The organism is Mesorhizobium sp. B2-3-13, from assembly GCF_006442195.1.
Classification (GTDB): domain Bacteria; phylum Pseudomonadota; class Alphaproteobacteria; order Rhizobiales; family Rhizobiaceae; genus Mesorhizobium; species Mesorhizobium salmacidum.
In genome coordinates, this window is sequence record NZ_VFVQ01000020.1 from 54562 (window position 1) to 109948 (window position 55387).

General features: G+C 64.0%; 57 protein-coding genes and 1 riboswitch (1 of these 58 cut by a window edge). Of the genes, 22 read left to right on the forward strand and 35 right to left on the reverse strand.

Annotated features, from left to right (window positions below):
• On the reverse strand, positions 1 to 800 hold the 5' portion of the coding sequence (locus tag FJ941_RS22390) for a DMT family transporter (RefSeq protein WP_140508983.1). Its footprint begins 118 nt before the window's first position; the window shows 800 of its 918 coding nt (coding positions 1–800); its start codon is at positions 798 to 800; the stop codon falls past the left edge of the window.
• Positions 801 to 1011: 211 nt separating this feature from the next.
• Here FJ941_RS22390 and FJ941_RS22395 point away from each other — a divergent pair, with 211 nt between their 5' ends.
• The gene (locus FJ941_RS22395) at positions 1012 to 2310 is read left to right on the forward strand and encodes an adenylosuccinate synthase (RefSeq protein WP_140508985.1); all 1299 of its coding nucleotides are present in this window, start codon (positions 1012 to 1014) and stop codon (positions 2308 to 2310) included.
• A gap of 75 nt (positions 2311 to 2385) precedes the next feature.
• On the forward strand, positions 2386 to 4125 hold the full coding sequence (locus tag FJ941_RS22400; RefSeq protein ID WP_140508987.1) for a hypothetical protein: 1740 nt from the start codon (positions 2386 to 2388) through the stop codon (positions 4123 to 4125).
• 26 nt (positions 4126 to 4151) lie between these two features.
• On the opposite strand, the gene FJ941_RS22405 is transcribed toward FJ941_RS22400, so the two are convergent.
• From FJ941_RS22405 to FJ941_RS22420, 4 genes are read right to left on the reverse strand one after another with little or no spacing between them, the layout of a single operon-like run.
• The gene (locus FJ941_RS22405) at positions 4152 to 4451 is read right to left on the reverse strand and encodes a CcdB family protein (protein ID WP_140508989.1); all 300 of its coding nucleotides are present in this window, start codon (positions 4449 to 4451) and stop codon (positions 4152 to 4154) included.
• On the reverse strand, positions 4451 to 4693 hold the full coding sequence (locus tag FJ941_RS22410) for a type II toxin-antitoxin system CcdA family antitoxin (protein ID WP_181169918.1): 243 nt from the start codon (positions 4691 to 4693) through the stop codon (positions 4451 to 4453). Before FJ941_RS22410 ends, FJ941_RS22405 begins: the two co-directional genes overlap by 1 nt.
• A gap of 57 nt (positions 4694 to 4750) precedes the next feature.
• The gene (locus FJ941_RS22415; RefSeq protein WP_140508991.1) at positions 4751 to 6571 is read right to left on the reverse strand and encodes an ABC-F family ATP-binding cassette domain-containing protein; all 1821 of its coding nucleotides are present in this window, start codon (positions 6569 to 6571) and stop codon (positions 4751 to 4753) included.
• A gap of 1 nt (position 6572) precedes the next feature.
• Positions 6573 to 7217, reverse strand: a complete 645-nt coding sequence (locus FJ941_RS22420) for a thiamine diphosphokinase (RefSeq protein WP_140508993.1) — start codon at positions 7215 to 7217, stop codon at positions 6573 to 6575.
• Between the two features lie 87 nt (positions 7218 to 7304).
• Positions 7305 to 7419, forward strand: a riboswitch (TPP riboswitch).
• 43 nt (positions 7420 to 7462) lie between these two features.
• Here FJ941_RS22420 and thiB point away from each other — a divergent pair.
• From thiB to FJ941_RS22440, 4 genes are all read left to right on the forward strand, one after another.
• The gene (gene thiB / locus FJ941_RS22425; RefSeq protein ID WP_140508995.1) at positions 7463 to 8461 is read left to right on the forward strand and encodes a thiamine ABC transporter substrate binding subunit; all 999 of its coding nucleotides are present in this window, start codon (positions 7463 to 7465) and stop codon (positions 8459 to 8461) included.
• Positions 8462 to 8484: 23 nt separating this feature from the next.
• A complete protein-coding gene (gene thiP, locus FJ941_RS22430) occupies positions 8485 to 10152 on the forward strand; it encodes a thiamine/thiamine pyrophosphate ABC transporter permease (RefSeq protein ID WP_140508997.1) in 1668 nt (555 codons plus the stop codon).
• Positions 10145 to 10921, forward strand: coding sequence for a thiamine ABC transporter ATP-binding protein (thiQ, locus tag FJ941_RS22435; RefSeq protein WP_140508999.1), 777 nt, complete (start codon positions 10145 to 10147; stop codon positions 10919 to 10921). The genes thiP and thiQ overlap by 8 nt, the downstream gene beginning before the upstream one ends.
• Positions 10922 to 11153: 232 nt before the next feature.
• On the forward strand, positions 11154 to 12623 hold the full coding sequence (locus FJ941_RS22440) for a M48 family metalloprotease (RefSeq protein ID WP_140509001.1): 1470 nt from the start codon (positions 11154 to 11156) through the stop codon (positions 12621 to 12623).
• A gap of 16 nt (positions 12624 to 12639) precedes the next feature.
• Here FJ941_RS22440 and FJ941_RS22445 read toward each other — a convergent pair whose 3' ends face one another.
• Both FJ941_RS22445 and FJ941_RS22450 read right to left on the reverse strand, forming a co-directional pair.
• Positions 12640 to 13503 carry an RNA polymerase factor sigma-32 gene (locus FJ941_RS22445; RefSeq protein WP_027141824.1) on the reverse strand — a complete coding sequence of 288 codons (864 nt, stop codon included), beginning with the start codon at positions 13501 to 13503 and terminating at the stop codon, positions 12640 to 12642.
• 71 nt (positions 13504 to 13574) lie between these two features.
• Positions 13575 to 13760 carry a hypothetical protein gene (locus FJ941_RS22450; protein ID WP_140509002.1) on the reverse strand — a complete coding sequence of 62 codons (186 nt, stop codon included), beginning with the start codon at positions 13758 to 13760 and terminating at the stop codon, positions 13575 to 13577.
• A gap of 61 nt (positions 13761 to 13821) precedes the next feature.
• Here FJ941_RS22450 and FJ941_RS22455 point away from each other — a divergent pair, with 61 nt between their 5' ends.
• The 3 genes from FJ941_RS22455 to FJ941_RS22465 all read left to right on the forward strand — a co-directional run bounded on the left by FJ941_RS22455 (position 13822) and on the right by FJ941_RS22465 (position 16179).
• Complete coding sequence (locus FJ941_RS22455; RefSeq protein ID WP_140509004.1) at positions 13822 to 14595, forward strand: amino acid ABC transporter substrate-binding protein; 774 nt, start codon at positions 13822 to 13824, stop codon at positions 14593 to 14595.
• Between the two features lie 136 nt (positions 14596 to 14731).
• Positions 14732 to 15412, forward strand: coding sequence for an amino acid ABC transporter permease (locus tag FJ941_RS22460; RefSeq protein WP_027141826.1), 681 nt, complete (start codon positions 14732 to 14734; stop codon positions 15410 to 15412).
• Complete coding sequence (locus tag FJ941_RS22465; RefSeq protein WP_140509006.1) at positions 15409 to 16179, forward strand: amino acid ABC transporter ATP-binding protein; 771 nt, start codon at positions 15409 to 15411, stop codon at positions 16177 to 16179. Before FJ941_RS22460 ends, FJ941_RS22465 begins: the two co-directional genes overlap by 4 nt.
• A gap of 78 nt (positions 16180 to 16257) precedes the next feature.
• On the opposite strand, the gene FJ941_RS22470 is transcribed toward FJ941_RS22465, so the two are convergent.
• The 6 genes from FJ941_RS22470 to FJ941_RS22495 form a co-directional block, all read right to left on the reverse strand.
• Positions 16258 to 16839, reverse strand: coding sequence for a CarD family transcriptional regulator (locus tag FJ941_RS22470; protein WP_006327799.1), 582 nt, complete (start codon positions 16837 to 16839; stop codon positions 16258 to 16260).
• A gap of 382 nt (positions 16840 to 17221) precedes the next feature.
• Positions 17222 to 17560 (reverse strand): ferredoxin FdxA, encoded by a 339-nt coding sequence (gene fdxA, locus FJ941_RS22475; protein WP_013892564.1) that lies wholly within the window; start codon positions 17558 to 17560, stop codon positions 17222 to 17224.
• Between the two features lie 236 nt (positions 17561 to 17796).
• Entirely contained in the window at positions 17797 to 18183 is a 387-nt protein-coding gene (locus FJ941_RS22480; protein WP_140509007.1) for an RNA-binding S4 domain-containing protein, read from the reverse strand.
• A 10-nt stretch (positions 18184 to 18193) separates the two neighbouring features.
• Entirely contained in the window at positions 18194 to 21625 is a 3432-nt protein-coding gene (locus FJ941_RS22485) for a helicase-related protein (protein WP_140509009.1), read from the reverse strand.
• A gap of 298 nt (positions 21626 to 21923) precedes the next feature.
• Complete coding sequence (locus tag FJ941_RS22490; RefSeq protein WP_140509011.1) at positions 21924 to 22160, reverse strand: hypothetical protein; 237 nt, start codon at positions 22158 to 22160, stop codon at positions 21924 to 21926.
• Positions 22161 to 22299: 139 nt separating this feature from the next.
• Complete coding sequence (locus FJ941_RS22495; protein WP_181169920.1) at positions 22300 to 22788, reverse strand: TetR/AcrR family transcriptional regulator; 489 nt, start codon at positions 22786 to 22788, stop codon at positions 22300 to 22302.
• Here FJ941_RS22495 and FJ941_RS22500 point away from each other — a divergent pair.
• A complete protein-coding gene (locus tag FJ941_RS22500) occupies positions 22737 to 23216 on the forward strand; it encodes an NAD(P)/FAD-dependent oxidoreductase (protein ID WP_181169922.1) in 480 nt (159 codons plus the stop codon). The two genes, FJ941_RS22495 and FJ941_RS22500, sit on opposite strands and share 52 nt — an antisense overlap.
• Before the next feature lie 97 nt (positions 23217 to 23313).
• Here the strand turns inward: FJ941_RS22500 and phbB are convergent, their stop codons facing one another.
• Both phbB and FJ941_RS22510 read right to left on the reverse strand, forming a co-directional pair.
• Positions 23314 to 24039 carry an acetoacetyl-CoA reductase gene (gene phbB / locus FJ941_RS22505; RefSeq protein WP_140509015.1) on the reverse strand — a complete coding sequence of 242 codons (726 nt, stop codon included), beginning with the start codon at positions 24037 to 24039 and terminating at the stop codon, positions 23314 to 23316.
• Positions 24040 to 24147: 108 nt separating this feature from the next.
• Positions 24148 to 25326, reverse strand: a complete 1179-nt coding sequence (locus tag FJ941_RS22510) for an acetyl-CoA C-acetyltransferase (protein ID WP_140509016.1) — start codon at positions 25324 to 25326, stop codon at positions 24148 to 24150.
• 296 nt (positions 25327 to 25622) lie between these two features.
• Between FJ941_RS22510 and phaR the strand changes: the two genes are divergently transcribed.
• The gene (phaR, locus tag FJ941_RS22515; protein ID WP_027141834.1) at positions 25623 to 26231 is read left to right on the forward strand and encodes a polyhydroxyalkanoate synthesis repressor PhaR; all 609 of its coding nucleotides are present in this window, start codon (positions 25623 to 25625) and stop codon (positions 26229 to 26231) included.
• Between the two features lie 20 nt (positions 26232 to 26251).
• Here phaR and FJ941_RS22520 read toward each other — a convergent pair whose 3' ends face one another.
• Entirely contained in the window at positions 26252 to 27394 is a 1143-nt protein-coding gene (locus FJ941_RS22520; RefSeq protein WP_140509018.1) for a citrate synthase, read from the reverse strand.
• Positions 27395 to 27502: 108 nt separating this feature from the next.
• On the opposite strand from FJ941_RS22520, the gene FJ941_RS22525 reads away from it, so the two are divergent.
• The 5 genes from FJ941_RS22525 to FJ941_RS22545 all read left to right on the forward strand — a co-directional run bounded on the left by FJ941_RS22525 (position 27503) and on the right by FJ941_RS22545 (position 35438).
• Positions 27503 to 28591 carry a citrate synthase/methylcitrate synthase gene (locus tag FJ941_RS22525; protein ID WP_140509086.1) on the forward strand — a complete coding sequence of 363 codons (1089 nt, stop codon included), beginning with the start codon at positions 27503 to 27505 and terminating at the stop codon, positions 28589 to 28591.
• A 207-nt stretch (positions 28592 to 28798) separates the two neighbouring features.
• Positions 28799 to 29929: a patatin-like phospholipase family protein gene (locus tag FJ941_RS22530; RefSeq protein ID WP_140509019.1), complete on the forward strand. Its 1131-nt coding sequence runs from the start codon at positions 28799 to 28801 to the stop codon at positions 29927 to 29929.
• An 822-nt stretch (positions 29930 to 30751) separates the two neighbouring features.
• A complete protein-coding gene (locus tag FJ941_RS22535; RefSeq protein ID WP_140509021.1) occupies positions 30752 to 31927 on the forward strand; it encodes an efflux RND transporter periplasmic adaptor subunit in 1176 nt (391 codons plus the stop codon).
• Between the two features lie 79 nt (positions 31928 to 32006).
• Positions 32007 to 35183, forward strand: a complete 3177-nt coding sequence (locus tag FJ941_RS22540; RefSeq protein ID WP_140509023.1) for an efflux RND transporter permease subunit — start codon at positions 32007 to 32009, stop codon at positions 35181 to 35183.
• A 96-nt stretch (positions 35184 to 35279) separates the two neighbouring features.
• Positions 35280 to 35438 carry a DUF3309 family protein gene (locus tag FJ941_RS22545; protein WP_015315312.1) on the forward strand — a complete coding sequence of 53 codons (159 nt, stop codon included), beginning with the start codon at positions 35280 to 35282 and terminating at the stop codon, positions 35436 to 35438.
• A 42-nt stretch (positions 35439 to 35480) separates the two neighbouring features.
• On the opposite strand, the gene FJ941_RS22550 is transcribed toward FJ941_RS22545, so the two are convergent.
• Positions 35481 to 36440 carry an SDR family oxidoreductase gene (locus tag FJ941_RS22550; RefSeq protein ID WP_140509025.1) on the reverse strand — a complete coding sequence of 320 codons (960 nt, stop codon included), beginning with the start codon at positions 36438 to 36440 and terminating at the stop codon, positions 35481 to 35483.
• 88 nt (positions 36441 to 36528) lie between these two features.
• Positions 36529 to 36738, reverse strand: a complete 210-nt coding sequence (locus FJ941_RS22555; RefSeq protein ID WP_140509026.1) for a DUF680 domain-containing protein — start codon at positions 36736 to 36738, stop codon at positions 36529 to 36531.
• Between the two features lie 114 nt (positions 36739 to 36852).
• Between FJ941_RS22555 and FJ941_RS22560 the strand changes: the two genes are divergently transcribed.
• A complete protein-coding gene (locus tag FJ941_RS22560; RefSeq protein WP_140509028.1) occupies positions 36853 to 37767 on the forward strand; it encodes a LysR family transcriptional regulator in 915 nt (304 codons plus the stop codon).
• Here FJ941_RS22560 and FJ941_RS22565 read toward each other — a convergent pair.
• The 3 genes from FJ941_RS22565 to FJ941_RS22575 all read right to left on the reverse strand — a co-directional run bounded on the left by FJ941_RS22565 (position 37725) and on the right by FJ941_RS22575 (position 40122).
• Entirely contained in the window at positions 37725 to 38906 is a 1182-nt protein-coding gene (locus FJ941_RS22565) for an MFS transporter (RefSeq protein WP_140509030.1), read from the reverse strand. The genes FJ941_RS22560 and FJ941_RS22565 overlap by 43 nt on opposite strands.
• A gap of 98 nt (positions 38907 to 39004) precedes the next feature.
• Positions 39005 to 39313 (reverse strand): DUF1244 domain-containing protein, encoded by a 309-nt coding sequence (locus FJ941_RS22570; RefSeq protein ID WP_140509032.1) that lies wholly within the window; start codon positions 39311 to 39313, stop codon positions 39005 to 39007.
• Positions 39314 to 39324: 11 nt separating this feature from the next.
• Positions 39325 to 40122 carry an N-formylglutamate amidohydrolase gene (locus tag FJ941_RS22575; protein WP_140509034.1) on the reverse strand — a complete coding sequence of 266 codons (798 nt, stop codon included), beginning with the start codon at positions 40120 to 40122 and terminating at the stop codon, positions 39325 to 39327.
• Positions 40123 to 40409: 287 nt separating this feature from the next.
• Between FJ941_RS22575 and FJ941_RS22580 the strand changes: the two genes are divergently transcribed.
• Both FJ941_RS22580 and pyk read left to right on the forward strand, forming a co-directional pair.
• A complete protein-coding gene (locus FJ941_RS22580; RefSeq protein WP_245262044.1) occupies positions 40410 to 40856 on the forward strand; it encodes a DUF1036 domain-containing protein in 447 nt (148 codons plus the stop codon).
• On the forward strand, positions 40853 to 42283 hold the full coding sequence (gene pyk / locus FJ941_RS22585; RefSeq protein ID WP_140509035.1) for a pyruvate kinase: 1431 nt from the start codon (positions 40853 to 40855) through the stop codon (positions 42281 to 42283). The genes FJ941_RS22580 and pyk overlap by 4 nt, the downstream gene beginning before the upstream one ends.
• A gap of 163 nt (positions 42284 to 42446) precedes the next feature.
• Here the strand turns inward: pyk and FJ941_RS22590 are convergent, their stop codons facing one another.
• The 3 genes from FJ941_RS22590 to ykgO form a co-directional block, all read right to left on the reverse strand.
• Positions 42447 to 43514, reverse strand: a complete 1068-nt coding sequence (locus FJ941_RS22590; RefSeq protein ID WP_140509037.1) for an alpha/beta hydrolase — start codon at positions 43512 to 43514, stop codon at positions 42447 to 42449.
• Between the two features lie 83 nt (positions 43515 to 43597).
• Entirely contained in the window at positions 43598 to 44245 is a 648-nt protein-coding gene (locus FJ941_RS22595) for a tetratricopeptide repeat protein (RefSeq protein ID WP_140509039.1), read from the reverse strand.
• Between the two features lie 109 nt (positions 44246 to 44354).
• On the reverse strand, positions 44355 to 44480 hold the full coding sequence (gene ykgO, locus FJ941_RS22600; RefSeq protein ID WP_006327841.1) for a type B 50S ribosomal protein L36: 126 nt from the start codon (positions 44478 to 44480) through the stop codon (positions 44355 to 44357).
• A gap of 242 nt (positions 44481 to 44722) precedes the next feature.
• On the opposite strand from ykgO, the gene FJ941_RS22605 reads away from it, so the two are divergent.
• Positions 44723 to 45145: a lysozyme inhibitor LprI family protein gene (locus FJ941_RS22605; RefSeq protein WP_140509041.1), complete on the forward strand. Its 423-nt coding sequence runs from the start codon at positions 44723 to 44725 to the stop codon at positions 45143 to 45145.
• 73 nt (positions 45146 to 45218) lie between these two features.
• Here the strand turns inward: FJ941_RS22605 and FJ941_RS22610 are convergent, their stop codons facing one another.
• The 10 genes from FJ941_RS22610 to FJ941_RS22655 form a co-directional block, all read right to left on the reverse strand.
• Positions 45219 to 46295, reverse strand: a complete 1077-nt coding sequence (locus tag FJ941_RS22610) for a 5-(carboxyamino)imidazole ribonucleotide synthase (RefSeq protein ID WP_140509043.1) — start codon at positions 46293 to 46295, stop codon at positions 45219 to 45221.
• A complete protein-coding gene (gene purE / locus FJ941_RS22615; protein WP_027141852.1) occupies positions 46292 to 46789 on the reverse strand; it encodes a 5-(carboxyamino)imidazole ribonucleotide mutase in 498 nt (165 codons plus the stop codon). Before purE ends, FJ941_RS22610 begins: the two co-directional genes overlap by 4 nt.
• 97 nt (positions 46790 to 46886) lie before the next feature.
• Entirely contained in the window at positions 46887 to 47792 is a 906-nt protein-coding gene (locus tag FJ941_RS22620; protein WP_140509045.1) for an anti-sigma factor, read from the reverse strand.
• Entirely contained in the window at positions 47789 to 48328 is a 540-nt protein-coding gene (locus tag FJ941_RS22625) for a sigma-70 family RNA polymerase sigma factor (protein WP_140509047.1), read from the reverse strand. Before FJ941_RS22625 ends, FJ941_RS22620 begins: the two co-directional genes overlap by 4 nt.
• A 397-nt stretch (positions 48329 to 48725) precedes the next feature.
• Complete coding sequence (locus FJ941_RS22630) at positions 48726 to 49931, reverse strand: aminotransferase class V-fold PLP-dependent enzyme (RefSeq protein ID WP_140509048.1); 1206 nt, start codon at positions 49929 to 49931, stop codon at positions 48726 to 48728.
• Positions 49932 to 49956: 25 nt separating this feature from the next.
• Positions 49957 to 50418, reverse strand: coding sequence for a RidA family protein (locus FJ941_RS22635; RefSeq protein ID WP_027141856.1), 462 nt, complete (start codon positions 50416 to 50418; stop codon positions 49957 to 49959).
• Positions 50419 to 50454: 36 nt separating this feature from the next.
• Positions 50455 to 51249 (reverse strand): amino acid ABC transporter ATP-binding protein, encoded by a 795-nt coding sequence (locus tag FJ941_RS22640; RefSeq protein WP_140509050.1) that lies wholly within the window; start codon positions 51247 to 51249, stop codon positions 50455 to 50457.
• Positions 51250 to 51253: 4 nt separating this feature from the next.
• Positions 51254 to 51904 carry an amino acid ABC transporter permease gene (locus tag FJ941_RS22645; protein ID WP_140509052.1) on the reverse strand — a complete coding sequence of 217 codons (651 nt, stop codon included), beginning with the start codon at positions 51902 to 51904 and terminating at the stop codon, positions 51254 to 51256.
• A 1-nt stretch (position 51905) separates the two neighbouring features.
• A complete protein-coding gene (locus FJ941_RS22650) occupies positions 51906 to 52571 on the reverse strand; it encodes an amino acid ABC transporter permease (RefSeq protein WP_140509054.1) in 666 nt (221 codons plus the stop codon).
• Between the two features lie 73 nt (positions 52572 to 52644).
• On the reverse strand, positions 52645 to 53475 hold the full coding sequence (locus FJ941_RS22655; protein WP_010911956.1) for a transporter substrate-binding domain-containing protein: 831 nt from the start codon (positions 53473 to 53475) through the stop codon (positions 52645 to 52647).
• Between the two features lie 170 nt (positions 53476 to 53645).
• Between FJ941_RS22655 and FJ941_RS22660 the strand changes: the two genes are divergently transcribed.
• The gene (locus FJ941_RS22660; RefSeq protein WP_027141860.1) at positions 53646 to 54434 is read left to right on the forward strand and encodes an IclR family transcriptional regulator; all 789 of its coding nucleotides are present in this window, start codon (positions 53646 to 53648) and stop codon (positions 54432 to 54434) included.
• Positions 54435 to 54469: 35 nt separating this feature from the next.
• On the opposite strand, the gene FJ941_RS22665 is transcribed toward FJ941_RS22660, so the two are convergent.
• Entirely contained in the window at positions 54470 to 54673 is a 204-nt protein-coding gene (locus FJ941_RS22665) for a YdcH family protein (protein ID WP_027141861.1), read from the reverse strand.
• Between the two features lie 239 nt (positions 54674 to 54912).
• On the opposite strand from FJ941_RS22665, the gene FJ941_RS22670 reads away from it, so the two are divergent.
• Entirely contained in the window at positions 54913 to 55092 is a 180-nt protein-coding gene (locus tag FJ941_RS22670; protein WP_027141862.1) for a YdcH family protein, read from the forward strand.
• Positions 55093 to 55387 lie beyond the last annotated feature (295 nt).

Consider the following 55387-nt stretch of genomic DNA (forward strand, 5'->3'; position numbering starts at 1 on the left):
TCGCCAACGATCAGCACCGAAAGCAGCGTGCCGAAGATTGGCACCAGATTGATGAACAGGCCAGCGCGGTTGGCGCCGATGAGCTCGTTGCCCCTGATATATGTTATCTGCGAGATCACCGAAGCGCCGATCGCCGTGTAGACGATGACAGCCCAGCCGCGCGTATCGGGCACGATCACCTTGCCGGCGGCGGCTTCCCACAGGAAGAAGGGCAGCGAGGTGATGAGTGCGGCGAACGACATGGCCAGCATCAGGCTCTGCCAGCGCATCGCCGGCTTCAGCCGCAACCCGACCGAATAGCCGCTGTAGAGAACGACCGCGACCAGCATGATGGCGTCGCCGAAATTGAGTTCCAGCGTCAGCAGCCGGCGGGGATCGCCATGACAGGCCGTCAGGATGACGCCGAAGATGGTCAGCGCCACGCCGGCGATCTGCGCCCAGTTCACGCGCAGGCGGAAGAAAACGAAATTGGCTGTCATGATCAGGATCGGCATCGCCGCCTGTTCGATCGAGACATTGATCGCGGTGGTGTAATTCAGCGCGGTGTAGAAGATGGTGTTGAACAGGGTGAAGCCGCTGGCGCCCAGCGCCGCCAGCACGAACCAGTGCCTGCGCACGACATGCCAATCCTCCTGGATCGTGCGCCAGCCGATCGGCAGCAGAATCGCCACGGCCAGCACCCAGCGCAGGAAGACCAGCGTCATCGGCGAGACGTGGTCGACCGCCAGCTTGCCGGCCACCGAATTGCCGCCCCACAGCAAGGTGGTGAGCAGCAGGAATATGTAGGCGCTTCGATGCATCGCGGGCTTCCGGCCGCGGGATGGGCTGCGGTGTTTGCCGGCCTATTGCCCCCACCAGCCCAAGTAAATGATGTCAAAGCCGGAAATTGTTGTGCCTCAGGGCATTTTTGGCGGCAAAGAAAGGTCGCACTCGCGAGGTCTTGACGCTATAGAGGCCTGTCGTTTCGAACCATATCCAAGCCGCGCGGCGGCGTCTCAAGGGAAAAGAAACATGGCCAATGTGGTGGTCGTCGGCTCGCAGTGGGGCGACGAAGGCAAGGGCAAGATCGTTGACTGGCTGTCGGAGCGTGCCGATGTGGTGGTGCGTTTCCAGGGCGGCCACAATGCCGGTCATACGCTGGTCGTCGACGGTAAGGTCTACAAGCTGTCGCTGCTGCCTTCGGGCGTCGTGCGGGAAGGCAAGCTGTCCATCATCGGCAATGGCGTGGTCTTTGATCCGCATGCTTTCGTCGCCGAAGTGGAGAAGCTCAAGGCGCAGGGTGTGGAAGTGACGCCGGATCGCCTGAAAATAGCCGAAAACACGGCGCTTATCCTGTCCGTACACCGGGAACTGGACGGATTCCGCGAGGATGCCGCTTCGAATTCCGGAACGAAGATTGGCACGACCCGACGCGGTATCGGCCCCGCCTACGAGGACAAGGTGGGCCGGCGCGCGGTTCGGGTGATGGATCTGGCGGATTTGGAAACTTTGCCCCTGAAGGTCGACAGGCTGCTGACGCACCACAATGCGCTGCGTCGCGGGCTCGGCCACGCCGAAGTCACGCATGACGCGATCATGCAGGAATTGACCTCGGTCGCGAACAACATCCTGCCCTATATGGATCGCGTCTGGAAGGTGCTCGACGACAAGCGCCGCGCCGGCGAGCGCATCCTGTTCGAGGGCGCGCAAGGCACGCTGCTCGATATCGACCACGGCACCTATCCGTTCGTCACCTCGTCCAACACGGTCGCCGGCCAGGCCGCAGCCGGCTCCGGCGTCGGCCCGGGCGCCATCGGCTACGTGCTCGGCATCACCAAGGCCTACACGACGCGCGTCGGCGAAGGTCCGTTCCCGACCGAGCAGAAGAACGAGATCGGCGAGTTCCTCGGCACGCGCGGCCATGAATTCGGTGTCGTCACCGGGCGCAAGCGCCGCTGCGGCTGGTTCGACGCGGTGCTGGTGCGCCAGGCGGTCGCCGTCAACGGCATCAAAGGCATCGCGCTGACCAAGCTCGACGTGCTCGACGGGCTGGACGAGATCAAGGTCTGTACCGGCTACAGGCTCGACGGCGAGACGATCGACTATCTGCCGGCAAGCCAGGGCGCGCAGGCCCGCGTCGAACCCATCTACGAGACGCTGGAAGGCTGGAAAGGCACCACCGCCGGCGCACGCAGCTGGAACGATCTTCCGGCCCAGGCCGTCAAATATGTCCGATACATAGAGGAGTTGATCGGCGCGCCGGTCGCGCTCCTCTCCACCAGCCCGGAACGGGACGACACGATACTTGTGACCGATCCGTTTCAAGACTAGTTTCTGAAGCCTTTCCGGGCATCGCGGCTGATTTGCGGGGGCCGGCGCGGAGGCAAAATACAGGTCGACTGACGCATGGCAGATTTCGTTGCTGTTCTGAAAAACGCGTTCGAGAAGCACGGCGACGAGACGCCCGAGAAGCGTACGCGCATCTATAACAGCGTTCGCGCCATGCTGGCGAAGAAGCTTGCGGAATATTCGCCGCCACTGGCTCCCGAGGCCATAGACAAACAGAAACGCTCGCTGGACGACGCCATTGCCGGCGTCGAGCGTGAGTACGTCAAAAGCGTTCCGGAGACGGATCCGCTCGCGGAACTGGAACACATCTTTTCCTCCATCGACCGTAACAAGAACCAGTCGAGCCACGTCAAGCAGCCAGTCAAGGCCGAACCGGTTCCCGCTTCCTCTCCGTATCGGCCCGCCCCTGCCGCGGCCAGCCCGGAGCCGTACAAACCGGCGCAGCCCGTGGCGAATCCCGAGCCCTACCGGCCTGCTCCAGCCGCCAAATCCGAGCCCGGCTGGCAAAGGCCGACGCCGGTGCAGCCCGCTCCGGACTTTTCGGAAAAGACCTTGCCGGGGATGGACGCGAATCGGGATGACGACCAGGACGATGTCTTTGCCGATGACGAAGCGTCGGCGGGCGCCGACACTTTCGAGCGTTCGCGCCCGGCTGAACGCAAGCGCAGCTATGGCGGGTTGATCGCCGCCGTCGTCGCATTGCTGGTCGTTGCCGGCGGCGGTTACGGCATCTGGCTGAACAAGGATGCCTTCGGCAAGATGCTGGGCATGGACGGCAGCAAGGTTGTTGCCAAGACCGAACCGGTGAAAACGACGCCGGCCAAGCCGGCAACCGATGCCGCGGCCGCGCCTCCGGCGCCCGCGACAGGCGCCGAAGGCACGAAATTCACGCAGCGGCTGACGCCTGAAGGCGGCGAAACCGATCCCGGCCCGGCGGGTGGGCAGAGCGGCATAGGCGAGGGCGAATCCGTCGCCGCGTTGACGACGCCGCCAACGGCAACGAATGCGCCGGCCACGGCAGCGCCGGCGGTTCCCGCGCCGGCTGCCAATACGCCGGCTGCCGGTACGCCCGCGGCGGGCGCGCCAGCCGCGACCACGCCCGCGGCGGGCACCCCGCCCGCGACACCACCCGCCAATGTAACCGCGCCCGCGGCCCCGGCCGGTGCCGCCGCCACGCCGCCGCCCGCGCCGGCAGGCGCCACGCCGGCGGCACCGGCCGCGGCTGCTGCGCAGACCGCGGTTCCGGTCGGCCAGAAGGCGATCTTCTATGAGGAGCGCACCAGCACCGCGCAGGGTTCGGCCGAGCCCGGCAGCATCGTCTGGTCGCTGGTGCAGGAATCGCCCGGCGGCGACCTGCCGCCCGAGCCGGCGATCCGTGCCGAGGCGACCATTCCCGGCAAGGACATCCAGCTGCGCATGACAATCCGTCGCAACACCGACCAGACCCTGCCGGCCAGCCATATCATCGAGATGATCTTCCTGACGCCCGACGGCTTCGAGGGCGGCGGCGTCGACAACATATTGCGCGTCGCCATGAAGAGCTCCGAACAGGATGCCGGCAGCCCGCTGATCGGCATCCCGGCCAAGATCGCCGACGGCTTCTTCCTCGTCGCGCTCAACGATACCAAGGCCGACGAAGACGCCAACATGACCCTCTTGCGCGGCCAGGACTGGATCGACGTGCCGGTGGTCTACAAGACCGGACGGCGGGCATTGCTGACCATGGAAAAGGGCCTTCCCGGCGAGAAGGTGTTCGACGAGGCGATCAAGGCCTGGCAGGCCAAGACGGCGGGTTGAGAAGACGGCGCAACGGTCGCCTTCGTTCAGAAACCCTGGAACAGCATGTCGAGTGCGGCGGCGATTTCGTCGTGATGCCGGGAAAGATTTCCTTCGACGTCCGGCAATTCGGAGGCCGACAAGGCTGAGATGAATTGTGTGACCATCACATGGTCTTTGCCGTCGATGGCGAAGGTCGGGTTTAGTCGGCGGCCCGGCACCGGAGCCATATTGGGCGGCATCAACGGAATGACGACTCTCGTGGTCAACCTATCAAGAAGGTCGGACTGAACATCGAGGAGATAACCGTTGCCGTCGATATTCCGATAAAGATCGTAACGTGCCATCAAAACAGCCGGTATTTGGCCAATGGCAGTCCGTTGCGCTCCACGTAGGCGTTGGAACTTTCAATCGCTTCCTTGTTCTCTTCTTGCCAACGGCGCGTTTTTTCCGCTGCAATTGCCTTGGCAATACCTGCTTCGGCAGCGCGGGAGATGTTGATGCCCAGCGCTTTGGCATCTTCGATCAGCTGGGAGTCAATGGATGTGTTGACCGACTTTCGCTGAGATTTCTGTGTCGATTGCAGCATGGAAATTGCCTTCCTTTATGCGCATAATATATGCGCGCCCAAGGCCGCATGCAATCTTCACCCTTCCATCTCTTCCCGCAGCATTTCAAGCTCCAGCCATTCTTCCTCCAGCGCCGCCAAGGTGGCGCGCTCCTTGTCGAGGGCGGCGATCGTCTTCTGGAACGAGGCCGGGTCGCGTTCGTAATAGGCCGGATCGGCGATGTTGTTTTCCAGCCGCGAGATCGATGCGGTCACCGCCTCGATCTTCTTGGGTAGGGACTCCAACGCGAACTTCTGCTTGAACGACAGTTTCTTCGCCGGCCCTTTCGGCGCCGCCGGCTCGCTACTGCCCGACGTGGGCACATCGCCAGCTTCCGCCTTGGGACGCGCTTTTCGGTCGTCCAGCCTGGTGCCGCCGCGTTGCGCCAGCATGTCGGAATAGCCGCCGGCATATTCGACCCAGCGGCCGCCGATGTCCGGCGCGATGATGCTGGTGACGGTACGGTCGAGGAAATCGCGGTCGTGGCTGACCAGGATGACGGTGCCGGCAAAACCGGCAACCAGTTCCTGCAGCAGTTCCAGCGTCTCCATGTCGAGATCGTTGGTCGGCTCATCGAGCACCAGAAGGTTCGCCGGCCGTGCCAGCACGCGCGCCAGGATCAGCCGCGCCCGCTCGCCACCGGAAAGCTCACGCACAGGGGTGCGGGCCTGTTCCGGCTTGAACAGGAAATCCTTCATGTAGGAGACGACATGGCGCTGCTCGCCATTGATGACGAGATTTTCGCCGCGCCCGTCGGTCAGATATTGCGCCAGCGTCTCCTGCGGATCGACCGCCTCGCGCTTCTGGTCAAGCGTGGCGATTTCCAGATTGGTGCCGAGCCGTACCGAGCCGGCATCCGGCGCCAATTCGCCGGTCAGCATCTTCAGAAGTGTCGTCTTGCCGGCGCCGTTCGGCCCGACAAGACCGACGCGGTCGCCGCGCTGGATGCGGGTCGAGAACCCCTTGACCACGGTGAGATCACCAAAGCTCTTCTCGATGTTCTTGGCTTCGATCACCAGCTTGCCGGATTCGGCGGCGTCGCTTGCCACCATGGTCGCGGACCCTTCGGCGCCGCGATGGCCGCGAAAGCGCTGGCGCATGGTCTGCAGTTCGCCCAATCGGCGCATGTTGCGCTTGCGCCGCGCCGTCACGCCATAGCGCAGCCAGTGCTCCTCGCGCACGATCTGGCGGCCGAGCTTGTGCTGCTCGCGCTCTTCCTCTTCCAGCACCAGGTCGCGCCATTCCTCGAAATGGCCAAAGCCCTTGTCCAGCCTGCGGGTCTGGCCACGGTCGAGCCAGACGGTGGCGCGCGACACGCGTTCGAGGAAGCGGCGGTCATGCGAAATGACGATGAGCGCCGAGGAAGTCCGGACGAGCTCTTCTTCCAGCCATTCGATGACCGACAGATCAAGATGGTTAGTCGGCTCATCAAGAAGCAGAATGTCGGGCTCCGGCGCCATGACGCGGGCAAGGGCGGCGCGCCTGGCCTCGCCGCCGGACAGGTCTCCTGGCCGTTCCTCGCCCGACAGGCCGAGATGCTCCATCAGATAGCTGGCGCGGTAAGGATCGTCGGCTGGCCCAAGCCCGGCTTCGACATAGGCCCGCACATTGGCGAAGCCGTCCATGTCTGGCATTTGCGGCAGATAGCGCACTGTCGCGGAAGGCTGGCGGAACACCTCGCCGTCCTGCGGCTCGACCAGGCCGGCGGCGACTTTGAGCAGCGTCGACTTGCCGGACCCGTTGCGGCCGACCAGCGCGATCTTGTCGCCGGCCGAAGCGGTCAAGGCGGCGCCGTCGAGCAGCGGTGTGCCGCCAAAAGTCAGTTTTATCCCGTCGAGATTGAGAAGAGGCGGGGCCATGTCAGCTTTCAGGCAAAGGATAGGGATGGGCGAGCAGCAGGGCTCGGCCATGGCGAAGCGCGATGTCGAGGCGGCCCTTGACCTCGTTGGAAACGGTCAACGATGAACCGAAAGCCACCTCGACCTTGTCGAGCGGCCATTTGGCGCCGGTGACGGTCAGGCCGGAGAGTTCGGAGAAGCCAAGGATCGAAAACAGCGTGCCGTCGGCATAATCGAAGCCGGCCCTGCCGAGCAGCAAGGGGACAGCCTCCTGGGCACCGCTGGTCAGAAGCACATCCGTTCCGGCTTCGGCCAACCGCAGACCAAGCGCCAGGTGCAGGAAGGCGTGGTCGGCGCGCTTGCCGCCGAAGGCGCCCGCCAGCACAAGGCGCGTCGCGCCGCGTTCAAGGGCTGCCGCGATCGCCAGTTCGCCGTCGGTCTTGTCCTTTTCCGCCGGGAAGGTTTGCCGCGGCACCGCGGCCAGGTGGGCGGGCAGATCGGGCGGCACGGAATCGAAATCGCCGACCCACAGTTCCGGAACAAGGGCCAGCATCCGCGCGTGGCCGATGCCGGCGTCGGCGGCGATGACGCGTGAGCCTTCGACCTGGCGGTCAAGCCGGGGCGTGCGGATGAGATCGCCGCCAAGCAGGATGGTGAATGTGCTCATATCCCGTCGCCCTTACCAGCCCGGCACGGGAAACGGAAGGCGGCAAACTCCCACTTGCGTGTCCCGTCGGCCGGGCTTATGTGTCGAAACGCTCTAACGGGGTGCCGGACGCGACTTTCGCGGGCCGGCTGAGAGGCAGTCTCGCCAACCCGCTGAACCTGATCCGGTTTGTACCGGCGGAGGGATTAGACGTTTCGGACAATCCGACGCCTCAATTCCTTTCAACGCAAACGAAGGAGGCGCCGATGCGCACGCTTTTATATTCCCTCATCGCGGCCACTGTAGTGACCCTGTCCGGACCAGCTTTGGCCAAGGACAAGCTCACCGTCTACACCTATGAGAGTTTCACCGCCGACTGGGGTCCAGGCCCGGTGGTGAAGAAGGAATTCGAGGCCGAATGTGGCTGCGATGTCGAGTTCGTCTCGGTCGCCGATGGCGTGGCGCTGCTCAACCGCGTCAAGCTGGAAGGCGCTTCGACCAAGGCCGATATCGTGCTCGGCCTCGACACCAATCTCACCGCCGATGCCAAGGCGTCGGGCCTGTTCGCGCCGCACGGCGCGGTGAGCGATGTCAATGTGCCGGGCGGCTGGAGCGACGATACTTTCGTCCCCTTCGACTACGGATATTTCGCTGTCGTCTACGATACCGAAAAGCTGAAGACGCCGCCGAAAAGCCTGAGGGACCTGGTCGAGGGCAGTGCCAATGACAAGATCGTCATACAGGACCCGCGCACGTCGACGCCCGGTCTCGGCCTGCTGTTGTGGGTGAAGTCGGTCTATGGCGACAAGGCGCCGGAAGCCTGGGCCAAGCTCAAGGCCAAGGTGCTGACGGTGACGCCGGGCTGGAGCGAGGCCTATGGCCTGTTCACCAAGGGCGAGGCGCCGATGGTGCTGTCCTACACCACCTCGCCGGCCTACCACATGGTCGCCGAGAACACCGAGCGCTACCAGGCGGCATCCTTCGAAGAGGGCGAGTACCTGCAGATCGAAGTCGCCGGCATCACCACGACAGGCGCCAAGAACCCGCTGGCGGCCAAGTTCATGGCTTTCATGACCGGGCCGAAATTCCAGGACGCCATCCCGGAGACCAACTGGATGTTCCCGGCCGGCAAGACCGGCAAGCCGCTCAACCCTGCCTTCGACAAACTGGTTAAGCCGACCAAGACCTTGCTGTTCAGCCCGGAGGAAGTCGCGGCCAACCGCAAGGCCTGGGTGGACGAATGGCTGGCGGTGATGAGCAAGTAGATTTTGTGGGCGAGTCTCGTGAGATGACCGCCAAGGAACACAGTGTTTCCCAAGTCGATCGTTGGTTCTCAGTGCAAACCCGCTCTGACCCCCGCATCACAGCCGGCATTGTTGCGCTTGCCGCAACCTCGCTGCTGATCGGCGGCGCTTTTGCCGGGCTGCTCGCCGAAGGCGCCCACGATTTTTCCGGCGCCTGGGCCGCCTTCGATCCTTACCTCTTCCGTGTCGTGCGCTTCACGCTCTGGCAGGCGGCCCTGTCGACGCTGCTCTCGGTCGGGCCTGCCCTGTTGGTGGCGCGGGCGCTGTCGCGGCATCCACGTTTCCCCGGCCGCGCCTTCATCCTGCAGCTCTTCGCCGTGCCGCTGGCTCTGCCGGCGATCGTCGCGGCGCTAGGCATACTGGCGCTCTACGGCCGAGCCGGCTATTTCGCCGGTCTGTCCAACTGGGTCGGCGGCCAGGGTTGGCCGGGCATCTACGGCCTCTCCGGCATTCTCGTTGCCCATGTCTTCTTCAACCTGCCATTGGCTACCCGCCTGTTCCTGGAGGCGCTGCAAACCATCCCCTCAGACCAGTGGCGGCTGGCGAGCCAGCTCGGCATGGGAGCGCGGCCGGCGTTGCGGCTGATCGAATGGCCGACGCTGCGGGCCGCCTTGCCTGGTGCCGCCGGACTTGTCTTCATGCTCTGCATCACATCCTTCACCATCGTGCTGACGCTCGGCGGCGGACCGGCCGGGACGACGCTGGAGGTCGGCATCTATCAGGCATTGCGCTTCGATTTCGATCCCGCGAGGGCTGTCGCGCTGACATTGTTGCAGATCGCGCTGACCTTTGTCGTGGTGCTGGCGTTGACCCGGCTTGGCGCCAACGTGGCCGGCGACGCCAACCTGTCGGTCGCGCCGCGCCGCTATCTCTTGGTCAACAGGACTGAGGCCGTGCTGAATGCCCTGCTCATCGGGCTGGCGCTGCTGTTCGTCGTGGGACCCATGGCGGCAACCGTGGCGGCCGGATTGGGCGCCGATCTCGGCCGGCTGGCCGGTGAGGCCACTGTCCGGCAAGCGACACTGACCAGTGCCGTGCTCGCGTTCCTGTCGGCGTTGCTTTCGGTGATGCTGTCGCTGGCTCTCACAATGGCGCGGAGGGCGCTGGCATTGAACCGCCGCTCCGGCTCAAGGACACTGCTCGAACATGCCACCGATACCGGCGCCGGGTTTGTGCTGGTCGTGCCGCCGATCGTCATCGGCGCCGGCTGGTTCCTTCTGTTGCGCCATCTCGGCGATGTCTTTGCTGTCGCCCCGCTCATGGTCGTCACCGTCAACGCCGTCATGGCGATGCCTTTCGCGCTGCGCGCCGTCCGTCCCGCCTATGATGCGGCAAGCGAGCGTCACGAGCGGCTCTGCGCGCAGCTCGGAATTTCCGGCTGGTCAAGGCTGTGGCTGGTCGACTGGCCGTCGCTTCGGCGGCCGCTCGCCACCGCCTTTGCCTTCGCCATGGCGCTGTCGCTTGGCGATCTCGGCGTGATCGCCCTGTTCGGCAGTGATTCCGTGCAGACCTTGCCCTACCTTCTCCTGGCGCGCATGGGCAGCTACCGCACGCAGGACGCCGCCGGCCTGGCGTTGTTGCTGGGCCTTGTCTGCCTGGCGCTGGTGCTGGCAGCGGACCGGCTGGGAAAGGGGATGGCCCGCGATGTCTGACGGGGCGGCTGACGGCAAAGGGGTTCCGGTGCGGCTGGACAAGGTCTCGTTCAGTTATGGCGAGGCGTTGTTCGCCTTCGATGTCGGATTCACCGCGACGCAGATCACCGCCATCATGGGGCCGAGCGGTTCGGGAAAGTCGACGCTGCTCAATCTGGTGGCCGGGTTCGAGACGCCGCGATCCGGCCGCTTATTGATCGGCGGGGCCGACGTAGGTGGCGAGCCGCCGGCCATGCGGCCGGTGTCGATGGTATTCCAGGAAAACAATCTTTTCGCCCATCTTTCTGTCCAGCAAAATGTCGGGCTCGGCCGTTCGCCATCGTTACGGTTGACGGATACAGACCACGCCGATATCGCGGGCGCCCTTGCACGCACCGGCCTTGCCGGCAAGGAGAAGCGGCTGCCGCGCGAGCTTTCGGGCGGCGAGCGTCAGCGCGTCGCCCTGGCCCGCGTGCTGGTGCGTGACCGCCCGGTGCTGCTGCTCGACGAACCCTTCGCCTCGCTTGGGCCCGCCTTGCGCGACGACATGCTCGACCTGGTTGCCAGCCTCCATGCCGAGCGTGGCATGACGGTGCTGTTCGTCACGCACCAGCCGCAGGATGCCCGCCGCATCGCGCAGAAAGTGGTGTTTCTGGACAATGGCACCATCGCTGCCTCAGGCACCTCGGACGATTTCTTTGCAGGGGCTGGGCCGGAGGCGTTCCGGCGCTATATCGGTGCCGGTGCCGGGGATGCGTTATCACGAGATATTGCCCGGAAGCGGACATAATTTACGCTCAAACCGGCTTGAGGCGATGTGGCGCTTGCTTGCCATGACTGGAGTAGTGTGGCTAGGTCCGCTCGATACCGGTCCGGCACAGGCCGTGATTTGCCTACAGCATCTGCTGCCCGCCCCGAGGGGCGCGTGACGGACGCTGTAGCAGTTTGTTTTGCGCATGCCGTGGTCATGCGCAAGGACCTGAAAGGAAGCCATTCTGGCGATCAGCGCTGACAGGCTACGAATGAATCCGCTGGCGCGGTTCCTGGCGCTGGCTGGCTTTGCCGTGGCGCTGGCAAGCTGCCAGATGTTCACGCCTCCCGAGGTCCAGGAATCCGGCTTCCAGCCATCCGACAAGCCGATCACGGTGGACAATGTCGCCGCCAACAACAAGCTTGCCGAACTCGCCAAGGCGCAGCATCCGCGCATCCTTGCAACGTATGGCGGCGAATATTCCGATCCCAAGCTCGAGCGCATGGTCGCCAAGGTGGTCGGCAATTTGACCGTGGTATCGGCCAACCCGACCCAGACCTATCGCATCACCATCCTCAATTCGCCCAACGTCAACGCCTTCGCGCTGCCGGGCGGATATCTCTACATTACGCGCGGCCTCTTGGCGCTGGCCAATGATTCGTCCGAGCTCGCCGCCGTCATCGCGCATGAAATGGGCCACGTCACCGCCAATCACGGCCTGCAGCGCCAGCAGCTGGAGGCCGAGGAAGGCCTGGCGACCAAGGTCGTTTCCGATGTGCTCGGCGACAGCCCGACCGCCAAGGCAGCACTGATCCGCGGCAAGCTTAGGCTGGCGCAGTTCTCGCGCAATCAGGAACTGGAGGCGGACGCCATCGGCATCAAGTCGATCGGCGAAGCCGGCTACGATCCCTATGCCGCCGGCCGCTTCCTGCAGTCGATGTCGGCCTACACCGATTTCCGTTCGATCAGCGGTGCCACGGACGCCAGCCTCGACTTCCTCGCCACCCACCCCAACACGCCGCAACGCATCGATCTGGCACAGCGCCACGCCCGCCAGTTCGGCGCGCCCGGTTTCGGCACGCGCGACCGCGATTCCTTCCTCGCCGGCATAGATGGCCTGCTTTATGGCGATACGCCGGAAGAAGGCTATGTGCGCGGCGAAACCTTCCTGCATCCGGGCCTCGGCGTGTCGTTCACCGTGCCGGACGGTTTCATCATCGACAATTCAGCGGCAGCGGTTACGGCGACCGGTCCGGGCGACATAGCGATCCGCTTCGACGGCGTTTCGATCGACAAGAACCGCGCCCTGACCGACTATATCAGAAGCGGCTGGGTGGCTGGCCTCGACGACAGCACCGTCAAGCAGGAAACCATCAACGGCAATGAGGCGGCGACCGCGCATGCCGGCGCCGAAGGCTGGCAGTTCGATATCGCGGTGATCCGCGCCGGCGGCCAGGTCTATCGGTTGCTGACCGCGGCTCCCTCGGCCAGCAGCTCGCTGGAAATGGTGGCGCGGTCGGTCAGCGGCTCCTTCCGCATCCTCAGTCCCGCCGAAAAGGCGGCACTGAAGCCACTGCATATTCGTGTGCTCACCGTGCAGCCGGGGCAGACCATGGGTTCGCTTGCTGCCCAGATGGTGGGGGTCGACCGCAAGCTCGACCTGTTCCGCGTGCTCAACGCGCTGTCGCCGGGGGCCGCGGTTTCGGCCGGCGACAAGGTCAAGATCGTCACCGACAAGTAAGCGCCCGTTGCGGGAATCAGGCGGCAGTCGCCATGAATTCGGGGTTCTGCTTCACCAGCGCGACCTTGAGCTTTTCCATGGCGCGGGCCTCGATCTGGCGCACGCGTTCCTTGGAGATGCCGAGCGTTTCGCCGAGAGCCTCAAGCGTGGCGCCCTCGTCGGTAAGCCGGCGTTCCTCGATGATGCGGAGTTCGCGAGCGTTGAGAGCTTGAAGCGCCTCCCTCAGCCAGAGCGAGCGGCGCGCGACGTCGATCTTGTCGCCGACAATCTCGTCGGGCAAGGGATCGTCCGAGACCAGGAAGTCCATCCGCTCGGTCGCACCCGCATCGTCGGCAAGCGGCACGTTGAGCGAGGAGTCGGGCGCCGACAGGCGTGAATCCATCAACTCCACATCAGCTTCGGAAACGCCGAGCGCAACCGACACCTCGCGGTAAAGAGTTGTGTTGGAGAGCGGTTCGGCGCCGTTCGCGAGACGGGCACGCAATCGCCTGAGATTGAAGAACAGGGCCTTTTGCGCCGAACTGGTGCCGCCGCGCACGATCGACCAGTTGCGCAGGATGTAGTCCTGCATCGAAGCGCGAATCCACCACGTCGCGTAGGTCGAAAACCGCACCTCGCGCTCCGGCTCGAAGCGGGCGGCGGCCTCGAGAAGACCGACATGGCCTTCCTGGATCAGGTCGCCGAGCGGCAGGCCGTAATGACGGAATTTCGAGGCCATCGAAATGACCAGACGCATATGGGCAACGGTGATGCTGTGCAACGCATTCTGGTCGTTGTCCTCTTTCCAAAGCAGTGCCAGCCGATGCTCCTCGTCGCGTTCGAGGTAAGGCGCCCTCATTGCCGCGCGGACCATGACCCGACCTGCCGTGTCTTCCATCATAAGGCGCTCCTTGGCTCAGGCGTGCGAATGACAAACTGGCAGGAACCGGCTTGAAATGACGGCGTCGTGCCCTAGAACAGCCAAAACTGCCGTGCGCGGGAAAGGTTCCGCTGGCGCAGGCAGGCGAGCGATGACGTCTGGGCAATTTCGGCACGGCTGCCCGGAATCCCGATGCTGCAACGAAATTCCTTTTGGAGTATTTGATTTCTGGAATTAGCCTTCTTTGAAATTTCGTTCCTTATTTTTTCGACCTGCATCTGTCATTTTCCAACCCTCACAACATGCCTGATATCAGGCCAAGGACGGGATCACAGAAAAATGAAATGGCTGAAGTCGCTCATCATCGCCGGAACGCTGCAGGCCCTGACGGTCGCATCGGGGCATGCCGGCGCCAATCTCGACCAGATCAAGCAGGCCGGCGTCATCAAGGTCGGTACGGAAGGCACTTACGCTCCGTTCACCTATCATGATGCATCCGGAGCGCTCGTCGGATTCGACGTCGAAATCGCCAAGGCGATCGCCGACAAGCTCGGCGTCAAGGCGCAGTTCCTCGAGGGCAAGTGGGACGGTCTGATCGCCGGCCTCGACGTCAACCGCTATGATGCCGTCATCAATGAAGTCGGCATCACCGATGCCCGCAAGGCCAAGTATGATTTCTCCGATCCCTACATCGCCTCCAAGGCGGTGCTGATCGTGCGCGGCGACAATACCGACATCAAGACTTTCGCCGATCTCAAGGGCAAGAAGTCGGCGCAGTCGCTAACCTCCAATTTCGGCAAACTGGCCGAGTCGAATGGCGCCGAACTGGTCGGCACAGATGGCTTCGACCAGTCGATCCAGCTGCTTTTGACCGGCCGTGCCGACGCCACCATCAACGACAGCCTGTCGTTCCTCGACTTCAAGAAGCACAAGCCCGACGCCAATGTGAAGATCGCCGCCCAGGAAGAGAATGCCGATTACTCCGGCGTCATTGTGCGCAAGGGCGATCCGGAGCTGGTCGCGGCCATCAACAAGGCCCTGGCCGACATCAAGGCCGACGGCACCTACCAGAAGATCGCCGACACCTATTTCGGCCAGGACGTCTCGAAGTAGTTCATAAGGCGGGGCGGTTGTCGCCCCGCAGCCCATCCAGCGGCGAGCCGTCTTTGACGGCTCGCCGCTTTTGTCGTGATATGGCTGACGCATTCGCGCTTCGATGACGCTGCCCGTCCCTTCCGGAGGATATTTCGTGCCGCACTGGCTGCAACTGATGCTGGATTCGCTGCCCTCGCTGCTGTGGGCAGCGTTGATCTTCACCGTGCCGCTGACGCTGCTGTCCTTCGTGCTCGGCCTGACGGTGGGATTGGGCGCAGCGCTCGGCCGGCTGTTCGGGCCGAAGCCGCTGGTGGCGCTCGTGCGCTTCTATGTCTGGATCTTCCGCGGCACGCCGCTCCTGGTGCAGCTGTTTCTGATCTTCTACGGCCTGCCGTCGGTCGGCATCCTGCTCGACGCCTTTACCGCGGCGCTGATCGGCTTCACGCTCAATATCGGCGCCTACACGTCGGAAATCATCCGCGCGGCGATCGGCTCGGTGCCGAAAGGCCAGTGGGAGGCCGCCTATTCGATCGGCATGACCTGGAGCCAGGCGATGCGGCGCACCATCCTGCCGCAAGCCGGCCGGGTGGCGGTGCCGCCGCTCTCCAACACCTTCATCTCGCTGGTCAAGGACACGTCGCTGGCCGCCGCCATCACCGTGCCGGAGATGTTCCAGGCGGCGCAGCGCATTGTCGCCACCACCTATGAGCCGCTCATCCTCTATGTCGAGGCGGCGATCCTCTATCTGGCGATGAGTTCGGTGCTTTCGGCCTTGCAGACACGGCTGGAGGAGCGGCTCAACCGCTATGGCGGCTTCCTGGAGGCACGCTCATGATCGGCCTCACCAACATCGAAAAGCGTTTCGGCGACAATCTCGTGCTGAAGGGGGTGACGGTTGCCATCGCCGAAGGCAGCGTCACCGCGCTGGTCGGGCCTTCGGGCGGGGGAAAAAGCACGCTGCTGCGCTGCATCAACCTCCTGGAGATCCCAACATCGGGCACGGTGCGGATCGGCGACGAGACGCTCGAGTTCCGTCCCGGCGGGAAGGTGTCCGCGGCGGACATAAGGCGTCTGCGCCTGCAGACCGGCATGGTGTTCCAGAATTTCCAGCTGTTTCCGCACCGTACCGCCATCGAAAATGTCATGGAGGGGCTGGTCACGGTGCTGAAATGGCCGGAGGCGCGCGCCCGCGAGCGGGCGCTCGCGCTGCTGGAAAAGGTCGGCATGGCGCACAAGGCGGATGCCTGGCCGGCGACGCTGTCGGGTGGCCAGCAGCAGCGCGTGGCGATCGCCCGGGCGCTGGCGCCGTCGCCGAAGGTGCTGCTGTGCGACGAACCGACTTCGGCACTCGACCCGGAACTGGCGCAGGAGGTGGTCGATGTGCTGAGTCAGCTCGCCAGCGAGGGAACGACCATGGTGATAGCGACGCATGATTTGCGCCTCGCCTCCAAGATCGCCCAGGAAGCGGTGTTCCTCGACGCCGGCGTCATCGTCGAGCAGGGGCCATCCGCCACGCTGTTCGGCAATCCGGAGCGCGAAAGGACCAAGCGGTTCATCGCCACGCTGAAGCAGGAGGCGGCGGAGAAGAAGGCCGGCGCATAGGCGCGGCAATCTCCGGCAATCCCAAAGACAAAAAACCCGGCGCAAGGCCGGGTTTTCGTTAACCCGAAGGCGAAAAGCTCAGGCGGCTTCTTCCTGCTCGGCTTCCTCATTGTCGGCCTTGGCGCCACGCTTGGGGCCTTTGTTGAGGTTGACCTCGATCAGGCGCACGGCTTCGGTTTCCGACATGCGGTTGACGGCCGCGATCTCGCGAGCCATGCGGTCGAGCGCCGCCTCGTAGAGCTGGCGTTCGGAATAGGACTGCTCCGGCTGGTTGTCGGCACGGTAGAGGTCGCGCACGACTTCCGAGATCGAGATCAGGTCGCCTGAATTGATCTTGGCATCGTATTCCTGGGCACGGCGCGACCACATGGTGCGCTTGACGCGGGCGCGACCCTGCACGACCTTCAGCGCGCGCTCGACATAATCCTCTTCCGACAGCTTGCGCATGCCGATCGAGGTCGCCTTGGCGACCGGCACCTTCAGGCGCATCTTATCCTTCTGGAAGTCGATGACGAACAGTTCCAGCTTGTGGCCGGCCACTTCCTGCTCATCGATCGAGACGATCTGCCCGACGCCATGCGCCGGATAGACGATGTACTCGCCGGTCTTGAAACCGTGACGCGCGGCAGTGGACTTCTTCTGCGGGGTGATCGTTGCCATTACGCCCTGAACTCCTTGTTGTGGGCCGGCGGCGGTGCCGGCTGAACTCGCGTGATCGGGGTCACCGACCATTAGCCGCACAACAGATGAACCCACCGGAAAGGCCGGGACCGGCAACCCGCACGAACTGCGGCCGCCTGGCCCAGATCGCTCTGGTCCGGAATGGGATTTTCACCTTTCAGTGATTTGGGGCGTCTGCGCCATAAATCGACGTTGTGTCACCGGCATGTTTTGCTGATGTAACACAAAAAGTCGGAAGAATCAAGGTTTTGCTGCGTAAGCGCAGGCCACAACCAATCGCCGCCTGTCAAGGCGGTTAATCCGACGTGCCTGTTACGCCGCGTCATACAAGCCTTTACAGCGGCCCTTTACAGCGGCGTTGTCAATCGCCTTCGCCCGGCTCGGCGGAGAAGTATTTCTCGAACTTGCCGGCCTCTCCGTCGAAGGTCTTGGCGTCGGCCGGCGGCTCCTTCTTGGCGGTGATGTTGGGCCATTTCTCGGCGTATTCGGTGTTGATCTGCAGCCATTTGTCGAGGCCGGACTCGGTGTCGGGCTTGATCGCGTCGGCCGGGCATTCCGGCTCGCAGACGCCGCAGTCGATGCACTCGTCGGGATGGATGACGAGCATGTTCTCGCCCTCGTAGAAACAGTCGACCGGACAGACCTCGATGCAGTCCATATATTTGCATTTGATGCAGTTGTCGGTCACGACATAGGTCATCGGTCGGCTCCGGGATGTCCCGTTTTTGTTGGCTTTTTTTGTGAGGTAACGCCTTTATCGGCCGCTTGCAAGGGTAGCCATTCCCAGCGGCGCCAGGGTTTGGGAATGGAATTCCAGGCGGCCGGTGCCACGAGGGCCTGACATGCCCCACCGGCCGTCGCGTTTGCCGCTCCCGCTTCTGTTTTTTGTTTGTCTTTGCCCTCGGGAAACACACCCCCGCGTCTGGTCGACAAGGCTCAATCTTCACCGAGCAATCGGTCGGTCTGGCGGCGCTCTTTTTTGGTCGGGCGGCTGCTGCCTGCCTCGCGCTGCGCAGGGATAGCATCGGGAAGGGCGTCGGCCTTGGGTGCGAGCGGCGGCGACATGTCTTCATAAAGTGTGCGAGCTTCCTCGGCCGGGCCACGCCGCACACCGGCGCCGAGCACCTTCCAAACGAAGATACGCCGGTCGAGCGTGATGGTCAGCACATCGCCTGGCTTGACCAGATCGGAAGCCTGCGCTGCTTTGTCGCGATTGATGCGCACGCGGCCGGCTACAACCAATTTGGCCGCCAGCGATCGCGATTTCACCGCGCGCGAGAAGAACAGCCATTTGTCGATGCGCTGGCGGTCTTCAGCAACCATCGAAGTGAGCCTACTTCTTTAATTGGTCGCGTAAGGCTGCGAGCTTGGCGAAGGGGGAATCCGGGTCGAAGCGCACCGGGCGCTCCTCGCGCGGCTTGGGCTGGAAGGCGGGCTTTCCGCCCCCCTTGCCGCGATCGGGGCCCTTGCCTTCCGGCCTGCCACCCTTCCAGTCGGGCCGGCCTTCGCGGCGCTCGGGACGCTCGCCTTGCGGGCGGCCATCGCGACGCTCAGCGCCTTCGCCTTGCGGCTTGGGCTTGAACTTCGAGCGGTCGAAGCGTGGCTTGCCGGCGCCGTCGCGGCGTCCTTCATGGGCGGGACGGTCCGCGGGAGCGCCTGTTGCCGGTGCACCGGCGGCATCGGCCGTCGCATTGCCTCGGCCGCGCGCCTGTCCGTTCTGCGGGCGGTTGTTGCGGCCGTCGCGATGGCGCGGACGCTGGTCAAAGCGACCTTGGCGCCACAACAGGATCGGCTTTGGCGCTTCGGCTTCCTGCGCGTGTTCGCCGGCAGCGTCCGCAACTGCCACTGGTTCGGTGGCTTCCGTCGGCGCGGAGGCCTCGACGGTCGGCTCCGCCGCTGCGGCGTTCTCTTCTGTGGGCGCGGCGTCAATCTCGGCAGTTTCAGGTTCGGTCTGCGGTTCAACCGGCGCCGGCTCGACCGGTTCAACGGCGGCTTCGGCTACCGGCGCCTGTTCGCCCGCAACTTCGGCCGTGGCTTCCGCCTGTTCTTGCGCGACAGGCTCTGCTGCCGTTTCCGCGATGACCTCGGCCGGAGCTTCGATGGCGGCCTCGGCGGCTGCCGTTGCCGAACCCTCGACCTCCGCGGCCGCATCTACAGCGCCGGCTTCCGTTACTGCGGCTTCCACTGCCGCCTCTTCCGCCGCCTTGGCCTGTTCCGCGCGAGCTGCCTCTTCGGCTGCCTGCTTGGCTGCGGCGGCTTCCCGCGCGGCAGTGTCCTGCGCTTCCAGCCGTGCCTTGACTTCAGCAGCCGGTTTCGGCTCGGCGCGATAGCCTAGGCCCTTGAGGATCTCTTCCATGTCGTCGGCGGTGGCTCCGAGGATCGACATCATCGGCGGCGTCACCATGAAAGACTGGCCGTCATAGGCGCCGTCCGGTCGCTGGCCGAGGCCGGGCTTCCAGTTGGTCGCCGGGCGGATCAGGTCGGCCAGCCGCTCGAGAATGTCGATGCGTACGGCGCGGCGGCCGAGATTGCGGTAGCCGGCAAGCTTATAGAACGCCTTGTCGAAGGCCGGATCGATGACCACCGAGGTGCGGCCCGACGCCAGCGCATGGACGACGTCGCCGAAGCCAGGCTTGTCCTTGCCGTCGTTCTTCAGCGCCCACAGTAAGGTCACCAGTCCGGCGGGGGCCGGCTTGATCAGCGCCGGCACGAAGACGTGGTAGGCACCGAAGCGCACGCCGAGCCGGCGAAGTGCCGCGCGACCTTCCTGGTCGAGCGACTTCATCTCCTCGGCGATGTCGCGGCGATTGATGAGGCCGAAATTCTCGACCAGCTGGAAGGCGATGCCGCGGCCGATGCCGGAAATCTGCTCGGCGTTTTTCAGATCGACCAGCGGCTTCAACAGGGATTCGATCTGGAAATTGACGAAGCGTTCGGCGCGCGCGGCGACCTTGTCGCGGGCCGGGCCCGTCAGCTGTTCGTCAGCCAGCAACACTAGGCGCGGCTTCAGCGCGTCCTCGCCCGAGACCAGCGTGCCGATCGGCGCGCCGATCCAGCGCAGCGTGCCGTCCGAACCGAGCGCGAGATCGCCATTGGCGCAGGCGCCGAAGCGCTCCGCGCGTGCCTCGAATTCGGCGGCCAGCGCCTTTTGCGCGGCCGTGCGCACGGCCTTGGCGTCCTCGCCGCCGGCGGTCTGGTCGGCGGTGAAGCGGAACCCTTGCAACTCGCCGACATGATGGCCTTCGACAAGGACGGTTCCGGTAGGGCTGATTTCGGCTTCAGGCATGGTATTTTCTCTAAGGCGCCGCATGAGGACGGAAGTCCTGCGGTCTACGAAGCGTTTCGTCAACCGCTCATGCAGCGCATCCGACAATCTGTCTTCGATTTCGCGCGTCTTTTCCCGCCAGTGTGCCTGATCGGCCAGCCAGCCGGGCCGGTTCGACACGAATGTCCAGGTGCGGATCTGGGCAATGCGGTGCGACAGCGTATCGATGTCGCCCTCGGTGGTGTCGGCGCGGCGCACCTGCTCGGCCATGTAATTTTCGTCGACATGGCCATGCCGGGCGAGGTCCATGTAGATCGAGGCGATGAGATCGGCATGCTGGGCCGGCGCAATCTTGCGATAGTCGGGCAGCGCGCAGGCTTCCCACAGCAGCGCCACACGTTTGGCGTTGGTTGCGAGCGCGCGGATGTCCTCGTCGCGGGAGAGATGTTCGAGCGCTTGTGCATCGACGGCCGGCAGCGCGCGTGTCAGGCCCTCGACTGGGGCGTTGGTTTCGATCGACCGCTTCAGCGCATCGAGGCTGGCGAAATCGAATTGCGCGGTGCGCCATTGCAGCACCTTCACCGGGTCGAAGTCATGGCCCTCGATCTTCTGGACCAGATCCTCGTCGAGCGGATCGACCTGGCCGGTGACGCCAAACGTGCCGTCGCGCAGATGCCGGCCGGCGCGGCCGGCGATCTGGCCGAGTTCGGCCGCCGTCAGATTGCGGTACTGGTAGCCGTCGAACTTGCGGTTCTGGGCAAAGGCGACATGGTCGAGATCGAGGTTAAGCCCCATGCCGATCGCGTCGGTGGCAATGAGGTAGTCGACATCACCCGACTGGAACAGCGCCACCTGGGCATTGCGGGTGCGGGGCGACAGCGCCCCGAGCACGACGGCGGCACCGCCCTGCTGGCGGCGGATCAGCTCGGCGATGGCGTAGACCTCGTCGGCGGAGAAGGCGACGATCGCGGTACGCCGTGGCAGGCGGGTCAGTTTCTTGGAGCCGGCATAGGCCAGATGCGACAGCCGCGGCCGCGTCACCACGGAGATGCCCTTCAGCAGCCGCTGGAGGATGCCGTGCATGGTGGCCGCGCCGAGCAGCAGCGTTTCCTGGCGGCCGCGCAGATGCAGGATACGGTCGGTGAAGATATGGCCGCGCTCGAGGTCGCCGGCCAGTTGCACCTCGTCGATGGCGACGAAGGCGGCGTCGGTCTCGCGCGGCATGGCTTCGACGGTGCAGACCGAATATTTGGCGCCTTGCGGCTGGATCTTCTCCTCGCCGGTGATCAACGCCACCTTGTGGGCGCCGACCTTCTCGCAGACGCGGGTGTAGACCTCGCGCGCCAGCAGCCTCAGCGGCAGGCCGATGACGCCGGTTTCGTGCGCCACCATGCGCTCGATGGCGAGATGGGTCTTGCCGGTGTTGGTGGGGCCAAGCACTGCGGTCACGTCGCGGCCCGACAGGATCAGCGGCTCGGTGTGTTTCTGCTGGATGTTCATCGGCTCGGAAATAAGGCTTTCTGGCCTCTCGTGGTCGGGAGCGTGCCTGGACGGCGCGTATGACAGCCGACACATAGGGATTTCGGGCGCGAAGCGAAAGCGGAATGTTCCAACCGGTTTCCGAAGACGTCCGCGTCAGCCCGCAAATCAGCCCTTGCTTAACAGTTGGAACGAGTCTGGAACGAATCAGCGACGAATCGGTGACTCCGTCAGGTTCAGCTTTTGTTCACGGCTAGATATGGATTTTGGGACCTCGAGTCTCACCACATGCTGAATCACCGGATTGGCCCGTTTTATGCTAGGCGGGCTTTGCCGTTAATCTTTGCCTGTGAAGGATGCGGGAGGATCGGTATGCCCCGCTCAAAGTTATGAAATCGTTAACCTTTCTGAACTCGACATTAAGGAATAGCAGGCGATCGCGGCCATTAATGTTAACATTGCGCTCAAAGCCGGAACGAATCGGCGACAAATCAGCGTCAGCGGTTTTTTCTCCTTTTGTTCCCCCAATATCTTGTGTTGTGAACAGCTTATCCACCGAGAATCCACAGGCTTGACCACAGGGTTTCGCACAGACGCGCTGCCGCCATTAACCTTTGCGTGCCGGAACAGGACATGTCGGGTTGGGAGGGTCCGATAATGTCGTGATCATGCGCACAGCAATGCTCGCCGCCGGTTCAGGATGCATCCACCCCGGTTGCATAGCGCTGCAGGACCGGACCGACATCCCTGATGATTTCTTCGTGCGATAAGGCTACGACGGGCGGCAGCCGCAGCAGATATCGGCACGTCGCCAGACCCAGCAACTGGCTGGCGACGAGGCCGGCGCGCCGGCCGGCGTCGGAGGGGTCGCCGAACGGTGCCACAACCAGCCGGACCTGAGTGGCGAATACGTCGCGCACCTTCTCCGCGGCGAATTCATTGGACGCAGCCGAGCGCAGCAGAATGACCATGCCGGTGGCGCTGGGAGAATTCTCCCAAGTGCGAAGAAAACGCCGGATGATTGCGTCGCCGATGGAAGCCCGGTCGGTCACCTGCGTTGCGGGCAGTTGCAGGTCGAACAGCGCCGCCCTGGCGAACAGCTCATCCTTGCTGCGGAAGTAGCCCGGCGAAGGTGCTCGACCTGAGTTGGAGTACACGTTTTCGCGTTCATCATCGCATCGCAAAGTCCTGTCGCCATCGGTCGTTGTTCGTCATGGGCGATGCTGCCCATGTGCACAGCCCCGCCGGCGGTCAAGGCATGAACACCGGTCTGATCGATGCCGTGGTGCTGGGAGAAGTACTCGGCGACGTGATCAACGGCATCCGCGGCGAAAGCGAACTCGAGCTTTACGAGACGCTTCGCCGTCCAGCGGCGCAGGAAGTGATTGACCTCGCGGGCAGGCTGACCGGCATGGCACTCACGCGCACCCCGTTCCGGCGCTTCCTGCGCAACCTCGTCCTCGGCTTCGTCAATATCAACCCGATCGCCAAGCGCAAGATTTCACTGAAGCTGTCAGGTCTCAGCCGGGCCGATATGGCCAAGCTGCCGGCACCGTCACAATCGGGTGTACGCAAGCAGTCCATGAAAAGCGGGCTTAAGCTGGTCGCATGAATCGACAGCGCCCGCTTCCGTGTCCGTATGGGCGAGCATCAAAAATGAAAGCGCCGGCGGAACTGCCGGCACTTTCAGATTTGGCTACACGGTTTGATCAGACGAAGTACTGGCCACCGTTGGCGGTGAGGGTCGAGCCGGTGATGAAGCCGGCGTCTTCGGAAGCGAGGAAGACGACGCAGCGCGCGATCTCTTCCGGTTCGCCAAGGCGGCCGACCGGGATTTGCGGGATGATGCGCTCGTTGAGCACCTTTTCGTCGATTGCCTTGACCATCTCGGTGGCGATGTAGCCAGGGCAGATGACGTTGACGGTGATGCCCGCGCGGGCGCCTTCCTGGGCGAGCGCCTTCGAGAAGCCGATGTCGCCGGCCTTGGCGGCGGAGTAATTGACCTGACCGGCCTGGCCCTTCTGGCCGTTGATCGAGGAGATGGTGATGACGCGGCCGAACTTGCGGTCGCGCATGCCGCCCCACAGCGGATGGGTCATGTTGAAGACACCGGACAGATTGGTGTCGATGACCTCTTTCCACTGCTCGCGGGTGATCTTGTGGAACATGGCGTCGCGGGTGATGCCGGCATTGTTGACCAGCACCGAGACAGGGCCGAGGTCGGCCTCGACTTGTTTGATCCCGGCCGCGCAAGCGTCATAGTCGGCGACCGACCATCTGTAGACCGGGATGCCGGTCCGCGCCTTGAACTTCGCCGCCGTCTCGTCATTGCCGGCGTAGTTCGCGGCAACCGAATAGCCGGCGTTCTTCAAAGCGATCGAGATCGCCGCGCCGATGCCGCGCGATCCACCGGTGACGATTGCAACCTTGGTCATGCATTTTCCCCTTTTTGAAATCGCCCTGTTGTCGGGCTTGGCAGGCACTGGATCTATACAGGCACCACATGTGAAACGGGCGGCTTGCGCCGCCCGTTTCAAGGTCTATCAGAAAGCCTCCACACACATGGCGACGCCCATGCCACCGCCGATGCATAGGGTGGCCAGCCCCTTCTTGGCGCCGCGTCGGCGCATTTCGAAGACCAGCGTGTTGAAGATGCGGGCGCCCGAGGCGCCGATCGGGTGGCCGATGGCGATGGCGCCGCCATTGACGTTGACGATCGAGGGATCCCAGCCCATGTCCTTGTTGACAGCGCAGGCCTGTGCGGCGAACGCCTCGTTGGCCTCGACAAGGTCGAGATCCCCTGCCGACCAACCGGCCCGTTCCAAAGCCTTGCGTGAAGCGGGAATGGGTCCGGTGCCCATGATCGCCGGATCGACGCCGGCGGTCGCCCAGGAGGCGATGCGCGCCAGCGGGGTGATGCCGCGCCTGGCGGCTTCCGCTTCGCTCATCAGCAGCGCGCCGGCGGCACCGTCATTGATGCCGGAGGCATTGGCGGCCGTCACCGTGCCATCCTTGTCGAAGGCCGGCTTCAGCTTGGTCATGGCATCGATCGTGGCGCCGTGGCGGATGTATTCATCCTGATCGACAACCGTGTCGCCCTTCTTGCCCTTGATGGTGAAGGCGACGATCTCGTCCTTGAACTTGCCCGCCTTCTGCGCGGCCTCGGCCTTGTTCTGCGAGGCCAGTGCGAACTGGTCCTGATCGTCGCGGGTGATCTGGAACTGCCGGGCGACGTTCTCGGCGGTGTTGCCCATGTGGTAGCCATTGAAGGCGTCCCACAGTCCGTCCTTGATCATGGTGTCGATCATCTTGTAGTCGCCCATCTTGACGCCGGCGCGCAGGTGCTCGGCGTGCGGCGACAGCGACATCGATTCCTGGCCGCCGGCGATGATCACCTTGGCGTCACCGGTGGCGATCTGCTGCATGCCGAGCGCGATGGCGCGCAGGCCCGAACCGCAAACCTGGTTGAGGCCCCAGGCGGTGGTCTCCTTGGGCAGGCCGGCCAGCATCGAGGCCTGGCGGGCCGGGTTCTGGCCTTGCGCCGCGGTCAGCACCTGGCCGAGGATAACCTCGTCGACCTCGCCCGCCTCGACACCGGCACGCGCCAAAAGTTCCTTGACGACGACGGCGCCGAGTTCATGCGCGGGCGTGGCGGCGAAGGCACCGTTGAAGGAGCCTACGGCCGTGCGCGCGGCGCTGGCAATGACGATGGAAGCGGACATTTTTTTCTCCAGACTTCAAGGGTGTTGTTGTGCCGTTGAGGACTTTTCTTGCCCTTTCCCGATCCCAAGTCAAACCGGAAATCGGCATGGCGCCCATGCGCCACAAGCAGGCCAAGTCTCGCCGCTCCGGTGACCCAGCCGCTGCTGCGCAGCATATTTAGCCTGCCATGCAGCATTATATGATCCCGCAGTGCACAAACTGCTTGGAATTGTAAGGCTTTTGCGCATATCCTCAAAAAGGGCGCAATCGTTACCGGCTGCTTACTCAGGCGTGCCGGTGTCCGGGGAGGATGCAGATGGCCGCAAAAGACGACCCGATCATTATCAAGAAATACGCCAACCGCCGCCTCTATAATACGGGGACGAGCACCTATGTGACGCTCGAGGATTTGGCCGAAATGGTCAAGAAGGGCGAGGAATTCACCGTCCAGGACGCCAAGACCGGTGACGACATCACCCATCCGGTGCTGACCCAGATCATTTTCGAGCTGGAGAACAAGGATGGGCAGAACATGCTGCCGATCCCGTTCCTGCGCCAGCTGATCGCCTTCTACGGCGACCAGATGCAGATGATCGTGCCGAGTTTCCTCGAACAGTCGATGATCGCCTTCTCAAAGGAACAGGAGCGGTTCCGCGAGCAGATGAAGGGCGCCATCGGCAAGTCGCCGCTGGACGTGATGAAGATGGCGACGCCGATCAAGGCGCTGGAAGAACAGACGCGCCGCAACATGGAGATGTTCCAGAATGCGATGCGGCTGTTCACGCCATTTCCGCCTCCGGGCTCGGCGCCCGCCGCGGCGCCCGCCGAACCGGCCAGGAAAGAAACGCCGGAAAAGCCGGACGATCTGCAACAGCTGAAGGACCAGATCGCGGCCATGCAGCGCAAGCTCGACACGATGTCGTAAGCGCATAGCGCTCACGACATTTATGGCAGCAATCCTTCATAGCGGCCGCGCGGCCGGATGATGCTGCCGCTCACGATCTGTTCGACCATGTGCGCGGCCCAGCCGACGCTGCGTCCAAGCGCGAACAGGTGGAACGGTGCATCGCGCGGCAAGCCAAGGCCGCGCGTCAGCACGGCCAGGGCAAAATCTATGTTCGGTTGAGCGCCGGTCGCGGCAATGGCGGCGGTTTCCAGCGACCGCAACGTCTCGTCGGTGTTGTCGAGGCCCGCCAGAAGCGCTGCGGCCCGGGGATCGCCCTCGGGATAGAGCGGGTGGCCGAATCCTGGCAGTGGCCGGTCGTGGCCAAGCCAGCGCCGGATCGCGGCCTCGGCGCCATGCCGCGCCGCGTCTTCGGCGAGTTGCATCACGGCTTCGCCAGCGCCGCCGTGGCGGGGACCGGACAGTGTCGCCAAGCCCGCCAGCAGACACGCGGCGGGCGAAGCTCCGGTCGAGGCCGCGACGCGGGCCGCGAAGGTCGATGCGTTGAGTTCGTGATCGGCGAGCAGGACAAGGACGCGACGGATCGCTTCCGCGCCATCATCGTCCACCGACCAGCCCCGTGCCAATCGCTGGTGTACCGGTTCCGGTCCCGCCATGGCACCGAGGGCGCTGGCCAGAACGCCGATCGCGTGCGCGGCGTCGGCGCACAGCGAGGCAGCACTTCGTCCAAGCGAAGGCCGCGCCTGGCCGGCTAGCAAGGCGAGTTGCGCAAAGGCCGGGGCGCGACCGATCTGGGGCGGTGCATCTGGCGACGGCGCTTCGAAACTGATCGGGCCGGGCAGAGCCCAGAGCAGTCCGGCGGTTTCTTCCAGCGTGGTACGGTCGGACAGCGCAACCGCGTCCCGGCCCCGATAGATGAGGTGGCCGTGCCAGACTGTCGAGATCGCGGTGACGATCGACGGCTCGCCCCAGGCGATCGCGCTTTCGGCAATGGCCGCAGGGCTGCGCCCGCGCGCCCTTCGCGTCGCCAGCGCCGCGATGTCGTCGGCGCGGTACTGGCTGCGGCGCGGATCGGCCCGATCCGGGCGCATGCCGATGCGGCCGCGGCTGACATAGGCATAGAGCGTTTGCGGCCTCACCCTGAGCCTTTCCAGCGCCTCTTCCCGCGACAACCATTCGGACATATCGAGCTCGGATATTGATTATATTGATCAAGATTGATGCTTATGGCGACCATCCTTATCTCCCACCGGGAAAAGCTTCAAGGAGACAAGGCGATGGCGAACGGGGCGATGGCGAATGGGCTCGATGATGTGGTGGCGGCCGAAACAGTGCTGTCCGATGTGGATGGTCTGGGTGGCCGCCTGACGATCCGCGGCCACTCGCTTGGGGAATTGGCAGGGCGATGGAGTTACGCCCAGGTCGTGCGCCTGCTGCTGGACGGGTTCTTCGACGATCTGCCTGGCGACGCCGAACTGTCGGCAAGGTTGGGTGAGGCTCGCGTCGAGGTGTTCGACCGGCTCGCGGTTTCGCTGCCCTTGCTGGCACCGCTCGATATCTACAGCGCCATGCGCGCCGGCATGGCCTTGCTGCCGGATGGCGAGACGCTGACGGACGCCTTGCGGCTGATCGCGGGGCCCGCGGTGCTGACGCCGGCCCTGCTGCGCCTGCGGCGCGGCGAGCAGCCGATCGCACCCGACGGCAAGGCGGATCATGCCGCCGACATGTTAGGGATGCTCAAGGGTTCCGTCCCGTCGCCGGCATTGGCAAAGGCGCTCGACACCTATCTGGTCACCGTCTGCGACCATGGCCTCAATGCCTCGACCTTCGCCACCCGCGTCGTTGCTTCGACCTTGGCGGGCCTGACATCGTCGGTGCTGGCCGGCCTTGGCGCGCTCAAGGGCCCGCTGCATGGCGGCGCGCCTGGTCCTGTCATTGAGATGCTCGACGCCATCGCCGCGCATGGCGACGCTGCCGGCTGGCTGCGCGACAAGATCGCGCATGGCGAGCGCATCATGGGCTTCGGCCATCGCATCTACCGCGTGCGCGATCCGCGTGCCGATGTGCTGAAAGCAGTGGTGCGCAAGCTTGGCGGCGAGGGCGACACCGGCCGCCGGCTGGCTTTCGCCGAGGGGGTCGAGCAAACCGCGCTCGACGTGCTTCGGATCGCCAAGCCGCAGCGCTCGCTGCAGACCAATGTCGAATTCTACACCGCGCTGGTGCTGGAAGCGGCGGGATTTCCGCCCGGTGCCTTCAGCAATGTCTTTGCCGCCGGGCGCGTTGCCGGCTGGGTCGCGCACGCGCGCGAGCAGCAGACGACCGGACGGCTGATCCGTCCGCAGTCCCGCTATGTCGGGCCGGTGCCGGACCTCGTCGCCTAGATTCTCTGTTTGTTTCGAGAGCTACGGCCTCTCCGCATTGCAGCGGAGGGGCTTTTCGCATGACCGAAACTTCATGTGATCACGCGACCGTGTTCGTGTTCTTGCCTTGGTCCGTCCTTATATGCTGCACTGCAACATAGGCCGGCGACAGCTGCTTCCCTCCAATGACGTTGGGGCAGGCCGGCGCATCAGGATGACAGGAACGCCATGACGAAGAACGGCAAGGCGGAGGAAAAGAAAAAGATCAACATCGCCCTTCAGGGAGGCGGCTCGCATGGGGCCTTTTCCTGGGGCGTGCTCGACCGGCTGCTGGAGGACGGCAGGCTTGAGATATCGGCGGTTTCCGGCACCAGCGCCGGCACCATGAACGCGGTCGCATTGGCCGATGGTTTCGTGCGTGGTGGGGTTGAGGGCGCCAGGCGGAAGCTGGACGATTTCTGGCAGGCGGTGGCGGCAAAGGGCCGGTTCAGCCCGGTGCAGCGCATGCCGTGGGATGTCGCCTGGGGCAACTGGTCGATCGAGAACACGCCGGGCTATGTGTTCTTCGACACCATGTCGCGGGTGTTTTCGCCCTATGTCGCCAACCCGCTCGGCCTCAATCCGCTGCGCGATGTGGTCGCGCGGGAGATTGACTTCGAGAATGTTCGCGCCTGCAAGTCGATGGAACTGTTCATCTCCGCCACCAATGTCGAGACAGGGCAGTTGCGGGTGTTTTCCGATGGCGAGATCGACCTCGACACGGTGATGGCGTCGGCCTGTCTGCCGCAACTGTTCCGCGCCGTCGAGATTAAGGGGGTGCCCTATTGGGACGGCGGTTATGGCGGCAATCCGGCGCTCTACCCGTTCTTCAAGACGGCGGCGACCGAGGACGTGCTCCTGGTGCAGATCAATCCGGTGGTGCGCGAGGGAACGCCAAGAAGCGCCAACGAGATCCAGAACCGCATCGACGAGATCACCTTCAATGCCGGCCTGCTGCGCGAATTCCGCTCGATCGCCTTCGTCAAGGAACTGATCGCCGCAGGCCGTCTGCCGCATGGCGAATATCGGGACATCCGCATGCATCGCATCGATGCCGACGAGGCGTTCAAGGATTTGTCGGCATCGTCCAAGGTCAATGCCGAATGGGCCTTCCTGACCTATCTGCGCGACCTCGGCCGCACCGCCGCCAGCGACTGGCTGGAAGAGAATTACGAAGCGGTCGGCAAGCGGGCTACGCTCGATCTCTCGGGCGAACTCGATGACGGGTTCAAGCCGGTACGCGGTCCCGCACCCGGCCGTCGGGTGAAGGAATTTCTCGCCGTGCGCAAGAACCCGGAGACCGAGCGCCGTCGGGCCTGAATCTGACGGCACAGGCTTCGAGGGGCAGCCTTTGCCGGCAATCGCGGGCGTAATCCGCGGAGCTTCAGAGGGGTCGTGGCGTGACAGCAACCTTGGCGTGCGGAAGGAGCCCTCATCATCCTGACGTCTGCTGCCACTGACGGTCAGTGGCACCGCCCCAGGGGCGCTCGTTACCTGCTAACCGGCAGCGCTCGATACAGAATTGCGATTGGGACGAATACCCCCGGCGTTCCCGCCCCTGCCTCGCGCCGCGCCCGACTTCGCACATGTCAGGGCACGACGATTCAGGACGTTATCGCGCCGGCTCATTGGCGTTTTCAGCATCTGGTTTGACTTCGGTGCATTGGGATCGGCAAGCCGGATCCGAAGGGGCTGCCGTGCCTTTTCCTGAGCGATTCCAGGCTTTTGGCCGAGTATCGTGGCGCCGCAGCCATTGTCCCTCGCCGATCGCACTGACGCGGATCGTCGGTTTGTGCCCGAGCTCCAATCAGCGACGTGATGCGGATCGCGACTGTATTCCGGAGACGGCCCATGACGAGCGGGGCTGGTCGCCCCGTAGCCGGCGTGTCAGGGCCTGTGTGAGCCGGCGGGCCGCTTCGTCAAGTAGACTGGCAAGTCACGAAGAACCGTTTCATGGCTGCCACACCTTGTCCGGCTATGCAATGCTGCTGCAACTTTCGGACTATATTGCGATGCAACTTTGATGTAGAAGCGCGCTCGCCGATCACGGCAATTTGAACACGGTCAGGCGCGCACCCATATCGGCGACGCGCCCGCGTCTTAAGACGCGGTGCTGGCCGAACCCGCAGTGGAAAAATGACGATGCCTAAAATCAGGTTTCACAAGCTTGCAGCCATTGTTGTGCTCATCGGTTTCGCCGCGTGGATGGCGACAGGCGAGTTCTCGTCGGTCGGCAGTGGAGCGGCCAACAAGGCCAAGGCAGCCGAGGTCGAGCAGGGCAAGGCGCCGGACGCGAGCAAGCCGAAGACGGCGGAAGCCGAACCGAAGGCCCCGCTGCGCACCGTCGCGGTGGTGACGCCGCCTCGCAAGACCTATGCGCGCGCCATCCGCATTTCCGGGTTGACCGAAGCCGACAAGCGCGCGGTGCTGGCAACCCGCGTTGCCGGCGTCATCGACAAGCTGCCGGTCAAGCAAGGCGATCACGTCAAGACCGGCGACCTGGTGCTGATGCTCGCCGCCGAGGAAAAGATATCGATGGCCGCCAACGCCAAGCAGCTTGTTGCGCAGCGCAAGGCCGAGCTCGACGCCGCCGAGCGGCTGGCCAAGACAGGCAACTTGCCGAAGCTGCAGCTCGACACCGCCCGCTCCAATCTGACCCAGGCGCAATCCCTGCTGGACACCGCGCAGGCCGAGCTCGACCGCAACGAGGTAAAGGCGCCGTTTGACGGCGTCATCGACCGGGTGCCGGTGGAACTCGGCAGCTCCGTCATGCAGGGGGGCGAGGTGGCGACCATCCTCAAGCTCGATCCGGTGATCGCGCGCGGCGAGATCAGCGAGCGCGATCTCGGCTACCTCAAGATCGGTGATAAGGCCAGCGTTAGGCTGGTCAGCGGCCAGACCGTCGAAGGCGCCGTGCGCTATATCAGCCGTGACGCCTCGTCGGCGACCCGCACCTTCCGTGTCGAGATCGCCATCCCCAATGCCGATGGCTCCGTGCCGGCCGGCATGACGGCGGAAATCCAGCTCAGCGCGTTGCCGACCGACGCTGTCTTGCTGCCGCGCTCGGTGGTGACGCTCGGCGACAAGGGCGATCTCGGCATCCGCGCCGTCGGCAAGGACAACAAGGTGGCATTCTTCCCGATCGACCTGGTCGACGATACGCCGACCGGTCTCGTGCTCGGCGGCATCCCGGCCGACGCGCGCATCATCGTCGCCGGCCAGGAACTGGTGAAGGAAGGCGATGAGGTCAAGCCGATCGAGGCCGACCAGGCGACCATCAACAAGCTGATCGGCGAAGCCACCGCCGGGACGCAGTAGCGCGAGGCGCCGGCGCCGGGCCTTGCCCGGCGACAGCATGTCCGTTCGCCACTCCCGAAAGCAACAGCAGGCATAAGTCATGGATATCGTCAGACTCGCAATCAACAATGCCCGCCTGACCATCTCGGTCCTGGTCTTCCTGCTGATTGCAGGCTGGGTCGCCTATCAGTCGACACCGAAGGAAGCGGAACCCGACGTTCCGATTCCGATGATGTATGTCAGCCTCATCTATCAAGGCATTTCGCCTGAAGATTCCGAGCGCCTTCTGCTGCGGCCGATGGAAAGCAAGCTGAAGAGCCTGAAGGGCCTCAAGGAGATGCGCTCAGCCGCTTTCCAGGGCGGCGGCTATGTGCTGGTCGAGTTCCAGCCGCAGACGAACCTGGCGACGGCACTGCAGGATACGCGCTCCAAGGTTCAGGACGGCAAGGCCGACCTGCCGCAGGCGGCCGAGGAGCCCGTCGTCACCGAGGTCAACATTTCCGAATTTCCGGTGCTCGTCGTCACGCTGTCGGGCGAATTGCCCGAACGCGTGCTGGCGGCCGCGGCGCGCGAACTGCGTGACCGCATCGAGGAAGTGCCCGGCGTTCTGGAAGGTTCCCTGCAGGGCTCCCGCGACGATCTGGTCGAAGTCGTCATCGATCCAATGAAACTGTCTTCCTATGGCTTGCAGCTCGATCAGCTGATCGGCGCAGTCGGTGCGTCCAACAGCCTGGTCGCCGCCGGCAATATCGAGGGCTCCCAGGGTAAATACGCAGTCAAGGTGCCGTCGCTGATCGAGAAGCCCGAGGATGTGGCGGCACTTCCCGTGGTTGCCGGTCCCAATGCCGTGGTTCAGGCCAAGGACATCGCGACGATCCGCTCGACCTTCGCCGATGCCACGACGATCACGCGCCTCAACGGCAAGCCGGCCATCGCCATCGAGGTCAAGAAGCGCATCGGCGCCAATCTGATCGACACGCTCACCAAGGTCAGGGAGGTGTCCGACACCTTCGTCAAGACCATGCCCGAAGGGATGCACGTCACCTACACGCAGGACAAGTCGGTCTTCGTCAACCAGTTGCTCGGCGATCTGCAGAACCACGTGATGATCGCCGTCATCCTGGTGTTCATCGTCATCCTCTACGCGCTGTCCGGGCGTGCCTCGCTGCTCATCGGGCTGGCCATTCCGTCATCATTCCTGATCGGCATCCTGCTGCTGGCCATGATGGGCTACACGATCAACATGATCGTGCTGTTCAGCCTGATCCTGGCCGTCGGCATGCTGGTCGACGATGCCATCATCGTCACCGAGTTCGCCGAGCGACGGATGAGCGAGGGCATGCCGAAGCAGGAAGCCTTCGCGCTTGCCGCCAAGCGCATGGCCGGTCCGGTCATCGCGGCAACGATGACGCGAATCGCCGCCTTTTCGCCGCTGCTGTTCTGGCCGGGGATCATCGGCGATTTCATGAAGTACATGCCGATCACGCTGATCGTCACGCTGTCGGCCTCGATGCTCTATGCGCTGGTCTTCGCGCCGACGCTGGGGGCGATCTTCGCCAAGGCGCCGCAGCATCACGGGGATGGCAATCGCGATGGCTGGTACATGGCTGTCGTCAAGCAGGCAGTACGCTTCCCCATCACCGTGATGATGCTGACCGTCGTCTTGCTGGCCGGCATCTTCGTTGGTTATTCGAAGTACGGAGCCGGCGTCGAGTTCTTCCCGAGCGTCGAACCCGACTACGGTCTGCTCTATGTGCATGCCCGCGGCAACCTTTCGCTGGCCGAAATGGATACCGCGACCAAGATCGCCGAAAACCGGCTGCTCGGCTGGCCGGGGGTGAAGTCGGTCTATACCCGCGTCGGCAAGTCCGAGGGCGGCGGCCAGGATGTTCCAGAAGACGTCGTCGGCGTCATCCAGTACGAATTCATCGATTGGCGCGAGCGTAAATCGGCCAACGATATCCTGAACGACCTGCGTGGCGTCATGGCCGGCATTCCCGGCGTCGATGTCGAGGTGCGCGTGCCGGAAGCCGGCCCCCCGACCGGCAAGCCGATCCAGATCAGGCTTTCGGCCATCGACCCCAAGGGATTGGACGAGAAGGCGCGCGAAGTCGCGGCACGCATCGCCAAGGTGCCCGGCGTCATCGACATTTCCGATGGCTTGCCGCCGCCCGGCGTCGACTGGGCACTCGAGGTCGACCGAGCCAAGGCTGCCCAGTATGGCATCAGCCCGACCTCGGTCGGGACGGTGGTGCAGCTCGTCACCAACGGCCTGAAGCTTTCGGAATACCGGCCTGCCGGTGCTGACAAGGCGGTCGACATCCGGCTGCGCTTGCCGGAGGACCGGCGCACGCTGTCGACGCTCGACGAGCTCAGGGTGCAGACCTCGCAAGGATCGGTGCCGATCTCGAACTTCGTGGTGCGCAAGGCGAAGCCGAGCGTCGGCATCCTCAACCGCATCGACGGCGCCCGCACCGTGGTGGTGCAGGCCAACGTCGCCGCCGGCGCCCAGGTCGCCGCCGTGCAGCAGGAGGTCACCCAGGCGGTCACCGACATGAATCTCGGCAGCGGCATACGCTGGAAGCTTGCCGGCTCGAACGAGGACAGCGCCGAGGCCAGCGCCTTCCTCAGCAAAGCCTTCGGTGCCGCTATCTTCCTGATCTTCCTGGTGCTGCTGGCGCAGTTCAACAAGTTCACCAGCGTCTGGCTGGTGCTGTCCTGCGTGGTCATGGCGACGATCGGCGTGTTCCTCGGACTGCTGATCACGGGCGAGACGTTCGGCATCGTCATGTCGGGCATCGGCGTCATCGCGCTGGCCGGCGTGGTGGTCAACAACAACATCGTGCTGATCGACACCTACGACCGGCTGCGTGAAGAGGGCTGGGACAAGATGGACGCGGTGCTGCAGACCTGCCGCGAGCGTGCCCGCCCGGTCGTGCTGACGGCGGTATCAGCCATTCTCGGCGTGCTGCCGATCGCCTTCGGGCTTGGGCTCGAAATCTTCCATCACGAGACGACGATCAACGCGCCGTCGACGCAATGGTGGATTTCGCTGTCCTCGGCGATCGTCTTCGGCCTGTCCTTCGCCACCATCCTGACGCTGGTGGTGACGCCGTCGATGCTGATGGTGTTCACGCGCGCCAAGGTCAAGCCCGGTGCGCGGCGCGGCTGGTTCAGCCGCCTGTTCCGGCGCGGCAAGGGCCAGATCTCGTCCCAAGGGCCTTTGGCAGATGTCGGCGCCGAGCCGGCAGTCAGCTTCCCGAAGGCCGCGGAATAGAGCGTTTCGCAAGCCAAGCAACAAAGGCCGTCCGGGAACAACCGGGCGGCCTTTTGCATTGTTCCCTCGAATGCAACCAGACGGCGAGGGCTCAAAATGACGATCAGCACACTTCTCGTTATCATCCTGATCCTGATCCTGATCGGCGCGGTGCCGGCATGGCCGCATTCGCGCTCCTGGGGTTACGGACCATCGGGCATTGTCGGCGTCATCCTGGTCGTGGTGCTGATCCTGCTTGTGCTGGGAAGGATCTGACCGGCAACGATTCAACGCCGAGTCCTGCAAGCAAGCTCGCGATCAGGCGGCCTGGCGCCGTGCGGGCGCGACGGCGATGCCGATATCCTGCAAGGCTTTGTTCACCGCCTGATCGAGCGGCGTATGCGGGATTTCGCCGATGATCCCCTCCAGCCGCGTCGAGGCCAGCCGGTGCGGCTCGAAACGCAGATATGACATCGAGACGATCTCGCGCCACATCGCCACGAACGGGCTGCCGGCGCGCAGCACCCACCAAGGCATGGAAGTCATCTTGAGTTGATGGCCGACGGCGTTCTCGGCGGCCGCCTTGATCTCGAGATCGGTGACGGCATGGCCCGGAAAGTTCAGCGCCTCATGGAAGCCGAGCTTGTCGAGATTGCGGGCCAGCGCGACGAAACCGACGGCGAAGTCCGGCAAATAAGCCCATTCATGCATGAGGTCGGCCGGACCGGGCGCGGTGTAGATGCCCTTGTTGATCTTGGCGGCGACGACCAGGTCAAACCAGGAGCCGCTGCCGGTGCCGCCGAAGAAATCGCCGGCCCGCAGAACAATGGTGCGCACCCGACCGGCCTCGGCCTCACGGCGGAACAGATCCTCCATGGCACAGCGGATGCGGCCTTTTTCCGTGGTCGGATGGAAGGGGGTGTCTTCCGTAATCACCGCCGGCATTGGCGAGCCGTAATTGTAGACGGTGCCGGGGAAGAGGTGCAGCGCGCCGTTGGCATGGCAGGCGGCCATGACATTTTCGGCCATCGGCAGGCACTTGCCCCAGTCGGTGTAGATCGGGTTGAGGCCGTTGAAGATGATTTCGACGCCCTCGGTGGCCTGGATCAGCGATTGGCGATCCAGCGCATCGCCGGCAACAGCCGTGGCGCCCTTGAGCTCAGCCGGCACCTTGCCGGTACGGGTGACGGCGCGGACGTCGAAACCGGCGTCGATGAAGGCCTTGGCAACCACGCGACCGAGCCGGCCATTGGCGCCGAGAATTGCGATCTTGGTCATTCTTCGTCTCCTTATCTGTTTTCAAGTGGGGGTTTGCCTGGAAGCGACGGGACAAGCCCGCCGCTTCTGGATTTTCGAGGACCGCCGTTCAGCGGCTGCCGAAGAGGTCGCGGTTGCTGCCCTGGACGACAGGCTTCTGATTGGTCGCCGCGGATTTGCTGATCGACGTGGTGGTCACATTGTCGGTGGTGACGACGGTCGTTTGGGTGGCATTGTCCGAGCCAAACTTGTCGCTGCCGGCAAAAGCCGTGTTGGCGGCGATGAGGAGGGCGGCGGTTGTGAGTGCGATCTTGGTCATTGGATTACTCCTGATTGGTTGTTGCAGTCCGTATCGGTGTTTGCAGGGTGAATATGATTGCTTCATCGATGAATTGAAATTGACTAGGAATGCAGTTTTGATATTCATTATTGAATGGACGACATCGACTGGAACCTGATCAAGAGCTTTGTCACCGTGGCGGAAACCGGCAGCCTGTCGGCCGCGGCGCGAAAGCTGTCGGCAAGCCAGCCGACGCTTGGCCGTCACATCGGGGAGTTGGAACAGGCGCTTGGCGTCACGCTTTTCCGGCGCGGACGAAACGGCTACGCGCTGACGGAAGCGGGAGCCACGCTATTCGAACGCGGCAAGGTGGTGAGCGAACAGGCTAGTGCCTTCTCACGGCTCGCGCTGGGCTCGGTCGAGGCGATCGAAGGCACGGTGCGGATTGCTGCCAGTGAAGTGGTGGCCGCCTATGTGCTGCCCGACATGATGGCGCGGCTCGGCATCGAGGAACCCGGCATCGAGGTCGAGATCGTTGCGTCGAACCAGGTCGAGAACTTGTTGCGCCGGGATGCCGACATTGCCATCCGCATGGTCAAGCCGGCGCAGACCGAACTGGTGGCGCGCAAGGTCTGCGATATCCCGCTCTGCGCCTGCGCGGCCATCTCCTATCTCGATGGGCGCGGCCGTCCCATGGGACCGGCCGATCTCGTCCATCACGCCCTGATCGGCTTCGATCGCAGCGACGAGATGATCCGAGCCTTTTCCCAGTATGGTATCCCGGTCACCCGAAGCAGTTTCCGCTTCAGGGCCGACAATCAGACCGTGCTCTGGGAAGCGGTGCGGGCAGGAAACGGCATTGGTCTTGGCCAGGAGCCGCTGGCAGACCGCGATCCGCTGGTGGAAAAGGTGTTGCCCGGACTGCCATTGCCTGCTCTCCCGGTATGGCTGGCCATGCATCGCGACGTGCGCGGCAGCGTGCGCATCCGCCGTGTGGCTGACTTTCTCCATGAGGAGTTGAAGCGCTATTCGGCAGGTGCCGCGTCAGGAGCGAATTCGGCGCGGTGAGCCAATCCAGCCATCAGCAAGACGACGATCAGCAGAACCGCCATGGCGATGAAGATCGGGCCGAAGCTGGAATGCTCGGCGACGAAGCCGATCGCCGACGGCGCCACCAAAATGCCGGAATAACCCATGGTGGTGACGACGCTCATGCCAGTGCCCGACGACATGCCTTCCTGGTTGCCGCCGGCCGAAAAGATGATCGGCACCATGTTGGCGATGCCGAAGCCGCACAGCGCAAAGGCTGATATGGCGAGCCAGGGCGAGGGCGACAGGCCGGCGATCAGCATGCCGGCGGCCGCGACGATGGCTGAGCCGCGCAGTGTCATCACCGCGCCGAAGCGGTTGCGGACGCCATCGCCGAAAAAGCGCATGATCGCCATGACGCCGGAGAAGGCCGCATAGGCAAGGCCGGCGATGGCGAGGTCGGCGCCGAGTTCCTGCCGCAGATAGAGCGCCGCCCAATCGAGCACCGCGCCCTCGGAAATCATCGTCAGCAGGGCCATCAGGCCGATCAGGTAGACCAATGGATTTGCCGGCAGAGCGAATTTATGATGCTCGGCCGCCTGCGGCCTGTTTTCGGCCACGATATGGGGGACCGCCGCCGCGATTGCCGCGAAGGCAAGCGCGGTCACCACCGAAGCATGGGCGAGGTGGCCATAATTCTGGATGGCAAAGCCGCCAAGGGCGCCGCCGGCGAAACCGCCGAGGCTCCAGAAGCCGTGCGACGAGGACATGATGGCGCGCCCCAGCCGCCGTTCCACCACCACCGCATTGGCATTCATGGCTACATCCATGCCGCCGATCGAGCCGCCGAAGATGAACATGGCGACGGCCGCCAGCGGCACGTCGGGTGCCAGCGCCACGACCAGCAGGCCGAGGCTGCCGCAGAGACCGAACCAGCGCAGCACGGTGCGCGAGCCATGTTTGGAGATCAGGTGGCCGCACCATGTCATGGCGGTGACCGCGCCGGCCCCGAACAAAAGGATCAGCAGGCCGAGCGTGAATTTCGAGATGTCCAGCCGCGTCAGGAATACCGGAATCTGTGGCGCCCAGCTGCCGGTCAGGAAGCCATTGGCGAGGAAAATAGCCGCGACTGCCCATCGGCCGCGAATGGCAGTCTGCAAGGCGTTCGGCGCGTTCATGAGGCGAATCCGGTCAGAAAATGGCTTTGCCCGGAAAATTAGATCGATTCAATTTTCAGTCAAGCGCTCTTTCGGGAAAGCATTTGGGCCAAACGGACTCAGTGATCCTTGGGACGCCTGGCTTCGAATTCCGCCTTCTTGGCGTCCGAAGCCTCTGTCTGGTTGAGCGCCTGCCACTGCGCATAGGGCATGCCGTAGACGATCTCGCGCGACTGGTCCTTCGAGAGATCGACACCCTCGGCATTGGCCGCCTCGCGATACCAGTTCGACAGGCAGTTGCGACAGAAACCTGCGAGGTTCATCAGGTCGATATTCTGCACGTCGCCGCGTTCGCGCAAATGCTCGACCAGCCGGCGAAAGGCAGCGGCTTCGAAGTCGCGCTTCTTCTCGTCGCTGAGTTCGGTCATCGAAACCTCCGTCATAGCGGCCCGGTACGCGAGCCGAACATCTTTACCGCATGTATATCGGGACGGCGGTCGATGGCGTCAACGATCGGCGCCAGCCGTTCGGCCCAGGCGATGGCGCCCTTCTGGTCCGCTATCAGGTCCTGGCGGATTTCGATCAGCGCGTGGGCATAGCCATTGACGATGGCGTGCTTGAACATGGTGTCGCCGTGCAGAGCGCCGTCATACGGTTCGTTGTCGCCGACGACGAGGTTTTTGTCTTCAGCCAGCATGTCGATCAGCAGCCGCGCCACCCGGTCGTCCTTGTCCCAGAGGATGCCGACGTGCCAGGGCCGCTGCTTGCCTTGCATGGCAGGCGTGAAGGAGTGCACCGAGAAGATGAAGGGCGCCTTGCCGGCGGCTTGCGCGACCGATGCAATCATGGCGCCGATCGCATCGTGATAGGGACGGTAGAAGCGATCAAGCCGCCTTTCGCGTTCCTCCGGCGCCAGGGGATAATTTCCCGGAATCATGGTGCCGTCGTAGAGCTGGCGAATGAGAGTTGGATCGTCCTCGCCGCGGTTGGGATCGATCAGCAGCCGTGAGAAATTGGCGAGCACCGCAGGCGCATCCAGCAGGGCCGCCAGTTCGCGCGTCACGGCTTCGACGCCGATGTCGTAAGCGATATGGCGGTCGAATTCGACCGACGGCAGCCCCAGGCTGCCATACTCCTCCGGCAGGTCACGGCGGGCATGATCGGCCAGGAGCACGATGCCCCGCTTGCGGTCGCCCTCGACGATATCGAATGGCGCGAAAACTGTGGATCGGGTCATTGGCGGGAAATGGGCTGTTCGCTGGCTTCCGGGGAGGGTGCTATCGTCATTCCACGAAGACGACGCGTGCGCAATGCCGTTGTTTGGCCAAGGTTTCCGCTGAAATCTGGCAAGGGGCGACGGATGGTGCGCCGGGAGCCTTCCTAAATCGATTGGATTGGTTGAAACGGTGCGTTGACATGCGCCCGGACTTTTCCGAAAAGGGGCGCAGAGAGATGCTGATGTGGTTCTTGAGGGGTTTTGGAATGGGTTCCGCCGGCAGGCAGCGCATGCGCTCCGGCTTCGCCATGCCGCTCCTGATCCTGACCGTCGGCGTGTCGGCAATGGTCATGGCCTCGCCGGCGCGCGCCGATTTCCGCGTCTGCAACGCCACACAGAACCTGGTCGGCGTCGGCATCGGCTATCGTGCCAAAGCCGGCTGGATCACCGAGGGCTGGTGGCATATCGAAGGATCGAGCTGCAAGACGTTGATCGAAGGGCCGCTGTCATCAAGGTTTTATTATCTTTATGCAGAAGACGCGGAGCGCGGTGGACGCTGGGACGGCCCGATCAACATGTGCGTGGCTGAAAAAGAGTTCAAGATCGCCGGCGTAAGCGACTGCGTCGCCCGAGGCTTCCAGCGCGCCGGATTCCAGGAATATGACACGGGCGAACAGGCAAGCTGGATGGTCCAGCTCACCGATGAGCCCGCAACGGGAGGCGCCCCAGCCGCCCCGGGAACGAATAGTCAATGAGACGTAGCCGCAAGGTCAAGATCCTAGCCACAATCGGTCCGGCCTCCTCGTCCGAGGAGATGCTGCAGAAGCTGTTTGAAGCTGGTGCGGATGTCTTCCGCATCAATATGAGCCATACCGATCATGAGCTGATGCGCACGCTGGTCGCACGCATCCGCGCCGTCGAGGAAAAAGTCGGCCGGCCGATCGGCATCCTGGCCGACCTGCAAGGTCCGAAGCTGCGCGTCGGCAAGTTCGCCAACGGCAAGGAAGTGCTGACGCTGGGCCAGAGGTTCACGCTTGACGACAATCCCGAGCCCGGCACCTCGACCAGGGTCTACCTGCCGCATCCTGAAATCCTGAGTTCGGTCGAGGCTGGCCATCGCCTCCTGATCGACGACGGCAAGCTCGAGCTGAAGGCGGTGAAGAGCGACGGCAAGTCGATCGTCTGCACGGTCATTGCCGGCACTGCCATTTCCGACAAGAAGGGCGTCAGCCTGCCCGACACCGACCTGCCGGTCGGCGCGCTGACCGAGAAGGACCGCAAGGACCTCGACGCGGTGCTCGCCACGGGCGTCGACTGGGTGGCGCTGTCCTTCGTGCAGCGGCCGGAAGACTTGGCCGAAGCGCGCAAGATCGCGCGCGGCCGCGCGCTTATCATGGCCAAGATCGAAAAGCCGCAGGCCGTCACCCGCCTGGCCGAGATCATCGAATTGTCCGACGCTCTGATGGTCGCCCGCGGCGATCTCGGCGTCGAGATGCCGCTGGAAGCCGTGCCAGGCATCCAGAAGCAGATCACGCGCGCCGCGCGCCGCGCTGGCAAGCCTGTGGTGGTCGCCACGCAGATGCTGGAATCGATGATCACCGCCCCTGTGCCGACCCGCGCCGAGGTCTCCGACGTTTCGATCGCCGTCTTCGAAGGCGCCGACGCCGTCATGCTGTCGGCGGAATCGGCGGCGGGCGCTTATCCGGTCGAGGCGGTTGCCATGATGAACCGCATCGCCACCAAAGTCGAAACAGATCCGACTTATGCCGGCATCATCAACGCACAGCGTTCGGAGCCGGAAGCGACCGGCGCCGACGCCATTTCGCTGGCCGCCCGCGAAATCGCCGAAACGCTGAAACTGTCGGCGATCGTCACCTACACGGCATCAGGCACCACCGGCCTGCGCGCCGCGCGCGAGCGCCCGCAAGTACCGATCATCGCGCTGTCGCCGATCCTCAACACGGCGCGGCGGCTGTCGCTTCTGTGGGGCACGCATTGCGTCGTGTCGCCGGACGCCACTGATCTCGACGACATGGTCAACCGCGCCTGCCGCATTGCGCTGGAAGAAGACTTTGGCAAGCCGGGCGACCGGGTGATCATCACCGCAGGCGTGCCGCTGCGGACCCCGGGATCGACCAACATGCTGCGCATCGCTTATGTCGGATCGGAAACCGGCCGGTAATCGGCCGCCAGCCTGGTCGCGATCCTGAGCGCTCTTGCCGCGGCTTCCGCTGGAGAAACCGGCCTGCGCGAGGGATAGGGTCGTACGGATACTGATCGGGGCCCAGTACATGCCGCTCAGGTCCTGATGGCATCTTGCGATGACCATTTTCGGATGGCATGCATCAGGTCGGCGCGAGCTCCGCTCCAGGTTCCTTGATGTCGGCGCATTTGCCCACGCCATAGGCGTCGCCGGCAACCCGTGTCTCCACCTTCCTGGCAATCGCCTCCAGATCGATGTCCCTGCCGGCGACCCTCTCGACGGCGCCGATGACGAGGTCGGGGGCGATCCAGTCCGGCTTGTGACCGAGATTATGAACCCAGACGAGCTCGGCACCTGAGATGTCGCGCACCAGGCCAACGGAATGGATATGCGCGTAGACGACCTTGTCGCGATCGCCGGAGATGACCACGGCCGGCGCCGTGATTTCTTTGTAACGCGGCGCGGCGCCAAGCGCATAGCGATAGAGCCCGGCAACGTCGGTGGCATTGGCGCGGAAGGCCGATGGCCGCAGCACCAGCGGGATCGCGGCTGACGCGAGATAACTGTCCGGCACCTTGTTGGGCGAGAAGACGCAGGTCGTGGTATCAGCCATCTGCAACGTTCCCGCAGGATAGCTCAGGGTCTCGGAGAACAGCCGGCCGATCACCGGAATGATGGTCAGGTCGTAGTACCAGGACGTCGCGCCGCCCGGCCAGGGATGGGTTGCCGGTGCCAGGAAGACGAGGCCGAGCGTCTTGTCCGCATGCTCGCGGCCGAAAGCCGCCGTCACCACGCCGCCGAAGGAATGGCCGACAATGATTGCCTTCCTGATGCCGAGACGGTCCATCAGTGCGGCAATGGTTGCGGCTTGCGCCGATGGATCCTCATTGTTGCCTGGGCCGCGTCCCGACCAGCCAAAGCCCGGCCGGTCGAAGAACAGCATTTCGGCACGGCCTTCGAGCAGTGGCCTCAGCGGCAGCATCTGATCCCTGAGATTGGCGCTGGCGCCATGGATGAAGACGATCGGAGGCAGATCCGCATCGGCTGGGGCGGGAATGTGGACATAGTGGATGAGGGCGCCGTCGATGTCGGCGAATTCGCCGGCCGGCGGACTGCGGTGCTCGATCAGCCATGAGCCGACGCGGGTCACGCCGACAAGGGCAAGGACTAGCGCCATCAGGAAGGCGAGCGCGGCATAGATCAGGTTCATGCGGGGATATGGGAATGGAGGGGATAAGTAGGGGAGTAGGGGAGTAGGGGAGTAGGCGGCCTCTTCCCCTACCGCCTAGTCTATCAAATGCCTTCGCCGGCAAGCTCTTCCGACAGGGTGGCGACCTGGTTCTGGGCGCTGCGCATCATCGGGTAGATGGCCAGCACCTTTTGCCAGGCCTCGAGCGCCGATTGCTTGTGGCCTGTTTCCGCCATGATCTGGGCCAGGCCCGACAGCGCGCCGAAATGGCGTGGCTCGAGCTGCAGCGCGCGGTCGATGTCGGCCATCGACTTGCCGTAGTTCTTCATCATGAAATGCACGGTGGCGCGGCGGTTCCAGCCTTCGGCGTAGTTTGGCTGCAAGGTCACCACCTGGTCCAGGAAATCGAGCGCAACGTCGAACTTCCGATCGTTCATCGCTTTTTGCGACCACTGCATCATCAGGTCGATCGAGGCGCTGCCTGACTGGAACCATTCGTTCCAGATGTTGCCGGCAATGCGCTCGGCGGCCTTTTCGTTGCGCTCGCGTTTCAGGTCGGAGAACAGCTTGTCGATCCGCGCCTGCTTCGTTATTGGCGGGGCCGGAGTGTCCGGGGCCGCAGGCTGGGCATCGGAGGGCGCCGACTGACCATCCGTGGCTGCGACCGCGATCGGCCGATCACCGGCCTGCGTCGGCAGGGAGATGACGCCGGAAACCAGGAAAGTCGTCAAGAATGCAAAAAGGATCCGCATCGCCCGACTCTAGTCCCGGGCGGCGGAACCGCAAAGTGATTTTAGCGTGAGAAGATCGGCAGGCCGACAAACATCAATGGGCGGAGGCAAAAAGCCTCCGGCCGAAAACTCAACCCTGGCGCGCCTTGTAGCGCGGGGCGGTCTTGTTGATGATGTAGACGCGGCCCTTGCGGCGAACCAGCTGGTTGTCGCGGTGACGCGCCTTCAGCGCCTTGAGCGAATTCTTGATCTTCATGGTCTTGCCTGTCGGTGTGGACCCGGTTCCGGGTCGAAATTTTAAGGCGCGCCAGAAGACGCGCCTTTTGAACGGTGGGTGGCTCATAAACGAGGAGCCTTGCCCATGTCAACCGTAAGTCGATCGCAAGCGCGCTCCGCGTCCTGATATCATCAAATATCCGCCATGTCGGCCCCGTGGCATTGCGCGGCCATGAGCCGGCTGGGATGATGCCGTTTACTTCAAGTGATTTGGGGACGACCATGCGCCGAATATTCCTGTCCGCCTGCCTCGTCGTCCTGGCGGCGAGCGCGGCTGCCCGAGCGCAGGAATGCGACCGTTCCGACGACAGCCAGCAAATGATGAACATCTGTGCCGGCGAGGACTATCAGGCCGCCGACGCCAGGCTCAACAAGGCCTATCAGGACCTGATCAGCTCCGATGATGCCGAGGGAAAGAGATCGCTGCAGACCGCGCAACGGGCCTGGATCGCGTTCCGCGACGCCGAGTGCACGCATTCCACAGCCGCCAGCCAAGGCGGGTCCATCCATGCGATGGAGGTCTCGCAATGCCTGACCGGGCTAACCAATGACCGCATCAAGCAGCTCGCCGCCTCGGCCAATTGCGAGGAAGGCGATGCGACTTGCGCCAGTCCCGGCGAGGACGAGAGCGACCAGGTGCAATAGGCGTGTTTGGTATCAGAGCGGTTGCTACGCAATTCCGGACGGAAAATCTTTAGACACTTTTTCTGGAATTGCTCTAACCGCGGCGGCTGATGCGGGTGAAGTGGCCCATCTTGCGGCCGGCCCGGGCTTCCGCCTTGCCGTAGAGGTGCAGCATCAGGTCGGGCTCGGCGAGCAGCGTTGGAACGCGCAGCACGTCGTCGCCGATCAGGTTCTCCATCACGCAATCGGAATGGCGGTCGGGGCTGCCCAGCGGCAGGCCGGCAATGGCGCGGATATGTTGCTCGAACTGCGAAACGATGCAGGCGGCTTCGGTCCAGTGGCCGGAATTGTGGACGCGGGGCGCGATCTCGTTGGCCAGCAGCGAACTGTCGGCCAGCACGAAGAACTCGACACCGATGACGCCGACATAGTCGAGCGCCGACAGGATTTTCGTCGCCGCGTCTTTCGCGGCCCGCGCGGTCGCCGGCGCAATGCCGGCCGGCAAGGTCGATGTGTGCAGAATGCCGTCATGGTGCACATTCTCGGCCGGATCGTAGGCGGCGAGAGTGCCGTCCAGCCCCCGCGCGGCGATAACGGAAATCTCGCGCTCGAACGGCACGAAACTTTCCAGGATCAGCGGCACATTGCCCATCGCCTCGCAGGTGCCGGCGAAACCGCCGGCTTCGATGTTGCGGAAGACGCGCTGGCCCTTGCCGTCATAGCCCATGCGCCGCGTCTTCAGGATGCCGCTGCCGTCGAATGTCTCCAGCGCCGCCGCCAGCCCGTCGTCGGTGTCGACCGGACGGAAATCGGCAGTGGCGATGCCGATGCCGTTGAGGAATGTCTTTTCGCTCACCCGGTCCTGCGCCACGTCGAGCGCGCGCGGCGGCGGATAGACCGGCACCTTGGCGGCAAGCGCGGTTGCAGCGGCCACCGGCACGTTCTCGAATTCATAGGTGACGACGGCACTCGCCATGGCCAGTTCAGCAAGCGCGGCCGGGTCGTCATAGGCGGCCGTGATCTGCCGGTTGGCGACCTGGGCGGCCGGGCAATCCTGCTGTGGCTCCAGCACGACGGTGCGGTAGCCGAGGCGGGCAGCGGCCATTGCCAGCATGCGACCAAGCTGGCCGCCGCCAATGATGCCGATGGTCGATCCGGCGGGCAGGCTCACGGCGTGTCCGTCGGTTCGGCGGCGACCTTGGCGGTCTGCGAGGCGCGCCACGCGTCGAGGCGCTGGGCAAGCTTATCGTCATTGAGCGCCAGCACGGCAGCGGCCAGGAGGGCAGCGTTGGCCGCACCTGCCTTGCCGATTGCCAGCGTTCCGACCGGAATACCGGCCGGCATCTGGACTATGGAGAGCAGCGAATCCTGGCCCGACAGCGCCTTCGATTCCACCGGCACGCCAAACACCGGCAGTGGCGTCATCGCCGCCGTCATGCCGGGCAGATGCGCCGCACCCCCGGCGCCTGCGATGATCACCTTGTAGCCGGCCGCCTTGGCGCCCTTGGCGAATTCATAGAGCCGGTCGGGCGTGCGGTGCGCCGAAATGATCAGCCGCTTATGGGGGACACCAAGCGCCTCCAGCGTCTCCGCTGCCTGGCGCATCGTCGCCCAGTCGGATTGGCTGCCCATGATGATGGCGACGTCGGCGCGTTGATCGTTCAAGCTTCTGCTCCCGGCGACAAAGGCGCGCCTTAGCGGAATTCGCGCGGGGCCGCAAGGATTTCAGGCCATCGGCGAGGTGCCAACGGCCATATCCGGCTCATACCGCTGCTTTGCGGAAGCGGGCGACGAAGTCGTCGAGTTCGGGGCGCTCCATGTCGGAGATCGCCCAGTAGGAGAAGGCGCCGTCGCTCCAGTGCACCATCGAGAAGCCGCCGGAGGAAAGATCGTCCGGCTGGATAATCTTGCCGTCCTGCTGCGGTTCGGCGACGAGCGTGATCAGGTGCTCACGGTGGCGGTAGACCAGTGCCGGCACCGGCCGGCCTGATATCACCTCGACCCGGCCGCCGATGAGGGCGAAACCGTCTTGGGCAAGGTCCGGCGCGGGCGGCGAGACGCCGATCCGGGCGTCGAGCCAAGGCTTGACCGTATGGCGGTCGGCGGAAACGATGTCGATCGGGCTCGCAGCGAGCAGGCTGCGGCGATGGCCGCTGGCGACAGCGGCGGCAAAGCCGTCTTCCGCGCTGTTGAACATCACCCATTGCGTCGCGCCGCTGGCCAGCACCGCGCTGATCATGATCGACGCGGCCATGGCGCGCCAGTCGAACGAGCCGAAGCGGCGTGCCCTTGGCGATGTCCACGCCTGCGAAGGACGCGTCCCGGCTTCCGGTCGCTGGCCTGCGCTGGCAATCAATCCCGGGAGCTTCGACGGCGTGCCGCGCTGCGGCTGGGCCGCATCGGCTTGGTCCTGCTGGTCGGTGCCCGCCATGCCGATTGCTGCGATGCGGGTCCGAAAGGCGTCGCTGACTTCGGGGCGCGGCAAGCGGCTGACCGCGCCTCGCAAGGCAAGGATGCGGGCATGCTCGGCGGCAAGCCGGGGGTCGGTGGCGATGCGACGCTCCACGGCAAGGGCCGCCGCCGCATCGAGCTCGCCATCGACAAGGGCCTGGATCATCAGTCTGATACCTTCGGGATCATTGGGCAGTCCGTCGTCATGGCCGGTCATGGCGCTCTCCCCAGTTCAGATGCCAGCAGGCTACGGGCCCGGGCCAGCCTGGACATCACCGTGCCGATCGGCACGTCGAGCATGGCCGCAATCTCGCGATAGCTGAGGCCGTTAATGTCGCGCAGCACCAGCGTTTCGCGAAACGGCTGCGGCAGGGCAGCGATCGCCGCCTCGAGTGCCGCCGTATCGGCCTTGGCGATCAGGCTCGCTTCCGGGCCGTCCTCGTCGGGCAGGCTGGTGCCATGGGCCGCCGCCATGTCGTCGAGATCGCCGAGATCACCGACGGCCATCATGGCGCGCGGCCGATTGCGCGCCATCCAGGTGTAGGAGGTGTTGCGCACGATGGTCAGCAGCCAGGCACGGGCGTTGCCGCCGGCATAGCCTGACATGCCGGTATGCGCCTTGATGCAGGCGTCCTGCACGACATCCTCGGCGTCGGCGGCATTGCCGGTCAGCCAGCGGGCAAGCGCCAGCGCGTCGCCGAGATGCGGCAGCACCACCTGGTTGAAGCGCTCTGCCAGGGCCCTCTCGCTCAAAGCAGCACCATGATCCCCTCCGGAGCGGACAGGCCGTGCCGCCTCAAGATGCGACAGCGATTTTGCCTGGCTTGCAGGGGCAAAGCCCCCGGAAACGGGCAAAGTCGCTTGCCTTGCTGAAAGTGAATTCATCTGCCTCACCAGTGTCAAGCGCCATGAAAAGAAAGCGCGCCACGGAGGAGGGACTGACGACGGTCATGCTCGCCAGCGGATGACGGCGGCTGCCGCCGCAGCCAGGTTCGCTGTGCTCGCGATGATGGGCATGCCGATCTCCTCAACGCCAGCCGTGGCGTATGTCGAGGAGACTTGTTGAGGAGACGATTTATTCCCGCGCGGGCATATCCGGCTGTTCACGGTCGCGTGATCAGCCGGTGCTTTCGGCATGGTCGGTTGGCGATCAATCCGGCCAGCGCAAAACACCCGACGAATCCTTGCGCGCAATTTTCATCGCGTCGGCCGGGCGCTCCTTCGCGGTCAGCACGGCGCGCAGGCGCTCAGCGACGACGTCCGCCTCGCCCGGATGAAGGTTACAGGGGTCGAGGAAGAAATGGCCGCGCTCGACCTCATGGTTGCGCACGATGATCGGCGGCGAGCCGGCGGCAAGCGCCGAGGCAAGACCGGCGGCGGTGAAGCGGCTCTCGGGCGAGACGAATATCTGCAGCCGGTCGAGCGGATTGGCGGTGGGGTCGGGAATGATGATGGCGGCGATGCCGGGCAGTCCCTGCAAAGCGTCCTTCCACAGATTGAGTGCCGCCTCCTCACGCCGGCGGATGCCGGCATGGTCGCGCTTCTCCCAGGCTTCGAGCGCCGCCATGGTGCCGGCGATGCTTTCCTTGCCGACCTTCATGGCGCGGGCGACACCGCGGTTCTGCAGATAGGCTGATCGCACCAGGTCCTTGCGGCCGGTGACGATACCGCTGGTCGGCCCGCTCAGGAATTTGTGGCCGCTGTAGACGACGACATCGGCGCCGCGCGCGAGGAAACCGCGCAGATCGTATTCGGACGCGGCGTCAACGATGACAGGCACCCCCTTGGCGTGGCAGATCTCGCAGAATTCCTCCAGCGACAGCATGCCGTATTGCACGGTGTGGTGGGCGACGACGTAGAGGCCCGCCGCCGTGCGCTCGTTGATCGCTTCGCGCACATGATAGTCCTGGGTGACGCTGACCGTGCCGGCGGGCACCACCCTGGCGCCGGCGACGCGGACCGACTGGTCGATCGGCGCGCCGTAATTGACGATGTGGCCAAGCTGGATGATGACCTCCGATTTGAGGTCGCCGGTGTCGCCGGGCAGACGCTCGATGGCGAGCAGGTTGGTTCCGGTCATCGCGCCGGCAATCGCCATGGTGATGCCGCTTGCGCAACAGGCGGTGACGAAGCCGGCCTCGCCGCCGGTGAGGCGCGCGACAACCGTGCTCGCGGCGCGCTGCAGATCGTCCATCTCCACCCATTGCGAGGCCATTTCGGCCATGGCGTTGACGGCTTCCGGGACGATGATCGAGGCGCCGAGCGCGGTCATGGTGCCGGAGACGTTGATGATCGGCCGCAAGCCCAGCCGTTCGCGGATGGTGGTGTTGGAGCCGGTGTCGGAATAGGTTTTCATGTGAGCAAATCCCGTGGGTGGCAGGTCAGGCGGCGATCTCGACGACCGCTTCGATTTCGACGGTGATGTTTCCAGGCAGCGAGCCGACGCCGATCGCCGAGCGCGCGTGGCCGCCGATCTTGTCGAAGACATTAGCGAACAGGTCCGAACAGCCATTGACCACCTTTGGATGGTCGCTGAAGGTCGGCGTCGCATTGACGAAGCCGAGCAGCTTGACGACGCGCACAATGCGGCCGAGATCGCCGGCGGCGGCATGCATGACGGCAAGCAGGTTGAGCCCGGTCAGCCGGGCATGCTGATAGGCCTGCTCGACCGTCACATCCTCCCCGACCTTGCCGGTGCAAAGTGTGCCGTCGGCGCGCAGCGGCCCCTGGCCGGAGAGGAATATCAACCGGCCGCTCTCGGCATGGGTGACGAAGTTGGCGATCGGCGTCGGCGGCTCGGGCAGCGTCAGGCCGAGTTCGGCGAGCCTGATATAAGGCGTCATGGATGAAGGCTCCTTGGGCGGCCTGGCCGCCTGAGTTTAGAAGTGCGAGGCGCGGAAGCGCGCCAGGAAAGTGCGGAGGCGCTCGTTGGTGGTCTCCGTCGCGAGGATCTCCCTCGGCGGCCCGACGGCGCTGACGCCGCCGTCGGCCATGAAGACGATGCGGCTCGAAGCGTCGCGGGCGAAGGCCATTTCGTGGGTCACCATCAGCATGGTCATGCCGTCCTCGGCCAGGCTGCGCACCACCGCCAGCACCTCGCCGACCAGTTCGGGATCGAGGGCGGAGGTAATCTCGTCGAGCAGCAGGATCTTCGGTTCCATGGCCACGGCGCGGGCGATGCCGACGCGCTGCTGCTGGCCGCCGGAGAGTTCAGCCGGCAGGCTGTCGGCCTTGTGGGCGAGGCCGACGCGGCCGAGCCAGTGTTCTGCGATCGATCGCGCTTCGGCCTCGATCTTTCCCCGCACCTTGGTCAGGCCCAACATGATGTTGCCGGCCGCTGTCAGGTGAGGGAACAGGTTGAAGCTCTGGAACACCATGCCGGTCTCGGCACGCATGGCGGCAAGATCGCGCTCGCTGCGGCGCTGGCGCGTTCCGGCCTCGCGGTAGCCGACCTCGTTGCCATCGATGCGGATCGAGCCGCTGTCGTAGCTTTCGAGGAAGTTGACGCAGCGCAGCAGGGTGGTCTTGCCGCTGCCGGAAGGGCCGATGACAGTCACCACCTCGCCGCGCTTCACCTGAAGGCTGACGGAGCGCAACACCTCGACGGTGCCGAAGGCTTTTGAGACGTCGCGCACGTCGAGCAGTACCGGACCGGCGTTTTGGGCTTCGGACATCGTGCTAATCCCGGATGAAGGAGAAACGCTGCTCGAGCCGCCGGCTGGCGAGCGAGAGTGCGTAGTTGACCGCGAAATAGATGAGCGCGCCCAGTATATAGAGCGGCATCGCTTCATAGGTACGGCCGATGACCTGGTTGATCGCCTGCATCAAGTCGGTGATGCCGAGCAGCGACACCAGTGCGCTGCCCTTGACCGCGTCGGTGACCCCATTGATCCAGGGCGGCAGGAAGCGCCTGAAGGCCTGCGGAAAGATGACGTAGGTGAGCCGTTGGCGAAAGGTCAGCCCGATCGCCATCGCGGCCTCGGACTGTCCCTTCGGAATCGAGCCGACCGCGCCCCTGAGATACTCGATGACCTGCGCCGTCTTGAACAGAGTGAGCGCGGAAACCGCGGCCCAGAACGACGGCAGATGCAGCCCGATCGCGGGCAGGCCGTAATAGACGAAGAACATCAGCACCAGGATCGGAATGCCGCGAATGGTGTCCGAGAAGATGCGCACCGCCCAGCGCAGCGGCATTGGCCCGTAGACCAGGCCAACGCCCAGCAGGACGCCGGCGATGAGCGACAGAACCACGACCAGCAGCGAGACCCACAAGGTCACGGCGAAGCCTGCGGCAAGGAAGGGCAGTGCGTAGAGGATCTGGCTCAGCATGTCAGCGCGCCGCCCTGAACCGGCGCTCCACGAGCCGCAGTCCAAAAAGCAAGATGTAGCCCGTCACCAGATACATGGCGGTGGTGACCAAGTAGACCTCGACGATGCGGAAGGTGTTGAAGTTGATCCACTGGGCGCCGAAGGTGAGTTCCGGCACCGAGATGACCGAGGCGATCGAGGTGTCCTTGAACAGCGAGATGAAGGTGTTGGAGAGCGCCGGCAGCGTGATGCGCAGCATGGTCGGCAGGCGCACATGAAGCAGCCTTTGCCAAGGCGTCAGGCCGATCGCCTTGCCGGCGTCGAGCTGTCCGCGCGGGACAGCCTCGAGGCCCGAGCGAAACACCTCGACCAGATAGGCGCCGCTATAGACCGACAGGGTCAGCACAAATGAGGTTGGTGCGCTGTAGGCCAGGTCGACCACGGTCGGCAGGCCGTAGAAGACGAGATAGACCAGCAGGATCAGCGGCACGTTGCGGATGAATTCGACGTAAGCCGCGATCACCGCCCGCACCACGCGTCCGGCCGAGACATACCAGACCGCGAGCACCAGACCGATGACGACGCCGATGGCGATCGAGATCACGGCAAGTTCGAGGCTGAGCAGCAGGCCGCCCCAGAGCTTGTCGAAATGCCGCCAGATCAGGTTGAAATTGAGGGCATAGCCCATGCATCCGCCTCGGTGTGAAGGGCGTCGAGTCGATTGCGGAAGGACTGGAATGCCGCCCTTCCGCAATCCGGGATCAGATGACCGGGAAGCCGGGGTGACGCGCCGGCGGTTCCTGGCCGAAATAGTCCTTGAAGGCTGCGTCGTAGAGCGCTGATTCATGGCCGAACATGGCGATGGTGAAGGTCTGGTTGACGAAGGTCAGCCAGTCGAGATCGCCTTGCCGAAGTGCTGCGCCGTAAAGCATCGAATACCAGCTCTTGCCGGCATCGAAATACTTGTCGGGATTGCGCGAGGCGAGCCAGCGAACGGTGGACAGGTCGACAGCGGCAGCGTCGGCGCGCTTGGATTCAAGCGCCTGCAGCACGTTGGCCTGAGTGTCGATCTGCAGCACCTGCGCCTGTGGCAGGGCGTAGTGGACCGAGCTTTCGGCGTCGACATTCTGCAGGATGGAAATCCGGGTCGCCGAACCGCCGGCGAGCAGCTTGTCGAAGGTCTTGTTCTCGGCGGTCGGCAGCGTCAGCAAGGCAACGCCCTCGACATAGTAGGGTCGGGAGAAATTGATCAGCTGCGAGCGCTGGGCCGTCATGGTCATGAACTGGATGGTGATGTCGACCTTGTTGGTGGTGACGTTGGGAATGCGCTGCGCCGGATCCTGCATGACGAACTCGACCTTGGTCGGATCGTCGAAAAGGCCCTTGGCGAGGATGCGGCCCATGGTGATGTCCATGCCGACCAGTTCGCCGGCATCGTTCTCGAAATGCCAGGGTGCGTTGGTGCTGCCGGTGCCGACAATCAGCTTGCCGCGGTCGAGCACGGTGCGCAGCAGGCTGTCGGATGCGGCTTGCGCTGCGGCCTTCTGGGCATCGACGGTTGCCAGAACGCCTGCCGTCGCAAGTCCCGCCATTCCCAATTTCAGAAAATCACGTCTTCCGGATGTGTCGTTCACGGCGACCTCCTTTCGTGTTGTGTTCCCCTATGCACAGGCCATGCACGCGACAGCGACTATCAAAGATTGTCCCTTACAAGAGACGCATGTATCCTGTACAAGACAGATACTAACACCGGGAATCGACAATGCAAGATGGTAGTGTTTTGGCTGTTTCAGCCGACGAGAAGACGCCGGGCTCCCGTGAAAAGGGTCTCAACCGGGTCCTGGAGATCCTGGAGTTTCTTCACACGACGCAGCGTGCGATCGGCATTGGCGATCTCGCCAAGGGGGTCAATGCGCCGCGTTCGACGACCTACACGCTGGTGCGGTCACTGGTCGATGCCGGGCTGCTGGAAATGGCCGGCGATGGCAACCGCGTCTATTTCGGCAAGAAGCTCTACCTCTACGGAATGGACTATGTGCGCGGCAACGACCTGTTGCGGCGCGGGCGCCAGGAGGTCGATCATCTGTCGCGCGAGACCGGCGAGACCTCGGAACTGTGCATGCTGCAGAGCGGCCGTTACACGATCGTCCACTCCAGCCCCGGCACCAGGCCGTTCCGCATCAGTTCGGCCACCGGCCTGCAGATACCGCTGCCCTGGACCGCCTCGGGCCGGCTGCTGCTTGCGGGGCTGGATAGGGCAGCGATCGAAGCCATGGTGTCGGACGACGATCTCGTGCTGCCCGACGGCCGCAAGCTGCGGCTCGAGGATTTCATCGCCGACATCGCAAAGGCAGGGGTGACCGGCTACTGCGTCACCTCGGGTCTGGTCGACGCCTATACGAAATGCCTCGCCGTGCCGGTCTTTTCAGCGCCAGGCAAGGTCGAGGCAACGATGTGCCTGGTGGTTCCGATCGACACGTCGGAGGAGCGGACCGCCGATCTCATCGGCCTGCTGCGCGGCCGCGCCGCCGGGCTTTCGATTGGCGGATAGGCGGAAAGTGCCGGCGAGCGCGGGCCGGTTCCGTCTCAGGCGATGATGTCTGGAATGATCTTGTCTTCCAGCTTCATCAGCCGGTCCTTGAGGGCCAGCTTCTTCTTTTTCATGCGCTGGATCTGCAGCGGGTCGCAATTCATGGCGATCATCGCGTTGATCGCGGCATCGAAATCGGCGTGTTCCTGCTTCAGCCGGGAAAATTCGAGGCGAGTATCGGCCTGTTCCTGATCGGACATTCTCTACCGTCTGCACGTCTGCGGCGCCCAAAACTGGGCTTGGTTGGGCGGGGGCGGCAATTTCTGCCACCGGCGCGCAGCCCATATCACATTTCACGTTGTCGTGGAATGCTACCACGCAGCATTCGACATCGCTGCCTGATGGTGGCACACTGTCATTGTGCCGTCACAGATGCGACCTGCGGTGGACGTGCCTTTGACGGCTGCAATCGAGGAAACCATGAAAGGGAGAACCAATCATGTCTCTTGCATCCCATCTTGATGAGTTGCAGCGGAAACACGGCGACATCGAACGCGAAATCGATGACGCGATGAACCACCCGTCGGTGGACGATCTCGACATCGTAAATCTCAAGCGACGCAAGCTGGCACTCAAGGATGCGATTGAGAAACTGAGGGCGCAACCAACCTCGCATTGACGCTCACCTGACATAGCCGCTCACCACTGGCGGTCTTCCTTGCCGGCGGCACCTGCCGCCGGTGCAGTGGTTTTAATTTCAGCGATTCCATAAGTCGAAGCTAATATCCTTCAGGCTCATTTGTGCCCGGCCGCCGTCAGGTCGGCGTGCTGTTCACCCCCGGCGGGGATCAATTGCTGCCAGTGGCGACCTGTCGCCATTGACAAGCCACCTTTGCTCCTCCACCTCATGCCCGGACTTCAGCGCATCGGACCCGGCTTGTGCGTCCAAGCGGACGCACGGGCTTCAGAGAGAC

Coding starts and splice junctions, on each gene's coding strand:
- FJ941_RS22620 (WP_140509045.1), bottom strand. CDS start 47,792: ATGACCGGCCATGACGACGGACTGCCCAATGATCCCGAAGGTATCAGA.
- FJ941_RS22550 (WP_140509025.1), bottom strand. CDS start 36,440: ATGACCAAGATCGCAATTCTCGGCGCCAATGGCCGGCTCGGTCGCGTG.
- FJ941_RS22590 (WP_140509037.1), bottom strand. CDS start 43,514: ATGAACCTGATCTATGCCGCGCTCGCCTTCCTGATGGCGCTAGTCCTT.
- FJ941_RS22465 (WP_140509006.1), top strand. CDS start 15,409: ATGATCGGCCTCACCAACATCGAAAAGCGTTTCGGCGACAATCTCGTG.
- FJ941_RS22510 (WP_140509016.1), bottom strand. CDS start 25,326: ATGTCCGCTTCCATCGTCATTGCCAGCGCCGCGCGCACGGCCGTAGGC.
- FJ941_RS22405 (WP_140508989.1), bottom strand. CDS start 4,451: ATGGCACGTTACGATCTTTATCGGAATATCGACGGCAACGGTTATCTC.
- FJ941_RS22420 (WP_140508993.1), bottom strand. CDS start 7,217: ATGAGCACATTCACCATCCTGCTTGGCGGCGATCTCATCCGCACGCCC.
- ykgO (WP_006327841.1), bottom strand. CDS start 44,480: ATGAAGATCAAGAATTCGCTCAAGGCGCTGAAGGCGCGTCACCGCGAC.
- phaR (WP_027141834.1), top strand. CDS start 25,623: ATGGCCGCAAAAGACGACCCGATCATTATCAAGAAATACGCCAACCGC.
- FJ941_RS22640 (WP_140509050.1), bottom strand. CDS start 51,249: ATGTCCGAAGCCCAAAACGCCGGTCCGGTACTGCTCGACGTGCGCGAC.
- FJ941_RS22400 (WP_140508987.1), top strand. CDS start 2,386: ATGGCAGATTTCGTTGCTGTTCTGAAAAACGCGTTCGAGAAGCACGGC.
- FJ941_RS22635 (WP_027141856.1), bottom strand. CDS start 50,418: ATGACGCCTTATATCAGGCTCGCCGAACTCGGCCTGACGCTGCCCGAG.
- thiB (WP_140508995.1), top strand. CDS start 7,463: ATGCGCACGCTTTTATATTCCCTCATCGCGGCCACTGTAGTGACCCTG.
- FJ941_RS22630 (WP_140509048.1), bottom strand. CDS start 49,931: ATGAAAACCTATTCCGACACCGGCTCCAACACCACCATCCGCGAACGG.
- FJ941_RS22650 (WP_140509054.1), bottom strand. CDS start 52,571: ATGGGCTATGCCCTCAATTTCAACCTGATCTGGCGGCATTTCGACAAG.
- FJ941_RS22645 (WP_140509052.1), bottom strand. CDS start 51,904: ATGCTGAGCCAGATCCTCTACGCACTGCCCTTCCTTGCCGCAGGCTTC.
- FJ941_RS22565 (WP_140509030.1), bottom strand. CDS start 38,906: ATGAACGCGCCGAACGCCTTGCAGACTGCCATTCGCGGCCGATGGGCA.
- FJ941_RS22560 (WP_140509028.1), top strand. CDS start 36,853: ATGGACGACATCGACTGGAACCTGATCAAGAGCTTTGTCACCGTGGCG.
- FJ941_RS22450 (WP_140509002.1), bottom strand. CDS start 13,760: ATGCAGGTCGAAAAAATAAGGAACGAAATTTCAAAGAAGGCTAATTCC.
- FJ941_RS22415 (WP_140508991.1), bottom strand. CDS start 6,571: ATGGCCCCGCCTCTTCTCAATCTCGACGGGATAAAACTGACTTTTGGC.
- FJ941_RS22595 (WP_140509039.1), bottom strand. CDS start 44,245: ATGCGGATCCTTTTTGCATTCTTGACGACTTTCCTGGTTTCCGGCGTC.
- FJ941_RS22545 (WP_015315312.1), top strand. CDS start 35,280: ATGACGATCAGCACACTTCTCGTTATCATCCTGATCCTGATCCTGATC.
- FJ941_RS22670 (WP_027141862.1), top strand. CDS start 54,913: ATGTCTCTTGCATCCCATCTTGATGAGTTGCAGCGGAAACACGGCGAC.
- FJ941_RS22410 (WP_181169918.1), bottom strand. CDS start 4,693: ATGCTGCAATCGACACAGAAATCTCAGCGAAAGTCGGTCAACACATCC.
- FJ941_RS22530 (WP_140509019.1), top strand. CDS start 28,799: ATGACGAAGAACGGCAAGGCGGAGGAAAAGAAAAAGATCAACATCGCC.
- FJ941_RS22525 (WP_140509086.1), top strand. CDS start 27,503: ATGGCGAATGGGCTCGATGATGTGGTGGCGGCCGAAACAGTGCTGTCC.
- FJ941_RS22440 (WP_140509001.1), top strand. CDS start 11,154: ATGAATCCGCTGGCGCGGTTCCTGGCGCTGGCTGGCTTTGCCGTGGCG.
- FJ941_RS22570 (WP_140509032.1), bottom strand. CDS start 39,313: ATGACCGAACTCAGCGACGAGAAGAAGCGCGACTTCGAAGCCGCTGCC.
- FJ941_RS22485 (WP_140509009.1), bottom strand. CDS start 21,625: ATGAACATCCAGCAGAAACACACCGAGCCGCTGATCCTGTCGGGCCGC.
- thiQ (WP_140508999.1), top strand. CDS start 10,145: ATGTCTGACGGGGCGGCTGACGGCAAAGGGGTTCCGGTGCGGCTGGAC.
- FJ941_RS22395 (WP_140508985.1), top strand. CDS start 1,012: ATGGCCAATGTGGTGGTCGTCGGCTCGCAGTGGGGCGACGAAGGCAAG.
- FJ941_RS22455 (WP_140509004.1), top strand. CDS start 13,822: ATGAAATGGCTGAAGTCGCTCATCATCGCCGGAACGCTGCAGGCCCTG.
- FJ941_RS22580 (WP_245262044.1), top strand. CDS start 40,410: ATGCCGCTCCTGATCCTGACCGTCGGCGTGTCGGCAATGGTCATGGCC.
- FJ941_RS22520 (WP_140509018.1), bottom strand. CDS start 27,394: ATGTCCGAATGGTTGTCGCGGGAAGAGGCGCTGGAAAGGCTCAGGGTG.
- FJ941_RS22665 (WP_027141861.1), bottom strand. CDS start 54,673: ATGTCCGATCAGGAACAGGCCGATACTCGCCTCGAATTTTCCCGGCTG.
- FJ941_RS22470 (WP_006327799.1), bottom strand. CDS start 16,839: ATGGCAACGATCACCCCGCAGAAGAAGTCCACTGCCGCGCGTCACGGT.
- thiP (WP_140508997.1), top strand. CDS start 8,485: ATGACCGCCAAGGAACACAGTGTTTCCCAAGTCGATCGTTGGTTCTCA.
- FJ941_RS22555 (WP_140509026.1), bottom strand. CDS start 36,738: ATGACCAAGATCGCACTCACAACCGCCGCCCTCCTCATCGCCGCCAAC.
- FJ941_RS22480 (WP_140509007.1), bottom strand. CDS start 18,183: ATGGTTGCTGAAGACCGCCAGCGCATCGACAAATGGCTGTTCTTCTCG.
- FJ941_RS22575 (WP_140509034.1), bottom strand. CDS start 40,122: ATGACCCGATCCACAGTTTTCGCGCCATTCGATATCGTCGAGGGCGAC.
- FJ941_RS22535 (WP_140509021.1), top strand. CDS start 30,752: ATGCCTAAAATCAGGTTTCACAAGCTTGCAGCCATTGTTGTGCTCATC.
- FJ941_RS22540 (WP_140509023.1), top strand. CDS start 32,007: ATGGATATCGTCAGACTCGCAATCAACAATGCCCGCCTGACCATCTCG.
- FJ941_RS22655 (WP_010911956.1), bottom strand. CDS start 53,475: ATGGCGGGACTTGCGACGGCAGGCGTTCTGGCAACCGTCGATGCCCAG.
- fdxA (WP_013892564.1), bottom strand. CDS start 17,560: ATGACCTATGTCGTGACCGACAACTGCATCAAATGCAAATATATGGAC.
- phbB (WP_140509015.1), bottom strand. CDS start 24,039: ATGACCAAGGTTGCAATCGTCACCGGTGGATCGCGCGGCATCGGCGCG.
- FJ941_RS22445 (WP_027141824.1), bottom strand. CDS start 13,503: ATGATGGAAGACACGGCAGGTCGGGTCATGGTCCGCGCGGCAATGAGG.
- FJ941_RS22660 (WP_027141860.1), top strand. CDS start 53,646: ATGCAAGATGGTAGTGTTTTGGCTGTTTCAGCCGACGAGAAGACGCCG.
- FJ941_RS22605 (WP_140509041.1), top strand. CDS start 44,723: ATGCGCCGAATATTCCTGTCCGCCTGCCTCGTCGTCCTGGCGGCGAGC.
- pyk (WP_140509035.1), top strand. CDS start 40,853: ATGAGACGTAGCCGCAAGGTCAAGATCCTAGCCACAATCGGTCCGGCC.